At 47.1% G+C, this 57671-nt stretch carries 45 protein-coding genes and 1 tRNA gene (1 of these 46 running past the window's edge); 25 read left to right on the top strand and 21 right to left on the bottom strand.

From position 1 onward, the window contains the following. Positions 1 to 548 carry the beginning of a GNAT family N-acetyltransferase gene (locus AAKU61_RS12150; RefSeq protein WP_354332549.1) on the bottom strand. It extends 643 nt beyond the left edge of the window, so 548 of the gene's 1191 nt are visible here — the first part of the coding sequence; its start codon is at positions 546 to 548; the stop codon falls past the left edge of the window. A gap of 109 nt (positions 549 to 657) precedes the next feature. On the opposite strand from AAKU61_RS12150, the gene AAKU61_RS12145 reads away from it, so the two are divergent. From AAKU61_RS12145 to AAKU61_RS12135, 3 genes are read left to right on the top strand one after another with little or no spacing between them, the layout of a single operon-like run. Continuing rightward, a complete protein-coding gene (locus AAKU61_RS12145; RefSeq protein ID WP_354332547.1) occupies positions 658 to 2319 on the top strand; it encodes an NAD+ synthase in 1662 nt (553 codons plus the stop codon). A 50-nt stretch (positions 2320 to 2369) separates the two neighbouring features. Beyond that, positions 2370 to 2708, top strand: coding sequence for a P-II family nitrogen regulator (locus AAKU61_RS12140; RefSeq protein ID WP_322118302.1), 339 nt, complete (start codon positions 2370 to 2372; stop codon positions 2706 to 2708). A gap of 21 nt (positions 2709 to 2729) precedes the next feature. After that, positions 2730 to 3878 (top strand): ABC transporter substrate-binding protein, encoded by a 1149-nt coding sequence (locus AAKU61_RS12135; RefSeq protein ID WP_354332545.1) that lies wholly within the window; start codon positions 2730 to 2732, stop codon positions 3876 to 3878. 55 nt (positions 3879 to 3933) lie between these two features. On the opposite strand, the gene AAKU61_RS12130 is transcribed toward AAKU61_RS12135, so the two are convergent. Both AAKU61_RS12130 and trxB read right to left on the bottom strand, forming a co-directional pair. Continuing rightward, complete coding sequence (locus AAKU61_RS12130; protein ID WP_354332543.1) at positions 3934 to 4572, bottom strand: Smr/MutS family protein; 639 nt, start codon at positions 4570 to 4572, stop codon at positions 3934 to 3936. A gap of 51 nt (positions 4573 to 4623) precedes the next feature. Then, positions 4624 to 5577 (bottom strand): thioredoxin-disulfide reductase, encoded by a 954-nt coding sequence (gene trxB, locus AAKU61_RS12125; protein ID WP_322118305.1) that lies wholly within the window; start codon positions 5575 to 5577, stop codon positions 4624 to 4626. Between the two features lie 469 nt (positions 5578 to 6046). Here trxB and AAKU61_RS12120 point away from each other — a divergent pair, with 469 nt between their 5' ends. The 3 genes from AAKU61_RS12120 to AAKU61_RS12110 all read left to right on the top strand — a co-directional run bounded on the left by AAKU61_RS12120 (position 6047) and on the right by AAKU61_RS12110 (position 10463). Beyond that, a complete protein-coding gene (locus AAKU61_RS12120; protein ID WP_354332541.1) occupies positions 6047 to 8380 on the top strand; it encodes a DNA translocase FtsK in 2334 nt (777 codons plus the stop codon). A gap of 116 nt (positions 8381 to 8496) precedes the next feature. After that, entirely contained in the window at positions 8497 to 9153 is a 657-nt protein-coding gene (lolA, locus tag AAKU61_RS12115) for an outer membrane lipoprotein chaperone LolA (protein ID WP_354332583.1), read from the top strand. Positions 9154 to 9158: 5 nt separating this feature from the next. Beyond that, complete coding sequence (locus AAKU61_RS12110) at positions 9159 to 10463, top strand: replication-associated recombination protein A (RefSeq protein WP_354332540.1); 1305 nt, start codon at positions 9159 to 9161, stop codon at positions 10461 to 10463. A gap of 333 nt (positions 10464 to 10796) precedes the next feature. Here AAKU61_RS12110 and AAKU61_RS12105 read toward each other — a convergent pair whose 3' ends face one another. Both AAKU61_RS12105 and AAKU61_RS12100 read right to left on the bottom strand, forming a co-directional pair. After that, a complete protein-coding gene (locus AAKU61_RS12105; RefSeq protein WP_354332539.1) occupies positions 10797 to 11639 on the bottom strand; it encodes a DUF2145 domain-containing protein in 843 nt (280 codons plus the stop codon). After that, positions 11636 to 12082: a hypothetical protein gene (locus AAKU61_RS12100; RefSeq protein WP_354332537.1), complete on the bottom strand. Its 447-nt coding sequence runs from the start codon at positions 12080 to 12082 to the stop codon at positions 11636 to 11638. Before AAKU61_RS12100 ends, AAKU61_RS12105 begins: the two co-directional genes overlap by 4 nt. 414 nt (positions 12083 to 12496) lie before the next feature. Between AAKU61_RS12100 and serS the strand changes: the two genes are divergently transcribed. From serS to AAKU61_RS12080, 4 genes are all read left to right on the top strand, one after another. Then, positions 12497 to 13795, top strand: coding sequence for a serine--tRNA ligase (gene serS / locus AAKU61_RS12095; protein ID WP_354332535.1), 1299 nt, complete (start codon positions 12497 to 12499; stop codon positions 13793 to 13795). 422 nt (positions 13796 to 14217) lie between these two features. Next, positions 14218 to 15105 (top strand): hypothetical protein, encoded by an 888-nt coding sequence (locus AAKU61_RS12090; RefSeq protein WP_354332533.1) that lies wholly within the window; start codon positions 14218 to 14220, stop codon positions 15103 to 15105. Positions 15106 to 15159: 54 nt separating this feature from the next. Further along, positions 15160 to 16485 (top strand): choice-of-anchor X domain-containing protein, encoded by a 1326-nt coding sequence (locus AAKU61_RS12085; RefSeq protein ID WP_354332532.1) that lies wholly within the window; start codon positions 15160 to 15162, stop codon positions 16483 to 16485. 74 nt (positions 16486 to 16559) lie between these two features. Continuing rightward, positions 16560 to 16649, top strand: a tRNA-Ser gene (locus AAKU61_RS12080). Positions 16650 to 17166: 517 nt separating this feature from the next. Here the strand turns inward: AAKU61_RS12080 and AAKU61_RS12075 are convergent. Beyond that, a complete protein-coding gene (locus AAKU61_RS12075; protein WP_354332530.1) occupies positions 17167 to 17700 on the bottom strand; it encodes a peroxiredoxin in 534 nt (177 codons plus the stop codon). 730 nt (positions 17701 to 18430) lie between these two features. Here AAKU61_RS12075 and AAKU61_RS12070 point away from each other — a divergent pair. The 9 genes from AAKU61_RS12070 to AAKU61_RS12030 all read left to right on the top strand — a co-directional run bounded on the left by AAKU61_RS12070 (position 18431) and on the right by AAKU61_RS12030 (position 32020). Next, a complete protein-coding gene (locus AAKU61_RS12070; protein ID WP_354332528.1) occupies positions 18431 to 21256 on the top strand; it encodes a diguanylate cyclase in 2826 nt (941 codons plus the stop codon). Positions 21257 to 21562: 306 nt separating this feature from the next. Next, a complete protein-coding gene (locus AAKU61_RS12065) occupies positions 21563 to 22249 on the top strand; it encodes a paraquat-inducible protein A (RefSeq protein ID WP_354332526.1) in 687 nt (228 codons plus the stop codon). Continuing rightward, a complete protein-coding gene (locus tag AAKU61_RS12060) occupies positions 22242 to 22943 on the top strand; it encodes a paraquat-inducible protein A (RefSeq protein WP_354332524.1) in 702 nt (233 codons plus the stop codon). The genes AAKU61_RS12065 and AAKU61_RS12060 overlap by 8 nt, the downstream gene beginning before the upstream one ends. Next, positions 22936 to 24684 carry a PqiB family protein gene (locus AAKU61_RS12055; protein WP_354332522.1) on the top strand — a complete coding sequence of 583 codons (1749 nt, stop codon included), beginning with the start codon at positions 22936 to 22938 and terminating at the stop codon, positions 24682 to 24684. Before AAKU61_RS12060 ends, AAKU61_RS12055 begins: the two co-directional genes overlap by 8 nt. Then, positions 24681 to 25400 (top strand): PqiC family protein, encoded by a 720-nt coding sequence (locus AAKU61_RS12050; protein ID WP_354332520.1) that lies wholly within the window; start codon positions 24681 to 24683, stop codon positions 25398 to 25400. The genes AAKU61_RS12055 and AAKU61_RS12050 overlap by 4 nt, the downstream gene beginning before the upstream one ends. 503 nt (positions 25401 to 25903) lie before the next feature. Then, positions 25904 to 27511, top strand: a complete 1608-nt coding sequence (locus tag AAKU61_RS12045) for an amidase (RefSeq protein WP_354332518.1) — start codon at positions 25904 to 25906, stop codon at positions 27509 to 27511. 72 nt (positions 27512 to 27583) lie between these two features. Then, the gene (locus AAKU61_RS12040) at positions 27584 to 28288 is read left to right on the top strand and encodes an ABC transporter ATP-binding protein (protein ID WP_354332516.1); all 705 of its coding nucleotides are present in this window, start codon (positions 27584 to 27586) and stop codon (positions 28286 to 28288) included. Next, the gene (locus tag AAKU61_RS12035) at positions 28278 to 30869 is read left to right on the top strand and encodes an ABC transporter permease (protein ID WP_354332515.1); all 2592 of its coding nucleotides are present in this window, start codon (positions 28278 to 28280) and stop codon (positions 30867 to 30869) included. The genes AAKU61_RS12040 and AAKU61_RS12035 overlap by 11 nt, the downstream gene beginning before the upstream one ends. After that, positions 30869 to 32020: a lipocalin-like domain-containing protein gene (locus AAKU61_RS12030; protein WP_503012606.1), complete on the top strand. Its 1152-nt coding sequence runs from the start codon at positions 30869 to 30871 to the stop codon at positions 32018 to 32020. The genes AAKU61_RS12035 and AAKU61_RS12030 overlap by 1 nt, the downstream gene beginning before the upstream one ends. Positions 32021 to 32240: 220 nt before the next feature. Here AAKU61_RS12030 and AAKU61_RS12025 read toward each other — a convergent pair whose 3' ends face one another. The 4 genes from AAKU61_RS12025 to AAKU61_RS12010 all read right to left on the bottom strand — a co-directional run bounded on the left by AAKU61_RS12025 (position 32241) and on the right by AAKU61_RS12010 (position 39745). After that, the gene (locus AAKU61_RS12025; protein ID WP_354332513.1) at positions 32241 to 33725 is read right to left on the bottom strand and encodes an efflux transporter outer membrane subunit; all 1485 of its coding nucleotides are present in this window, start codon (positions 33723 to 33725) and stop codon (positions 32241 to 32243) included. Then, positions 33722 to 35029, bottom strand: coding sequence for an efflux RND transporter periplasmic adaptor subunit (locus tag AAKU61_RS12020; protein ID WP_354332511.1), 1308 nt, complete (start codon positions 35027 to 35029; stop codon positions 33722 to 33724). The genes AAKU61_RS12025 and AAKU61_RS12020 overlap by 4 nt, the downstream gene beginning before the upstream one ends. 1 nt (position 35030) lies before the next feature. Continuing rightward, on the bottom strand, positions 35031 to 38264 hold the full coding sequence (locus tag AAKU61_RS12015; RefSeq protein WP_354332509.1) for an efflux RND transporter permease subunit: 3234 nt from the start codon (positions 38262 to 38264) through the stop codon (positions 35031 to 35033). 587 nt (positions 38265 to 38851) lie between these two features. Continuing rightward, on the bottom strand, positions 38852 to 39745 hold the full coding sequence (locus tag AAKU61_RS12010) for a LysR family transcriptional regulator (protein WP_354332508.1): 894 nt from the start codon (positions 39743 to 39745) through the stop codon (positions 38852 to 38854). Positions 39746 to 39844: 99 nt separating this feature from the next. Here AAKU61_RS12010 and AAKU61_RS12005 point away from each other — a divergent pair, with 99 nt between their 5' ends. Beyond that, positions 39845 to 40801 carry an NAD(P)H-binding protein gene (locus AAKU61_RS12005; RefSeq protein WP_354332506.1) on the top strand — a complete coding sequence of 319 codons (957 nt, stop codon included), beginning with the start codon at positions 39845 to 39847 and terminating at the stop codon, positions 40799 to 40801. 30 nt (positions 40802 to 40831) lie between these two features. Continuing rightward, the gene (locus AAKU61_RS12000) at positions 40832 to 41158 is read left to right on the top strand and encodes a hypothetical protein (RefSeq protein WP_354332504.1); all 327 of its coding nucleotides are present in this window, start codon (positions 40832 to 40834) and stop codon (positions 41156 to 41158) included. Between the two features lie 43 nt (positions 41159 to 41201). On the opposite strand, the gene AAKU61_RS11995 is transcribed toward AAKU61_RS12000, so the two are convergent. The 7 genes from AAKU61_RS11995 to cyoA all read right to left on the bottom strand — a co-directional run bounded on the left by AAKU61_RS11995 (position 41202) and on the right by cyoA (position 48358). After that, positions 41202 to 41738: a response regulator transcription factor gene (locus tag AAKU61_RS11995; protein WP_354332502.1), complete on the bottom strand. Its 537-nt coding sequence runs from the start codon at positions 41736 to 41738 to the stop codon at positions 41202 to 41204. Between the two features lie 30 nt (positions 41739 to 41768). Next, on the bottom strand, positions 41769 to 43133 hold the full coding sequence (locus AAKU61_RS11990; protein ID WP_354332580.1) for an ATP-binding protein: 1365 nt from the start codon (positions 43131 to 43133) through the stop codon (positions 41769 to 41771). 88 nt (positions 43134 to 43221) lie between these two features. Next, positions 43222 to 44100, bottom strand: coding sequence for an SURF1 family protein (locus tag AAKU61_RS11985; protein WP_354332500.1), 879 nt, complete (start codon positions 44098 to 44100; stop codon positions 43222 to 43224). After that, positions 44097 to 44597: a cytochrome o ubiquinol oxidase subunit IV gene (gene cyoD, locus AAKU61_RS11980; RefSeq protein WP_354332578.1), complete on the bottom strand. Its 501-nt coding sequence runs from the start codon at positions 44595 to 44597 to the stop codon at positions 44097 to 44099. Before cyoD ends, AAKU61_RS11985 begins: the two co-directional genes overlap by 4 nt. Positions 44598 to 44614: 17 nt before the next feature. Further along, on the bottom strand, positions 44615 to 45292 hold the full coding sequence (cyoC, locus tag AAKU61_RS11975) for a cytochrome o ubiquinol oxidase subunit III (protein ID WP_354332498.1): 678 nt from the start codon (positions 45290 to 45292) through the stop codon (positions 44615 to 44617). Beyond that, entirely contained in the window at positions 45285 to 47303 is a 2019-nt protein-coding gene (gene cyoB, locus AAKU61_RS11970) for a cytochrome o ubiquinol oxidase subunit I (protein WP_354332496.1), read from the bottom strand. The genes cyoC and cyoB overlap by 8 nt, the downstream gene beginning before the upstream one ends. Then, positions 47303 to 48358 (bottom strand): ubiquinol oxidase subunit II, encoded by a 1056-nt coding sequence (gene cyoA / locus AAKU61_RS11965; protein WP_354332495.1) that lies wholly within the window; start codon positions 48356 to 48358, stop codon positions 47303 to 47305. Before cyoA ends, cyoB begins: the two co-directional genes overlap by 1 nt. Before the next feature lie 192 nt (positions 48359 to 48550). Between cyoA and AAKU61_RS11960 the strand changes: the two genes are divergently transcribed. Next, positions 48551 to 49855: an MFS transporter gene (locus AAKU61_RS11960; RefSeq protein WP_354332577.1), complete on the top strand. Its 1305-nt coding sequence runs from the start codon at positions 48551 to 48553 to the stop codon at positions 49853 to 49855. A gap of 71 nt (positions 49856 to 49926) precedes the next feature. On the opposite strand, the gene AAKU61_RS11955 is transcribed toward AAKU61_RS11960, so the two are convergent. Beyond that, positions 49927 to 51048 (bottom strand): zinc-binding metallopeptidase family protein, encoded by a 1122-nt coding sequence (locus tag AAKU61_RS11955; RefSeq protein WP_354332493.1) that lies wholly within the window; start codon positions 51046 to 51048, stop codon positions 49927 to 49929. Positions 51049 to 51466: 418 nt separating this feature from the next. Between AAKU61_RS11955 and AAKU61_RS11950 the strand changes: the two genes are divergently transcribed. The 3 genes from AAKU61_RS11950 to AAKU61_RS11940 all read left to right on the top strand — a co-directional run bounded on the left by AAKU61_RS11950 (position 51467) and on the right by AAKU61_RS11940 (position 54558). Next, the gene (locus AAKU61_RS11950; protein ID WP_354332491.1) at positions 51467 to 52606 is read left to right on the top strand and encodes an MGDG synthase family glycosyltransferase; all 1140 of its coding nucleotides are present in this window, start codon (positions 51467 to 51469) and stop codon (positions 52604 to 52606) included. A 36-nt stretch (positions 52607 to 52642) separates the two neighbouring features. Next, positions 52643 to 53203 carry a hypothetical protein gene (locus AAKU61_RS11945; protein WP_354332490.1) on the top strand — a complete coding sequence of 187 codons (561 nt, stop codon included), beginning with the start codon at positions 52643 to 52645 and terminating at the stop codon, positions 53201 to 53203. Positions 53204 to 53310: 107 nt separating this feature from the next. Next, positions 53311 to 54558, top strand: a complete 1248-nt coding sequence (locus AAKU61_RS11940) for an MFS transporter (RefSeq protein WP_354332488.1) — start codon at positions 53311 to 53313, stop codon at positions 54556 to 54558. A 372-nt stretch (positions 54559 to 54930) separates the two neighbouring features. Here AAKU61_RS11940 and AAKU61_RS11935 read toward each other — a convergent pair whose 3' ends face one another. The 3 genes from AAKU61_RS11935 to AAKU61_RS11925 all read right to left on the bottom strand — a co-directional run. Continuing rightward, complete coding sequence (locus AAKU61_RS11935) at positions 54931 to 55773, bottom strand: hypothetical protein (RefSeq protein ID WP_354332486.1); 843 nt, start codon at positions 55771 to 55773, stop codon at positions 54931 to 54933. After that, the gene (locus AAKU61_RS11930; RefSeq protein ID WP_354332484.1) at positions 55758 to 57191 is read right to left on the bottom strand and encodes a DUF2515 family protein; all 1434 of its coding nucleotides are present in this window, start codon (positions 57189 to 57191) and stop codon (positions 55758 to 55760) included. The genes AAKU61_RS11935 and AAKU61_RS11930 overlap by 16 nt, the downstream gene beginning before the upstream one ends. A gap of 78 nt (positions 57192 to 57269) precedes the next feature. After that, positions 57270 to 57671: DUF2345 domain-containing protein (locus AAKU61_RS11925; RefSeq protein ID WP_354332482.1), on the bottom strand; the 402-nt coding region annotated here is incomplete at its 5' end.

Raw genomic sequence — 57671 nt, 5'->3', positions numbered from 1 at the left:
CCGCTCCTCAATAGAAAACCCGCAGCTTGTAGTAATTGAGCCTCTTCTATGGGAGGGAAGAGAATATGGGTAGATGAGTATTCTCCCGTTTTTTGAATATCCTTGAGAGCATTCAATAAAGCGATTTGTGTATGCACATCTCTTGCTAGCAGACGACCGCCAGTGACTGGCGTAAATGGAATCGCCGAGAGTAATTTGGGATAATAATGAAAGCCATTTCTCTGGTAGGCATCAGCCCAGGCCCAGTCAAATACATATTCACCGTAAGAATGCATTTTTTCATATAAAGGCATTGCGGCGACTAAGCTGTCGCCATCCCATAATGTTATATAACGCGGTTGCCAACCGGTATTGGCGCATGCCGATCCAGATTCGTGCAATGCGTGCAGAAATGCGTAAGATAAAAATGGATTACTAGTAGTTTGTAGGCTGAGCAAATGATTCCACTGCGCCTCGCCGACATCAGACAATGAAGTCACGATACGCGTGCGATAATGTGAACTTTCTTGAAGATCTTCTTGGATCCGGCCGTGCTGGTTTTCAGTCATGATGCTCGTGATATCCCTGTTCATTCAAACTCAACTTATTAGATTAATTTATTGAGACCTAGTTCTTCAGAATTATTTTCAAATTCTTTTAAATTTACTACAAGCCACTATGACAGTAAAAGTTGCAATAGCCCAGATGAACAGCGTTGTTGGCGATCTTGCTGGCAATGCCGCGCAAATTCTTGATTATGCTCAGCGCGCTGCTGCACAAGGTGCTGACATTGTCGTTACGCCAGAGCTCTCCTTGGTGGGGTATCCGCCAGAAGATTTGTTATTGCGTAGTGCATTTTACGCAAAAACGCGCGAGACCTTATTCGCTCTTGCAGAGAGCTTGAGGGTTTTAAAAGACATGCATGTTTTGATAGGACATCCTGCCGAAAATAACGGCGTGCGTTTGAATGCTGCATCCGTTTTATGCAACGGTGAGGTGATCGGTAGCTATTACAAACATGATTTGCCAAACGATATGGTATTCGATGAAAAACGGTATTTTTCATCCGGGCACGATGCCTTCGTGTTCGAAGTGAAGGGTATCAAGTTTGGTGTGAATATCTGTGAAGATACCTGGTTGCCTACTGCGCCGAAGATTGCAAAAAACGCCGGTGCAGAAGTGCTGTTAGTACCTAACGGATCGCCTTATCATATGAGTAAGCAGCATCAGCGGTTTGATGTGATGCGTGCTAATGTCACGTCGCAAGGTATGTCTTTGGTCTATGCCAATCTGGTAGGCGGACAAGATGAACTAATTTTTGATGGCAATTCATTTGTGATGAATCAGGCTGGCGAAGTGTGTGTACAGCTAAAACATTGTGAAGCCGATTTGCAGATTGTTGAATTTGATGGTGCGGCGCCCATAATGCCAATAGCGCCAATGCTAGCACCACAGGAGGCAATCAATGGCGCCAGTCCAGATGTACAGATAGATACACAGATAGAGGCGCAGGTCTATCAGGCATTAGTCTTAGGTGTGCGCGATTATGTCGGTAAGAATGGTTTTCCTAGTATTGTGTTGGGTTTGTCTGGTGGGGTGGATTCTGCGTTGGTCCTGGCAATTGCGGTTGACGCTTTGGGTGCTGATAAAGTCAGAGCAGTCATGATGCCGTCACCTTACACGGCTGACATATCCTGGCTAGATTCGCGCGAAATGGTGCAAGGTTTGGGTGTACGCTATGATGAAATTCCGATTAGCGCCTGTTTTAGCGCTTTTCGAGATACCTTAAGTCAGGAGTTTGCTGGTTTAGCAGAAGACACGACGGAAGAAAATATTCAAGCGCGGATTCGCGGCACCATTCTCATGGCTTTATCGAACAAATATGGCTCTATCGTCCTGACTACCGGCAATAAGAGTGAAATGGCAGTCGGTTATTGCACTTTATATGGCGATATGGCGGGTGGTTTTGCTGTGATTAAAGACATTGCCAAGACATTGGTATATCGTTTGTGTGCTTACCGTAATCGTTTATCACCTGTCATCCCTGAGCGTATATTGACCCGTCCGCCATCAGCCGAGTTACGACCTGACCAGACAGACCAGGATTCTTTGCCTCCTTACGAGGTACTGGATGGCATCATGCAGCGGTATATGGAAGAGAATCAAAGCAGAGCAGAGATTGTTGCTGCTGGTTATCGTGAAGAAGATGTTGAACGTATTACTCGTTTGATCAAAATTAACGAATATAAGCGTCGTCAGGCGCCAGTCGGTATACGTGTTACACATCGTGCATTTGGGCGTGACTGGCGTTATCCTATTACATCAAAATTCCGTGACTAAATAGTTAGAAAATAAAACAATAAAATCACATAAAATTTCAAGAGGACAACATGAAACAAATCACCGCAGTTATTAAACCGTTCAAATTAGACGAAGTGCGCGAAGCATTGGCCGATATCGGAGTTACAGGTCTAACCGTTACTGAAGTTAAAGGTTTTGGCCGTCAAAAAGGACATACCGAGTTATACCGTGGCGCTGAGTATGTTGTAGATTTCTTGCCCAAAATCAAGATTGAGGTTGTAGTTGATGATAATATCTGCGATAACATCGTTGATGCCATCATTAAAGCAGCGCATACAGGCAAAATTGGCGATGGCAAAATTTTTGTACAAAATGTCGAGCAGGTGATACGTATCCGTACAGGTGAAACCGGCTCTGATGCTGTTTAAATTGGATTAAACAGGTAAATCATGCAAAATTTACGTCGTTATTTCTCCTTGTCGCTGCTCGCGGCTCTCTCTGCCATCGTATTACCTGCTTCAGCTGATCAGGGTATTACGGATCAAAAAATCATACTAGGTCAATCGGCTGCTTTTACTGGTCCTGCTGCACAACTAGGCATCCAATTGCACGCCGGTGCCAAGGCTTATTTTGATCAGGTCAATGCTGCTGGTGGTGTGCACGGGCGCAAAATTGAAATCATCAAAATGGATGATAAATATGAGGCCGATTTAGCCGCTGCTAATACTAAAAAACTCATCGAAAATGAGGATGTATTCGCCTTATTTGGCTATGTTGGTACGCCTACCAGTAACGCAGCTTTGCCCATTTTTACGCAAGCTAAAGTTCCTTTCTTCGCTCCTTTTACTGGCGCACAGTCGCTGCGCGAACCCTTAAATCGTCAGATATTTAATATTCGTGGAAGTTACTTTGATGAGACTGAGCATTTGGTCGAGCGATTAGTCAGAACCGGTCTTAAAAATATCGCTGTCTTTTATCAGAACGATGCTTATGGAAAGGCTGGTTTAGCTGGTGTAGAACGTGCGTTGAAAAAAATGAACGTGCAAATGGTAGAAACCGCGACCGTAGAACGTAATAGCACCGACGTGAGTAAGGCGATTGCTAAGATTTTGCCGAAACGTCCGGATGTAATTATTCAGATTAGTGCTTATTCCTCATGCGCGGCATACATCAAAGGAATGCGCAAAGAAGGATATAACGGACAGTTTTATAACGTATCTTTTGTCGGTAGCCAGGCCTTGGCAGATGCTTTAGGTACGGATGGCCCTGGTACCGTGATTTCGCAAGTAGTTCCATTCCCTTGGAAAGCATCAACGCCCGTGGTAAATGAATACACCAAAGTCATGCAAAAAGCGGGCATTAAGGATTTGAATTTTTCCAGTCTGGAGGGATTTATTGCCGCCAAAGTATTTGTCGAGGGCTTACGCCGTGCAGGTCGTAGTTTGTCGCGTGAGAAATTGATCTCCTCCTTAGAGACAATTAATACGAGCAATTATGATGTTGGCGGATTTGATGTGAATTTTTCGCCAACTAGTCACAACGGATCAAAATACGTTGATATGACTGTAATCACTAAAGAGGGCAAATTCTTGAATTAAAATTCTCGGGTTGAAATTTGAGTAATCCAGATCTGAACAGCTGAGATTGGAGCAACTAAGATTTGAGCAATACGATCAATGCGCCAGAGCCACCGTCTGCAGCGGTGGCTTGGCTAAATGCAAGTACTTCATCTTTTTGTATCAACCAGTTTTTTACTTTATTCTTTAACACAGGTTCTTTGTTGATTGAACCTAACCCCTTGCCATGAATAATCCTCACGCAGCGATGTTCGTTGCGCTGGCATTTCCGCAAAAATTCGCCCAAACTTTCTCTCGCCTGATCGCGCCGCAAACCGTGCAAATCTAGTTGCGCTTGTATAGTCCAATGACCAATACGTAATTTTTTGACGACATCACTGCCAACACCTGCGCGGGTATAACTTAGGCCATCATCGGTGGCTAGCAAGGTGATGGCGTCAAATTCATCCGATATGGATTCTTGTAATGCAGCACGTTCATCTGCAATATGCTGGAATGGAATCGGTTGCGGGCGTGCCGCTTGAACTATGTGTTTGGGCACCGTTTTGAGTGGCGCCACTTCACCTATGCTATTGCGGAAAATGTTGGCTTCCAGCTTCGCTTGTTTCTCTCGTTTGCTGCGCTCGGCTTCTTCCAACAGGCGAACTTCCTCCTGCTGTTTTAATTGCTGACCTAAGTTTTTCAGATCAGCAAAATTTTTTAAGGAGCTGGGCATAAGCAAGGATTAAAAGAGCCAACAGGCTGAGAAAGGATTTTAAATTACAAATTAATCTTCGAGATAGCGCTGTGCATCTAAGGCTGCCATACAACCCGTACCCGCACTAGTGATTGCTTGGCGATAGATATGATCTTGCACGTCGCCAGCGGCAAATACACCTGGGATGCTAGTAGCTGTCGCCATACCTTCAAGGCCTGTTTTAGTCTTGATATAGCCATTATGCATATCGAGTTGACCTTCGAAGATGCTGGTATTAGGTTTGTGACCAATGGCGATGAAGACACCATGCAGGGTGACATCGCTAACATTGCCGTCAATACTGGATTTGATTTTAATGCCAGTCACGCCAGAGCTATCTCCTACTACTTCATCTAGTGTGTGATTCCATTTAACTTCGATTTTACCTTCGGCTACTTTTGCCATCAGCCGATCAATCAAAATAGCTTCTGCGCGGAATTTGTCACGACGATGTACGACAGTCACTTTACTGGCGATATTAGATAAATACAGCGCTTCTTCTACCGCAGTATTGCCACCACCAACTACCGCAACCTCTTTGCCACGGTAGAAAAAGCCATCACAGGTCGCGCAAGCAGATACGCCTTTACCCATAAAACTTTCTTCAGAAGGTAAGCCGAGATATTGTGCTGATGCGCCAGTAGCAATAATCAGTGAATCGCAGGTATATTCAGCCTGGTCACCGATCAAGCGGATCGGCTTTTCAGTCAATTTGGCGGTGTGGATATAGTCGAAAATAATTTCAGTATTAAAACGTTCTGCATGCTGTTGAAAGCGTTGCATTAATTCTGGCCCTTGCACACCCATAGGGTCTGCTGGCCAGTTCTCGACATCCGTTGTGGTCATTAATTGACCGCCTTGCTCTACACCAGTAATTAATACTGGTTTTAAATTGGCACGTGCCGCGTACACAGCCGCAGAGTAGCCAGCAGGGCCAGAGCCGAGTATCAATACGTGTGCATGTTTTGGAGTGGTAGTTGACATAAGCTGACCCGAGAGAAAATAAATTGAATGATGATGGCAATCGGCATAGTTGATGCTATTTAAATTGCCTTAAGAGGCTATAAACTAAGCTGCAGATTGCGACGGAACAGCAAATTTCAATCATATTTGCTGGCGTAGTATTAGCTGATGAATATTAGCTAACTATCAGCCAGCGACTATCTAATTTATCAGTTGACTTTAGTATTTAACTTTCCTACTTAGCTTCTTACCTATCCGTCACGAATAAGTCTTACTTTACCTAGGCAAGATTATAGACGAATAAGCGTTTTTGATTGAATAGCCAGCCGATTGCTTGATTTGCCCTGAGTCGGCACGGTTCTATGATGATGCCTGATTGGCGGCACTTGTCATACATGCTATCTTATGAGTGTTTAATATGTGTTGAATGTATGTTTGACTTGATTGATTTTGATTGAACTTGATTGTAATGGGCTGCTGATTCTGCACTATGACTATTTCCAATAATGAAGCCTATACCCGCAACCGCGATAAAACGCCGGCGCCGCCGTTACCAAATCGGCTAGTAATTTTGCTTATCGAAGCACGCTGGATACTCTTTGCGGCGCTTTGTATTTATCTGATTTTAATTTTATTCACTTACGCCAAACTTGATCCCGCCTGGTCGCACGCCAGTGTTGTTCCGAAAATCCACAATATCGGCGGCAAAGTGGGAGCCTGGGTTGCAGATTTATTTCTATACATCTTTGGCTTATCTGCCTGGTGGTGGAGCGTTGTTCTATGCCGTTTGGTTTGGAAGGATTATCGCCAGCTAACGAATCGTCTGGCAGTCAATGCAGAACAAGACGCTGAACATAGTTATGAAAAATTTATACAGGCAGGCGGATTTTTTCTGCTTATGGCTGGCAGTATGGGAATCGAGTACCTGCGACTGTATTCAATCAAGGCACAATTGCCACGAGCTCCAGGAGGAGTGCTGGGTGAATTGATCGGCAACGCTAGCTTTGCGGCCTTTGGTTTTACCGGATCGACTCTGCTATTGCTCTTATTATTTGCGCTGGGTATCAGCTTATATTTTCATGTCTCCTGGTTGCAGATTGCGGAGAAAATTGGTACTGCTTTAGAAGCGGTCTTTGTTTTTATTGGTAACAAGTATGCCGCGCGTGAAGATCGTAAGGTCGGGCAAACGGCCGCCGTTAAACGTGAAGAAGTTGTCATCGTCGAAAGAGCCAAGATTATTGAGGCACCACCAATACGCATAGAACCACAAGTCGTCAGCGTACAAAAATCTGAACGGGTAGAGAAGGAGCGTCAGGTATCACTGTTTAGCGATATGTTAGACAGCAAATTACCGCCACTGTCGTTGTTGGATGATGCACCGCCGACGCAAGAAACCGTCAGTATAGAAACGCTGGAATTTACCAGCCGTTTAATTGAGAAAAAACTGTCGGACTTTGGTGTTGACGCCAAAGTCGTTGCGGCCTATCCGGGGCCAGTGATTACCCGTTACGAAATTGATCCCGCAACAGGTGTTAAAGGTAGCCAGATTGTTGGCTTGGCGCGTGATCTTGCCCGATCCTTATCTCTGACGTCGATCCGAGTAGTTGAGACCATTCCCGGCAAAAATTATATGGGTTTGGAACTGCCAAACCCTAAGCGCCAAATCGTACGTTTGACCGAAATTCTTGGCTCCAAAGTGTACAACGACAGTGCATCCAGTTTGACGGTCGCGCTGGGTAAAGATATCGGTGGTAATGCCATAGTTGCTGATCTTGCCAAGATGCCGCATTTGCTGGTGGCAGGTACGACTGGTTCCGGTAAGTCGGTCGGTATTAACGCTACGATTTTATCGTTGTTATACAAATCAGATCCGAATGATGTGCGTATGATTTTGATCGATCCTAAGATGTTGGAAATGTCTGTGTATGAAGGTATCCCGCATCTGTTAGCACCGGTAGTAACAGATATGCGTCAGGCTGGACATGCCTTGAACTGGGCGGTTGCAGAGATGGAGCGGCGTTACAAATTAATGTCAAAAATGGGTGTGCGTAATCTGGCCGGTTACAACATCAAAATTGCTGAGGCAGCCAAGCGCGAAGAGTTTATTCCTAATCCGTTTAGCTTAACGCCAGATGCTCCAGAGCCTTTAGAAAAATTACCGACCATTGTCATCATCATCGATGAATTAGCTGATCTGATGATGGTCGTTGGTAAAAAAGTTGAGGAGTTAATTGCCCGTATTGCCCAAAAAGCCCGTGCTGCTGGTTTGCATTTGATTTTAGCCACGCAGCGCCCCTCAGTGGATGTAATTACCGGTTTGATTAAGGCGAATATTCCTACCCGTATCGCGTTCCAGGTGAGTAGCAAAATTGACTCGCGTACGATTCTTGACCAGATGGGGGCAGAGGCATTGCTGGGCATGGGCGATATGCTGTATATGCCGCCCGGCACTGGTTTGCCAATACGCGTCCACGGCGCTTTTGTTTCTGATGACGAAGTGCATCGTGTGGTAACGCATTTGAAAGCGCAAGGGGAACCAAACTACATTGAAGGCATCCTAGAGGGAGGCGTGCTGGAAGAGGGTGGCGAAGTAGGTGCTCCACCAGGTGAGGGCGGTGGTGAGGCCGATGCTCTGTATGATCAGGCGGTCGCGATCGTACTCAAGAATCGTCGTGCTTCTATTTCTTTGGTGCAAAGGCATTTACGCATAGGCTACAATCGCGCCGCCCGCTTGCTAGAGCAGATGGAAACCAGCGGCGTAGTATCCACCATGCAGTCAAATGGTAATCGTGAAATTTTGGTGCCGGCGGGGAATGCCGAATAAATATCTGGACTTCAGCCGATTCGACCGCAGCGACAGAAAGCAGCGGTTCGGCAAGCGGCTACAGCACCAGACAACTAATTAAATCAGTCAGGATTTTTGTGAAACTTTCATTGAAAATGAATACGAATAAAGTAGCTAATAGCGTCACAAAGTTGGTAGCTAGCATGATGTTAAGTGCCAGCATGCTAGTGCCAGTATTAGCCAATGCCAGCGCGATTGAACAATTTAAAGCCTTTGCCACCAATATAAAAAGCGCCAAGGGAGAGTTCCTGCAACAGCAAGTCAAGATGGTGGATGGTGCACCCAAGGTAACTAAAACCTCCAGCGGGATTTTTATTTTCGCTCGCCCTGGCAAATTTATCTGGACCTACCAAAAACCTTACGAGCAAGTCCTGCAAGCGGATGGTGATCAGTTGTTTATCTTCGATAAAGATCTGAGTCAGGTTACGATTAAAAAATTAGGCAATGCATTAGGTGCAAGCCCTGCGGCAATTCTATTTGGTAGCGGTGATCTGGAAAAAAGTTTTACCTTGCGCGAGGTCGGGGTTAAACAAGGTCTGGAGTGGCTTGAAGCTACTCCTAAAGATAAAGATAGTAATTTTGAGCACATCGGCATAGGTATGAAAGATGGTGCGCCCTTAGCTTTGGAGTTACGTGACAGCTTTGGTCAAATCTCTTTGCTGACTTTAAAAAATATTGAAAAAAATCCGACGCTCAAAGCCGATCAATTTAAATTCGTCATACCTGCCGGCGTTGATGTATTACGTCCATGAGCGATATGAGTAGCGTCAGTAAAACGCGCAAAAATCCCGTTCCGCTAGCAGAGCGCATGCGTCCTGCCAATTTGGATGAGGTGATTGGTCAGCAACATCTGCTGAGTGAGGGCAAACCCTTACGAGCGGCGTTTACCTCTGGCGATCCACATTCCATGATTTTATGGGGTCCGCCAGGTGTTGGTAAGACTACGCTGGCAAGGTTGATGGCAAATGCGTTTCACTCAGAATTTATCGCGTTATCTGCAGTATTGTCCGGTGTAAAAGATATACGCGAAGCCGTTGAACGGGCACAAATTTTGCAGGCCACTTCGCAACGCCGTACGATTTTGTTTGTTGATGAAGTCCACCGGTTTAATAAAAGCCAGCAAGACGCTTTTTTGCCGCATGTAGAAAGTGGCTTGTTCACCTTCATCGGTGCTACTACCGAAAATCCCTCGTTTGAAGTCAATAGCGCGCTGTTATCCCGCGCTTCTGTGTACGTTCTCAAATCGCTGACTGACGCTGATCTGGAGGCGATGATAGACAGAGCTTGTGCGCGTGAATTGGATGGCTTGCAATTTCATCCCGATGCCAAGGCAAGTTTGATTAGCAGTGCCGATGGCGATGGTCGAAAATTATTAAACAACCTCGATATCGTGGCCCGTGCTGCCTCTGCAAAAGCGTTGCAAGAAGTTGACACTGCTCTACTGGCCGAGTGTCTAGGGGATGCCTTACGCCGCTTTGATAAAGGTGGCGATGCTTTTTATGATCAGATTTCTGCTCTGCATAAATCAGTACGCGGCTCTAATCCCGATGCCGCTTTGTATTGGATGGTGCGCATGCTGGATGGTGGCGCTGATCCACGTTATCTGGCCCGCCGCATCGTCCGCATGGCAAGTGAAGATATTGGCCTGGCCGATCCGCGCGCTTTACGACTGGCATTGGACGCCGCAGAAACATACGAGCGTCTGGGTTCGCCAGAAGGCGAACTGGCGCTGGCACAAGCGGTGGTCTATCTCGCCTGCGCAGCCAAGTCCAACGCTGTCTACAAAGCGTATAACTTGGTGCGAGCCTTGGTCGCTAAAGACAAATCACGTACCGTGCCAGAGCACCTGCGTAATGCGCCGACCAAGTTGATGAAAGAGCTTGGCTACGGTAAGTTATATCGCTATGCGCATGATGAGCCTGAAGCTTATGCCGCAGGTGAAACTTATTTGCCAGAAGGTTTAGAAGGCGAGTCTTGGTATCAGCCGGTGCCACGTGGGTTAGAGATCAAAATTGCCGAGAAGCTTGCTTATTTGCGATCCTTGGATGCTGCGGAAGAGTGAGCGCATATTGCGTGATGATGGAGCTACGCTGTGTATAAAAGAGTTGGAGCGTCATTCCGACATATTTTAAGCCGGACTCCAGTGACTTTTTGCATCGCAAACTTTAGCTTGAAATTGGCGATACCTATTCGAAGAATAATGACATGGGATGCGGGCTAAGAGCGTGCCGGAATTATATGAAAAGCAATGTATTGTCACAAAAAACTATCTACATTTAATTTGAACATGATTTTCATTTAAATATACTCCCATAGTGTATTTTTTAATCGTCCAATTATAGTATGGACGATACAGTTATTTTAAAAAAATAAATGGGGAGTATATAAAATTCAATCAAGGGTAAGTTAAAACTTGCTGACTGCTAACTGTGTGCCGCTGCTCCAAAAAATGTACGACAGAGTCGACCGTAACCGTGTCAATCTGACCTGCCATACGACGATCAAATGGATGGTCATCAAATGCCACGTTAGCGCGGAACATCCGTGCTCCCAGTCGCGTCATCGCCGGAATATCCAAGGTGCTTGGGTGATAAGCCGCCATCGTCAGCCACGCTTGCGCTTGCGTACGATTATCGATTGGCACATCAGTAGCGCTTGCCGCTGCCAGCAACTCCAGCAACCACTGATTTGAGTTTTGGTACATGGTTGAGAATGGAAATGCCAGCATATTGTAACGGGGTGCATGCAGTTTTCTCGGCATGTCAGAATTTAGCAAGCCGACCAGTTTTTGCTGAAGAGCGGCATCTGGAAACACGATCAAAGTCTCATAGGCAAATGGACTATCCATAAAAAAATTGCCTAAACCTTCGTTGTACAGTTGAGAGTTAGCGGTGCCGCAGTCATTGAGTTCGTGCACGACCAACCATCGTCCTTCAGGATGATCGCGCCATATGATGCCCATGTGTGAGTAGCGTACATGGTACTTAGATAAATCTTGACCAACCCGCGCGATAAGCGCGACTTGCGCGCCGCTGGCGTCCAATGCATTACGGGTTTTTAATGCCAGCTCCATACCTTTCATCAATCCGTTTGCATCCAGCGCCTGATCTTCGCATGAGCGACCAGCGTAGCTATTGGCAGATACGATAAAAGCTAGGCTTAAGAGTAAAAGCTCGGCTTTAAGACCGCGTTTTAGCAGACGATCCAGCAGCCATTTTGATTGATGAGAGAAGTTCATTTCGCGACTGTATGATGGACCAAGCTACGACCAATTTCATTCGGAATAAAGGCAATTGCCTGACCAGAAACCACCAGCATTGTGCCTGCGGATAATGCAGTGACTTCCACCACGGTGCCAGCGGCTACCGACACATTACCCAGCGCTTTACCACTGAGTTTGAGAGTGTAGCTTGCACCATCAGACGCGCCTTTACATACGATGACCACGCCATCTGCCAGTTTTTCTACCGATACGACAAGCAGCGTGCCAGATGCTTTAATGCCTTCTGTCGATCCTTCAACTAATAACGCGCCAGAAAGTACGGATAGGGCAGAAACTCCTGATGGGCCGCAAGAGGGACAACTCGCCGCAGAAGCCGCTGGACTGCTAGCCGCGATAACGCTGCATCCGATCAGCAACGAAAGAAAGTAATTGCGAGTCCGTGTTGATAAGGGTTTCATTATATTGTCCAATCAGGTGTGGAAATCAAAGCCAGACAGCGGGCGGTATTAAAAATAAAGAAGAACTAAGTGCCATCTCAGCACCGAGCCGACGCATTATTGTTTTTAAAAAGTCTGTTGGTCAATTTCGATTTATTTAGCGCTGCTTTCTTATGCCCAAGGTTGCGTAGTTTGATACTTATGGGACTTTAAATGAACGTCCAATGGTTATCGGGGCTTCAAGCCAAAAAACCTCGGTAAGCCCCAGAATCAGTGGGCGAGTAAAATGAAATTTATTACCAAAAAATCTAAGTTGTGGCTGTGCTTGACGATGTTTCACGAAGTTGCAATATTCAAGCTCGCCCTTGGTACAATACGCAGCTCAATTACATTGCGACTATATTGCAATTACTTTTAACCTGGCTCAAGTATTCTATGATCGACATTCAACTCCTCCGCAAAGACATCGACACCGTTGCTGCTCGTCTGGCAACGCGTAAATTTCAATTGGATACTGCGACTTTCAATGCGCTGGAAGGTGAGCGTAAGCAGATACAGATGCGCACTGAAGAGCTGCAAGGTAAGCGTAATTCTCTGTCCAAGCAAATTGGTATGCTTAAAGGCAAAGGCGAAGACGCTTCTGCACAAATGGCAGAAGTTAACAGCATCGCTGAAGAATTAAAAGCGTCAGAAGTTCGTTTAGGCGAAGTACAAGCAGCTATGAGTGACTTCATGCTGGCCATCCCCAATTTGCCTGATGAATCCGTTCCAGTCGGTTTGGATGAAACTGGAAATATCGAAGTTCGACAATTTGGTACGCCTCCTGTGTTTGATTTTGAGGTCAAAGACCACGTCGATATTGGCGCAGCCCTGGGATTGGATTTTGAGGTCGCAGTCAAATTAACCGGCTCACGTTTTACGCTGTTACGCGGTGGTATGGCACGTTTGCATCGCGCCTTAGCGCAATTCATGCTGGACACACAAACGCTGGAACACGGCTACACAGAATGCTACACGCCGTATATCGTCAACGCAGACTCTATGCGTGGTACAGGCCAGTTACCTAAGTTTGAAGAAGATTTATTTGCAGTCAAAAAGGGTGGGCAAGACGGTGAGGGCGAGACCTTGTACCTGATCCCCACAGCAGAAGTATCGTTGACTAACACCGTGCGGGACGAGATTGTTAGCCTGGAGAGTTTGCCGATCAAAATGACGGCGCACACGCCATGCTTCCGTTCCGAAGCCGGTAGTGCCGGGCGGGATACCCGCGGCATGATACGCCAGCATCAGTTTGATAAAGTGGAGTTAGTGCAGATTGCACATCCAGAACAATCCTCCAACGCATTGGAAGAGATGGTCAGTCATGCAGAAGCGATTTTGAAAAAGCTTGGCTTGCCATATCGTGTCATGAGTTTGTGTACAGGCGATATGGGCTTTGGCTCAACTAAGACTTATGATTTAGAAGTCTGGTTGCCAGCGCAAAATACCTATCGTGAGATATCGTCAATTTCTAATATGGGTGCATTCCAGGCGCGTCGTATGCAAGCACGTTTCCGTAATGCACAAGGCAAACCAGAACTGGTACATACCTTAAATGGCTCGGCTTTGGCAGTTGGCCGCACTTTGGTAGCTGTATTAGAAAATTATCAGCAGGCCGATGGCAGCGTACTTATTCCTGAAGTTTTACGTCCGTATATGGGTGGTGTAGAGGCTTTGTTGCCTGCTGCAAAATAAGCTTTTTGGTTTTAAAAAGCGGCTGGGGTGACCGATCATCCCAGCCGCTTTTTTTATTAAGTAAACGATTTTTAATTTGTCTTTGCCCTTGATCGTGCGCACCATAATCTTGCCGCCGCTTATCCTTTTATAGCTGCAATTTTGTGTCATTTTAAATATTAGAGTTTTTCCACTAATATTGTTTTGGCATATCTTTTTCTATTCTATTTCTACTATGTGGCAGGCTAAAAAACCGTGGTTTTTTAGCGCCTAATTTTGTTGCGTTGCAAATTGACAATATGGTGCTGCTATTCAGATACTCCGCTCCGATCAGCTAGCGTTCGATGCAAGGTTCTTCGACTTCGCTGATTAATTTGTTCCCGTTTCTGCATCATGGCTTTCAGGCGTTTTACTTTTCCATGTTTTTACTAGAGGCGATTTAAATGGCGAAATTATTTAGAATTTTTGCAGCACTCTTGTTTGTCTCGCTCAGCGCAATGTCCAGCATTGCCAGCGCGACCAATTACACCTTATGGGTCAATGGTCGCGGCGGTGGCGGCGTGGTGGGTGACTACACCAGCTTCACGTATTGGGGGCCATCTGCGACCGCTGCGGGCATCAATAAAAAAGCAGTTAACTGGGATGGCTATAACAGTATTGCTTCCCAAAATGGCAAAATCCGCGACGCACTTGATTGCTTCTGTACTGGGTCTAACTGGTGCTACGTAGCGACCCACAGCGCTGGCGATTTGATGATGGGTTACACCTTAGCAAACTACGGTGGCTCAGCCAGAACCAAGAAAAACGCCGTCGCTAATGCCTCCGGCCAATGTGGTGATGCAGGTAGCGGTACGCAAGTCGGCTGGAACATCAAGTGGGTGCGAACGGCGGCAGGGGCGGGTGGCGGATCAGAATTATCCGATGTCGGATCGTGGGCAGTGTCCGAGCCTCTGGTTAAGGATTTAAAGACCACCACCGCACGCGCCATGTACAACCATAACGATACCCACAATGTCTGGTTCTACATGTATGCAGGCGCCAAGGGGACGGTCTATTCCGCGATATTGCCGGGTCAGGACGACGAGGCTGTGGCATACCATAGTTCAGGCGGTGTATCAGGCAGCTCGGGTGCCGCATTTTGTAATCCGAGCGACTGGTTCTGTAATGACCTGACCTTAGGCACCGCGGCCAACGAGGGCGGTAGCGTGAAGTGGAGTTATCACTCAGTATCGTTCCGCGATGATGCCGAAGCATACAACCACTACTCGAATAGTAATTGGCAAGGCGTCATCTCTCTGGTACGAGCGGATATGGTCAGTAACGCAATTTGATCACGATGCGAAGCTAACAATTTAGGTCAACTTATCTGAAGATTTGATCAAACGATGCGATCTAAAAAAGTAAGCTCCTCGCACAAGTCAGGGGCGACTTCAAACTCGGCGCAATCTGCCAATCAACCGGGTTGGTTGCGTCGGTATTGGCAAGCCCTGGCTGTATCACTAGCGCTTATACTAGTTGCTTTGGTCTGGTGGCTTTCTGGCGGTACAGAATCCAGCATGGCAGCCACATTAGCCAACCAAGCCAATAGCAATTTTTTAAAAACGCCGGGCGGTCCCGACGGTGCTTCTTTATTAGCGTTAAACAACAACCACGACCAACGTCTGGCGGCTTTGACTAAGCAAGTTGAATTGGCAGATCAGACTTTATGCAGCTACCGCAACAGCACAAAATACCCACAAGGATCACGTCCCATCGCCGAAAACCCTGATCAGGTTTACCCAAATCAGCCTGTGCAAGAAAAACGGGCGATGCACAAAGAAAACGGTCAGACTGATGGACATGTCCAAATCGAGACTACGCAGTCACGGATTTTTTTAGCTAGTCGTGAGAGCGTCATGTTTACCGTAAAAGCGATGGACGAGGACGGCAATGTTCTTCCATTATTTGTCACGCGTGCAGTCGCACGTGGACTGACATTTCAAGGCGCGCGAGAAGCGCCCCAAATCCCTGTCGCCTTTAGTGACGATGGCAATAATGGCGATGCAGTCGCTGGCGATAATATGTTTTCTGGCGTATTGACGCCTGCTACCACAGGCTTAGCCCAGTTCAATGGCACCATTCGTTTAGAGCTTAAATATAATGTCGGCGATCGTTCTGGCGTACTGTTTTTCGATGTCATCTATTCACCAGAAGTCCCCGCAACCTGGGCCAGTTCGGTGCGCGAAGCAGTCGAGCAGGGTTCACTAAATTTTTATCTCAAAGCCGACGTACGCGAAGCAGGGCGCTATGTCGTTACCGGACGCATCGATGATGCTAAAGGCAAGCCATATGCACTTGTAACGTTTAACGATCTTTTGCCGCAAGGCGCAACCGAGGTCAAGTTAACCGTCTTCGGCAAACTGATGCGCGACCAATCGCCCACCTTCCCATTAACCCTCAGAGATATCGACGCTTATCTGCTGAAAGAAAACGCAGACCCTGATCGTGCTTTAATGTCGCGCATTGTCGGCCCTGCCTATGTATCTAAAATGCATACTGCACAAAATTTCTCAGATGAAGAATGGCAAAGCGAAGAGCGTTCACGCTATCTTAACGAGTTTGGCAAAGACTTAGAGCAAGCAAAAAATGCGTTACTAGAGCTAAATCCGGCAATGTCAAAAACATCGCTACCGAAAAGCGACTGCACCAAGGCTTTAGAAACTAAGCCATGATGCGCGTCTATCAAAGCCAGATAAAGTTTGCTATAATCCTCGACTTGCCTAGTGCCAGAGCACTGAGCAAAACCGGAGAAGTGGCAGAGTGGTTGAATGTACCTGACTCGAAATCAGGCGTACGTGCAAACGTATCGGGGGTTCGAATCCCTCCTTCTCCGCCAAACATACAAAAGCCCTTGATTCATCAAGGGCTTTTTTGTTTGGATTTCTCTTATGGCGGCACTCATAAGGGAGCCTCTTCAACTGAGGTCAATATGAAAATCGCTTGCAGAATCAACAATCACGCCATATCGAGTATTGCTACCATCATCAGTTTTCTATTAAGAGCCTTCGCAAAGAATGCCAAGTTTCTCTTCACACAAAATACCAGCTATTGCCAAAGAGATATCATTACCCATTTTCGCTGTGATTGTAAAAATAAGTCAGGTGTGAGTATGAATCAAAACAAAAACGATTCACTCCATCAAATTTAATGACGAGATGTGACGATAAAAAATGAGTACTTCTGAAGTCTTCTGCGGACACTAGTGTTTGACGTTGTTGCACCCGACGTTTTAAGTGTACCTAATTCGTAATATAAAAGTTTTTCATGGTCTTGGAATATGCTCCCGTTGAGGTGCCTTAGAATTGGCTCCATAAAAGCAGAGCCTGATTTTTCCAGACCCTGCTTTTCTTTGCTTAATTAGTTGCTTTCCACTTTTTCAATGCTTCCAAGGTATTCGTTACATGTTTATCTGGAGCCAGGTCCGTGAATGAGTAAATCACTTTGTTATTAGGCGTAATCACGTAAGAAGTGCGGTTGGCGTATTCTGGTTTCATGACGAGAATTGCATCATAGGATTTCATGATCTTTTGATCTGTGTCGGCGGCGACGGCAAATTTGCTGGCACATTCGCTGACCGAAAACTTGTCTAAAGTTTTGATGTCATCATGAGAAACCCCAACGACAGTTGCGCCAAGGGCACGATATTGCTCCACCGATTCTGCAAATAGATGCGCCTCAATCGAGCACCCTTGAGTGAAGGCTGCTGGATAAAAATACAGCACAACAGGTCCTTTTTTAAGTGAATCAGCGAGTGAAAAGGTAAATTCTTTTCCGCCCAAAGATGCCTGGGTTGTGAAGTTTGGCGCGGCATCTCCGACACTTAACGCAGCATACGCTGGTGCTGCAATTGCAGTAGCCAGCATAGCGCAGGCAATAACTGTTTTCATGAATGTTCCCTTAGGGGTTGAAAAGCAAGGTGATGTGAAAGTGGAATTTTGTCAAATCGCTAGAGTCATTGCCGTAACAAGCTTGCCAGTGACCCAACAATAGATGGACTATTTTAGCGAAATTTTAAAAACGCATACGACGAGCGTCAATAATCATTTAATCGGTAACGATTTGATCGGATTATTTGGTGTGGGATATTTTTTTAGCCATTTTCTTATATCTTCCTGGCATTTTATAATCTGCTAATTAAAATACTCCCTTAATTTTTATTAAAATCATCTTGCAAGGCAGTATTTATATGGATAATAATAAATACATATAGGGAGTATATTTTCTAAGTGCGTTGTTATTGATTTGCGTCAACATATAAACCTGTTTAATCTTCAAGACTGTTCGCCTGCAAAAAAGCAGATTAAATCGCCCGTACTGATTTTTTGTGTCGAAATATGGTGCTGCTTTCTGCCTGCACTGCTCAAGTCACATTTCGGATTTAGTTGAGTTTGTTGTTTATTCATTGATATGACAGTTCTCTTACAGCTAGTAGGCCAGAATAATTCGTGCAAGTGAGTGTTATTTGTTGTGCCATAGAATATGATCAGGCTTACCGCGCGAGACAAATAGTGCGGCCCTGCATAACTATTTAGTGAATAGCTATTTGTTCTATGCCGAATCGGCAGCAAGCGTTTCACATCATCGTGACTGACCATAAAATCTAAGTGAAATTGACGAATGGAAATTCTTGTACTGGATGAAGAAGTCGCCAAGTTAGAGGTCAGCCTGTTGGCCTCGCGTGTACCCAGCCAACTTCTAGATTTGCTTGAACTTTCTTGGCATTTGCGTCAGCGTGATGCGGCGCGGGCAATTTCTCTGGCTTCTGAGGTGGAGGCTTTGAGCAAAATTGCGGATATTCCCCATGCCGAACGCAATAGAATTCTTGGTCGCCTCGACCTGATTCGTGGCGAAGTGAAGTGGTTATTTGCCGAGCTTGATGTTGCTGAGGCGACGGTGGAGCGCGCTTTACTTTTGTTTAAAGGTTTGGATGACGCGATCGGATGTGCCGATGCACATTGGTTGCTGGCGTTAATCATCGCAGACCGTAGCGATCCCAATCGTCGTGATGCCGAGTTGGAACTGGCATTGGCGGATGCGCGCCGCGCTGGCGATAGCTTGCGATCCGATTTGATGGAAGCCACGATGGCGCGCTTTGCCGTGTTTCGTGATTTACACAATGCTCAGGCGCGCTGGGGAACGCGGTTTGGTTCTGATCTCAGTAATTTGCATCCTGGTCTTGCTACCTGGGTTTATGATTATCTGGGACTGATCGCTTTCCAAATCAGTGATTTTGAATCTGCCGCGACCTACCGTTTGCAAATGTACGAAAACGCGATGATTACCGGGCAAGTGCAAAGGATCATCATTGCTGCCACGAATGTTGGCTGCTGCTTTAATAATCTCAATGATTATCAGGGTGCATTGGAATGGATGAAACGCGGTCTGGAAATGGCGCGACCAACTGGTTGGCCAGCCAGTATCGGGCTGGGTTTGATACAAACTGCAGACACCTTACGTCACCTTGGGCGGCTAAAAGCGGCGCATGATTTATTGCTGGAGGCGCTGACGATTCTGATCCCGCTGTCTGGTTCGCGTACGTACGCAATCACGCTGGAATATATGGGTGATGTCGCGCTGGATCGCGGAGATTATATTGTTGCGCTTGATACTTTCCTTGAGTTGGAACGACGTGCCACTGCCTTAAATCAATCCGACATGCAAACCATTGCTTTGCGCGGTCAGTCGCATGCTCAATTACATTTGGGGCGACCCGAAGAAGCTTTAGCTGCCGGACTAGCATCGCTGGCGCTGGCGGTCGAGCAGCGTAATGGGTTTAACCAGATTGATGCTTTACGCGTGCTGGCGCAAATACATGCACATCATTCTTTGCCAATATCCGATCCGATTTCTACGCCGACCACAGCACCAACTGCCGCTTTGTATTATCTGAACCGGGCATTGGATGTTGCTGCCACGATTGATGGATATACTGTGCCCGGTAGTTTGCTCGATGAGATTGCGCGCGAGCATGCCAATATCGGCGATACGGCTCAAGCCTATGCTATCGCAGTGAAAGCCATTGCCGCCCGCGAGAAAACTAATAGCGCTGATGCGACTAACCGTGCTGCTGCAATGCAGATCAGTCATCAGACTGAGCGCGCCCACGCCGAGGCGCAATATCATCAAGAACTGGCAATGTCTGAGGCAAAGCGGGCAGAGGCTTTGCAACAAACTAGTCTGACGCTTGAGCGTTTGAGTGCGATTGGTCAGGAAATCACAGCACATTTAGATGCAAACGCAGTTTTTCAAACGCTGTATAAGCATGTTCATGGCTTACTTGATGCGACGCATTTTTCGATATTTTTAATGGAGCCAGATGGCGTTAATTTTAGCTGCGCTTTTGGTATTGAAGACGGGCAGCCGTTGCCAGCGCTGCGCGGCCCAATATCGCATCCAAGTTCCAATGTCGCTAAGTGCGCGCGCGAGCGGGTAGAGGTCATCAGAGAGCAGGCGTCGCAAGGATATAACCCGAATCAGATTCCCGGCACGCGTACTTCCTCTAGCGCCTTATTTTTTCCTTTAACCATAGGGCAGCGTTTGTTAGGTGTAATGTCGATTCAATCACCGCAGACTCAGGCATATGCAGAGCGCGAGCGTTTGATCTTTCGTACTTTGTGCGCGTATGGCGCGATTGCGCTAGAGAATGCGACAGCCTACCGGCAACTAGAGGCAACCTTAAAGACGCTGCGTGATACTCAATCCCAATTGGTCGATAAAAATATTGAACTGGAACATGCTTACCGGGAGCAGCAGCAAGCCAGCCTTACTGATCCGCTGACAGGTTTACGTAACCGGCGCTTTTTGTTGCAGCATATCGATAACGATGTTGCGATGACTTTACGTCGCAACAAAAAGCGTCTGCAACGTGCAGCAGCAGAGATGCCCGCCGATATTGATCTGGTGTTTTTTATGATTGACATCGATCATTTCAAGTTGATCAATGATAAATATGGTCATGCAGCAGGTGATCTGGTTTTAGTGCAGATGCGGGAACGCTTACAAAAAGTGGCACGCGAAACCGATTACATTATTCGTTGGGGCGGTGAAGAGTTTTTGCTGGTAGCGCGCGGCACTGACCGCAGCGAGGCAAAAATAATTGCAGAACGCTTGCGTGCTGCGGTCAGTAGTCTGGCATTTGACTTGGCAGATGGCGTCAAAATCGCAAAGACCTGTTCGGTTGGCTTCGCCTGTTTTCCTTTTTTACCGGAGCATCCTCGACAGTTAAGCTGGTCACAGGTAGTGGAGTTGGCAGATATTGGTTTGTACCACGCCAAACAAAGTGGTCGTGACGCTTGGGTAGGAATGTATGCGACTATGCAATCCAATCCTGAGGGATTATTTCATCGTATAACGCATGATACTGAGCAAGCTTTACGCAGTGGCGAAATGCATGCTGTGAGTAGTGTAAAAAATGCGTTGACGATGAAGACGCTGACCGGATAAAAGGTTGCCATTTTTTTGCGTCAGTAGAAAGGACAAAAAAGCTCAAGACCTTTCACGATAGAGGCATAGAGGAGCAACCAATGCAGAGAAAAGTGCTGATTTTCTCTTTACCTCTTTGGTGAGAGATTTGGATTTTTGTGTAAATTCTATGAATATTTGTATTCATCATTTACAGTCCGATTGTAAGTCCTATTGCCAGTCCCATTGTCGCTAGCAATTTTCGGGTTTGTCGGCAATAATTGATTGCCTTATCAGCAGTCGCGGCTTATCTACATACTTACCCACAATGCAGCAATAGCAAGGACGATGAACACATCCACTTCGCCAGTCAAGCAAACTAATATTAAGCAAACTGCTGTCAAGCTCATTGTCTGTCACGAATGTGACCTGATTTGTCGTGACCTGGAGCTGGTCGTTGGCGAGACGGCTAGTTGTCCTCGTTGCCAGGCCATGCTTTACAGAAATAGCCGCGCTACGTTAGATCAGGCGCTGGCGATTGCGGTGACATCGGCGATTTTGCTGCTGATATTAAATAGCTTTCCGCTACTCACACTCAAGGTGCAGCAAGCCACTAACAATACAACTTTGTTTCATGCCGCTTTATCGATGTGGAACGATGGGATGCACGCGATATCAATCCTGGTTGTCGTCACAACGATGCTGGCTCCGGCCTTGCAAATCATGATGGCTTTGTATGTTTTATATTCATTAAAATTTGGCGATCCAGATAAAGCCGTCGGGGCACCTATGCGGTTTTTACAGAAGCTGCGTCCCTGGAGCATGGTAGAAGTATTTATGCTGGGGTTGCTGGTGTCGCTAGTCAAACTGCAACACATGGCAGATATTATTATTGGCCCTGCCTTGTGGTCATGTGCCGCAATGATCTGTGTGAGTGCGGGACTGACATCTATTCTGACGCCGCGCAATGTATGGGTATGGGCACATCAGCAAAGCACAAGATTGACCTCTGCTGATGAGGTCAAGCATGTCTGAACATGATGTGGCTGGTGCTGTTGGTGCTATTAATGCAGTTGTTGCCGCAGGTGCCGTGCCAGCAGCAAACCTGTTGGGTAAAAACGGTGCCGCGGCTCACCTTGTGAGTTGCGATATCTGCGAAACTTTGTGTTCGACCAAATATGCATCGTTTACGCATTGCCCATGCTGTGGTGCGTCTTTGCATTTGCGTGATAAAGATAGGCTGGCAAAATCTGCGGCTTATCTTTTGGCTGCGGCTATTTTGTATATCCCCGCTAATTTATTGCCTGTCATGCATACCGAAACCATCTTCGGCGGACAAGACGACACTATTATGAGCGGGGTATTATTGTTGCTAGAAACTGGCTCCTGGCCGTTGGCTCTGCTGGTCTTTTTTGCCAGCATCATGGTACCTATGCTGAAGCTATTTTCAATCAGCTTATTATTGCTGACTTGCTGGAGAAAATCGACTTCAAATCCATTACCTCGCACCCAGTTATTTCGACTTATTGAGGCGGTTGGTCGTTGGTCGATGTTGGATGTGTATGTGGTGACTGTGCTGGTTGCGCTGGTGCAGTTTCAGTCGCTTGCCTCGGTGCATCCGGGTGGTGGTGCGTTAGCCTTTGGTGCTGTTGTCGTGTTGACGATGCTGTCGGCGCAAAGCTTTGATTCTCGTTTAATTTGGTCTGCTATAGAAACTTCTCATGAGTGATCCAACATCAGAAAAACCAGATAGCGCAGGTGGTGCAAGTGTTCCCCCAGCGGCTAAGCCAATAGCCAGTCAGCAGGCAGCAAATCCGCAGTCTGGATCTGAGCCTGCAATCACCACAAATTCTGCAGATATCCCCAATGTCAAAGTGAGGCAACTTCGTCGTTTGCCTTCCTTCGTTTGGGCAGTCCCGATTATTGCAGCGCTGATTGGTATTTGGTTAGTCGTACATAGCGTTACCAGTCAGGGGCCAGTGATTACGATTAGCTTTAAATCTGCAGAGGGCTTAGAGGCGGGCAAAACTAAAATTCGCTACAAAGATGTGGATGTAGGCCATGTCACTGCAATTACCTTATCGTCGGATCGCAAGCGCGTGCTGGTATCGGCTCAATTGATCAAAAGTGCCTCCGATATTTTAGCGACCGACACACGTTTCTTTGTAGTCAAACCACGTATCTCCGGTGGCTCAGTATCGGGCTTAAGCACGCTGTTATCCGGTAACTATATTAGTGTTGATGTCGGTGTAGCAGAAGCGACGACGGATGAGTTTGTGGGTCTGGAAGAGCCGCCCCTGGTGACCCGTGACTCTGCCGGTCACGAGTTCGTATTACGTGGGACTCAGACTGGCTCGGTCAATTATGGATCGCCGATTTTTTTCCGGCATATTAACGCCGGACATGTCACCAAATTTACGCTGGATCAAGATGGTAAGGGCGTCACGATCAGAGTATTTATTGATGCACCTTATGATCAATATGTGACCGCAGATACGCGCTTCTGGCATGCCAGCGGGGTGGATATGCAACTCGATGCAAATGGCCTGCGTATCACCACAGAGTCACTGACATCGCTGATCGAAGGTGGCTTGGCCTTCCAGGATCATGATGATGCGCTGCCAGGGGGTAAGCCTGCATTTGAAGGCTCAATTTTCACCTTGTTTGAAGACAGAGAACAAGCGATGCGTGCACCGGATACCAAGGTGCGTAATTTCTTGATGTACTTCCCTGAATCCTTGCGCGGTTTATCAAAAGGTGCACCAGTGGATTTGCGCGGTATTGTCATCGGCGAGGTCAAATCGATGGGCGTAGAGTTTTCCGACAATGGTCGGGTGCCACGCTTCCCAGTCGAGGTTAATATATTCCCAGATCGCCTCAGGTCCAGAGTCAGATCAGGTACTAAACCACCCGATGATGATACCGAGGCAAAAGAGCGCGCTCTGGTCGATCATTTATTGGCCAGCGGTTTGCGTGCCCAATTGCGCAGCGGTAGTTTGCTCACAGGACAACTCTATATCGCGTTGGATTTTTTCCCGGATGCAAAACCCGCCAAAATGGATTGGAGCACCGCATACCCAGTACTGCCAACAGTCGGCGGCGGCTTAGGCGAGATTCAGGATACCGTTGGTCGTATCGCTAAAAAAATCGATAAGCTGCCGATGGAGCAAATGTCTGCTCAGCTCGTACAGGCTTTAGAAAAACTTAACACCACACTAGCCAGTACCGAAAAACTGGTGCGTCGTCTGGATACCGACGTTACGCCAGAACTCACTTCCACCTTAAAAGAAGCGAAGGCAACTCTGGCCAATGCCAATGCAATCTTGGCTGAGGATGCACCTTTGCAGCAAGACGTGCGCGAATCCTTAAAACAAGTCGCCAAATCTGCCCGAGCCTTGGCTAATCTGGCCGATATGTTAGAGCGCCATCCTGACGCGCTGCTCTTTGGCAAACAAAAGGTAAAGCCATGATGAAGAAAAATATGATGAGTAAAATAATGATGGCTGAAGTGTTGGTCAGCAGAACCGTGGCTTCGGTTTTAAATATTCAGGACCGCAAAGCGCAAGCATCAAAAATCATTTTGACGCTTTTTACCCTAGCGCTCACAGCATGTGCCACGCCCTACACCGAGCGTTACTATCAACTTACTTATCCGCTCAATAATACAAGCGGTGCACAGACTGACGACGCTAACGCCGCCAAAATCACCTATGAGTTAATCGTGGCTGATGTGCGTATTCCGGATTCGATCAACAGAAACCAATTGGTCGTGCAAAAATCGGCGACAGAATCGGTCATCTCAGATGATCAGCGTTGGGTCGCATTACTAGACGAGCAGATTGGGCAGGCGGTAGTTGCCAATCTACGAAGCCAGTTGCCTGGGGCGTGGATTGCAAACAGGGTTACTGTCAGCAATACCAGTGCAGCGGGACAAAATTTGCCGCGCTACCATTTGGCTATACAAGTAGCCCAGCTATTGATACAGAGCGGAGATAAGGTGACATTAGAGGCAATCTGGATACTACAGGATGGCAGTAAAAATACACTCAAGCGCGAGCGTACTGTCATCACCGTCCCTGTCAGCGGTGCAGGTTACGACCCGATTGCGCCCGCTGTGTCTGAGTCAGTCCGGCAATTATCCGAGCAAATAGCCAAAGGTATGTTAGCTGCCAGAGCGACTCAATAGCATTGTTGCAGGTATCTCGGTTAAATAAATTCTTTGAGCTGCGTTTACTCGTCTCTATTGAATATACTCCCCATTATTTTTTACTAATCTGCCTTGTAGGGCAGTAATTGATTGGACGATTAAATTATACTAATTGGGAGTATAGGAAATATTTGTATGAATTAAACTCCGTCGAAGGGTGGAAATCATATGTAAACTAGAATACTTATACGTGTCGTCAGGCGTATTTCTAACGTTAGAGCAGACTGCATTCTTCTTCTTCATCCCCTTTAATAACTCGCTTAATACTTCGCTAAAAATAAAATTTGTAGAAGTCATTTTCAGTTCGACGATGCATAAAACACTCTAATGGAATCCGGTCAAATTGAACTGAAATAAAAAGACGATACGTCTTCGTTTAACAATATAGTTGTTAAGTATATTTTTTATCTGCGACTTATCTTGCCTGACCTAAGTTAAGAAGGTTTTTGATGGGTTTGTTCTATCTCTAACTGGAGTAATCTATGCATCGTCGGAATTTTATGAAGTTGAGTGTAATCGCCAGCGCCGCTAGTGTCGCTGATGTCGTTAGTGCTTCTGGCACACTTGCTGCGCCTCCAGCAATAGCGGCTGAAAAAGCTCATAACATCGTTGAAGCCAGCATCGCTGACCTGCAAGCGGCAATGACTGCGGGATCGCTGACATCAAAAAAACTAGTCACTGAATACTTAGCGCGGATCAAAGCCGTCGATAAAGCGGGTCCGACTTTAAACGCAATTATTGAACTCAATCCGGATGCACTAGCCATCGCCGATGTCCTGGATCGTGAGCGCGAAGCTAAAGGGCCGCGCGGCCCTTTGCATGGTATTCCTGTGCTGCTCAAAGACAATATTGCTACTGCCGATAAAATGCAGACCACTGCAGGATCGCTGGCGCTGGTCGGCGCCAAGGCGCCACGCGATGCTTTTTTAGTCGCCAGATTGCGTGAAGCCGGTGCAGTAATTCTCGGTAAAACTAATCTGAGTGAATGGGCAAATATGCGGTCTACCCGTTCCACCTCTGGCTGGAGCGCACGCGGTGGTTTGACCAAAAACCCGTATGCATTAGACCGTAATACCAGTGGCTCCAGCTCTGGCTCCGGTGCGGCAGTTGCCGCTAGCCTTGTCGCTATTGCAGTAGGTACAGAGACAGACGGATCGATCACTTCACCAGCATCGATTTGTGGACTGGTCGGTATCAAACCAACTCTGGGGCTGATCAGTCGTGATGGCATTGTCCCTATCGCCCATTCGCAAGATACCGCCGGACCAATGACACGCTCAGTCAGCGATGCCGCGTTAATGTTAACCGCCATGACCGGCGTCGATACGCATGATGCTGCGACGGCAGCTAGTACCGGCAAGGCAGTTGACTACGCAAAATATCTGAATGCAGATGGTTTAAAAGGCGCACGTATCGGCGTCGCGCGTAATGCGATGGGTGGCAATATGCGCCTACAGCCAATTGTTGATGCAGCTTTGGCGGTAATGAAAGCCAAAGGTGCCATTCTGATCGATGTTGAAGTACCTAATATGAGTAAATATGGTGATTCAGAATTAGAGGTTTTACTGTACGAACTGAAAACCGATCTAAATAAATATTTGGCAGAATTTGGTGTTGGTGCTCCGGTCAAAACCTTAAAAGATGTGATCGCGTTTAATGAGCAACATCGTGATAAGGAGATGCCTTATTTTGATCAGGAACTGTTGATCCGTGCAGAAGCCAAAGCCGGACTGGACAGCAAAGAGTATCTCGATGCCTTAGAAAATAATCATCGATATTCACGCCAAGAGGGTATCGATAAAGTCATGAACGAGAACAAACTAGACGCACTATTTGCCCTGACAGGCGGCCCGGCATGGTTGACCGATTATATTAATGGCGATCATTCTGGCGACAGCTTCTCATCACCGGCAGCGGTTGCTGGGTATCCGCACATTACGGTGCCTGCTGGATTTTTTAATGGTTTGCCGATTGGAGTGTCGTTTGTCGCGGGCGCCTATGCAGAACCAACTCTGATTAAACTAGCCTACGCGTTTGAGCAAGCGACCAAGCATCGCCGCGCACCTGCGTATTTAAAATATATCGCATAGAGTTATCGCAAATAGTGATTGGCAAGCTGGAGCTAATAATCAAATGAAATCACATGAAAGAATGGTTGATAAATGAGTGAAGTCCCCGCACTAGAGTGCCGCGCCCTGAAGAAAAGTTATGCCGATGGGCGTGTGGTGTTATCTGGTTTGGATTTCACACTACAGGCGGGGGAGTACATTGCAATCATGGGCGAATCCGGCGTCGGCAAATCAACTTTGCTGAATATGATTGCAGGACTGGATACGCCGGATTCTGGCAGTGTTCTGATTGATGGCGCGATCATGTCGCAACTGACGGATGACGAAGCGACCCGCCTGCGTCGCCAAAAACTGGGATTTATTTTTCAGGCTTTTCATGTCTTACCCCACTTAACTTTGATGCAAAACATTAGCTTGCCACTCTTGTTGAATGGCGAGTCACCTGCGCGTGCGACACAGATGCTCAAAGCGGTTGGTCTGGATGGACGGGGGAGTGATTTCCCTCGTCAATTGTCCGGAGGAGAGCTACAGCGTGTCGCCATTGCCCGCGCACTGGTGCATCGACCTACATTGGTCATGGCTGATGAACCGACCGGCAATCTGGACCCGACCACGGCGCAAGGTATCTTAAAATTATTGCGTGATGAAATTAAAGCCAATGGCGCGTCCGCCATCATGGTGACCCATTCCATGGCAGCGGCATCGACGGCAGATCGGATTTTAATACTGACTAATGAGGGACTGCATCCGCTTGCCCCGATAGCAGATCACTCTGTTGCGCGCCTCCATGCTGAGTAATTTACATAGCCAGTTAATGAAATGGCTGGTGTTTGGCGAATGGCGAGCACATCCAGTGCGAGCGATCGCTGCCATCGCTGCGATTGCCCTTGGCGTTGCCTTGGGTTTTGCCATTGACCTGATTAACGGTGCTGCATTAAATGAATTTTCTGCGGCAGCCAAAAGCTTGACAGGGCAATCTGATTTGCAAGTACGTGGCACCCAAAGCTTGTTTGATGAGTCGGTTTATCCTTTGCTTGCCGAGCACCAAGGGGTAACTCTGGCGAATCCTGTTTTGGAAATTGATGCAACGGTGCCGGGACAGCGCAGTGCCCTGAAAATACTTGGGATTGATGTTTTTCAGGCGATGGAATTGGCCCCGGATTTAATCGGAGTACCGCAGAGTGACCGTCCGTTTGATACCTTGTCTGATGATGCCATCTTTTTATCACCCGCCGCGCAAGAATGGCTGATGGTGAAGCTAGGAGACAAATTGCGCTTGCAAAACGGTACAGAGATCGTACAACTGCGCGTTGCTGGTGGCATTGTCAGGGCCCGTCCCGGGCAAAGGATTGCCGTCATGGATATCGCTACGGCGCAATGGCGCTTTGGTCGACTTGGTAAGCTGTCGCGGATTGATTTAAAGCTGGACAGCGGCATCTCCCGTGATGCTTTTCGTCGCAGCTTATCTAAAGAATTTGCGAATGAATCGACGAACGAATTTACGAATAAACTTAATAAGCACTTATTGATCACAGAGAGTGCAGATCAGGAGGCGCGCAGTGCCAATATGTCACGTGCATATCGCGTTAATTTGAACGTGCTTGCTTTGGTCGCCTTATTCACCGGCGCATTTTTGATTTTTTCAACACAGGCTTTGTCGGTACTGCGCCGGCGTTCTCAGTTTGCATTGTTGCGTGTGATTGGAATGACGCGGTCTTTGTTGCTGCGCCAAATTTTGTTAGAGGGCGGAGTGCTTGGGGCGCTCGGGTCTTTGGTGGGACTGGCTTCCGGATATGGCATGGCCGCACTGGCGCTACGTTTTTTTGGTGGCGATTTGGGTGGCGGTTATTTTCCCGGCATCCGCCCCAGTGTGCAGTTTGATTTGACGTCTGCTGCCGTTTTCTTTTTACTCGGTACGGGGATTGCGTTGCTAGGAAGTTTGGCGCCCGCCTTAGAAGCGGCTCGCGCGCAGCCGGGACCTGCATTAAAGTCCGGCAGTGAGGATGTTGCGATGACGCGCTTCGCATCGCCTTGGCCGGCGATGATATGTCTGGCTTTGGGTGGTGTGCTGACGCAATTGCCGCCTGTATTCGAATTGCCGGTATTTGGTTATCTGGCGGTCGCTTTATTGCTTATCGGCGGTATTGGATTAATGCCTCGCTGTTCCGCAGTGGTATTCACGTTTCTCCTGAATTTTCTACAAAGCCGTGCTGCTTTGCTGAGAAAAAATCAGGTCATGTTGCTGGTTCTTGCTCGCCTAGCCAACACGCCAAATCAAGCCTCGATTGCACTGGGAGGTGTGTTGTCGAGTTTCAGTCTGATGGTGGCGATGGCGATTATGGTGTCGAGCTTTAGGGTGTCGGTCGATGATTGGCTGGCGCAAATATTGTCTGCCAATTTATATGTGCGCACAGCGTCTAACGGTGAAACTGCAGCAATGAACCCAGCACAACAAAACATGATCAGCACATTGGCAGGTATAAAGCGCGCAGAGTTTTTGCGCACAACTCCCTTGACGCTAGATATAACACGGCCACCCGTCATCATGATCGCCCGCACGATTGATGCCACAGATCCCGGGCGCACCCTGCCGCTGACTGAGGATGTGATGGATGCGACTAAGATCGCAGCAGAGACCATGCCGGTCTGGGTGTCGGAAGCGATGCTGGATTTGTACGGATATCGTGTCGGGCAACGTATCAATTTGCCTGTCGGTACAGGCGTGCATCCATTTACAGTAGCAGGCGTGTGGCGTGACTATGCGAGGCAATCTGGCTCGATACAAATTCGCTTATCAGATTATCAGCGGTTGACGGCAGACCTTACTGTGACAGATGCCGCGCTATTTTTTAATCCTGATATCAGTACGGTGTCCGTTATTAAACAGGTGAGGGCGCTACCATTTGGGAATACGGTCGAGTTCGCTGATCCTGGAGAAATACGCGCAATCAGTCTTAAAATTTTTGATCGTAGTTTTGCTGTGACATATTTATTAGAGATCGTTGCGATGATGATCGGTTTGTTCGGTGTGGCGGCAACATTCTCGGCGCAAACACTGGCGCGCAGCAAAGAGTTTGGCATGCTGCGTCATGTTGGGGTGACGCGCTCACAGATATTACAAATACTGGGTGCAGAGGGAAGTCTGCTGACAGGATTGGGGATTATGGTGGGCTTCGTACTCGGTTGGATTATTAGTCTGGTGCTGATTTTTATTGTTAATCCTCAGTCATTTCATTGGAGTATGCAAATGCATATTCCGTGGTTGATGCTGGCATCGGTCGCCGTTTTATTATTGTTATCGTCTGCCGCGACGGCGATGTTGTCAGGTGCGCGCGCTGTGGCCGGTGATTCGGTGCGGGCGGTGAGGGAGGATTGGTAATGTGGAATCAAAAGAAAAGGAATCATAGCGCTGCTTCGTATTTTTCCATTATTTTTTGCTTGTTATTGGCGATGGTTGGGACTGCCACTCAGGCAGCTTCACCTGATTTCAGTGCAGTGCAAGCTGGTAAATCGCTACAATTCCCCACCGACTTTGGTGCCCATCCCACGTTTCGTACTGAATGGTGGTACGTCACTGGCTGGCTAGACACACCGGATCATCAGGCGATCGGTTTTCAGATTACCTTCTTCCGTTCAGCAACCGATCACGACCGGAACAACCCCAGCGCGTTTGCACCATCGCAGCTAGTGATTGCGCATGCCGCGCTCTCTGATCCTAAGCTTGGACATCTGTTACATGATCAAAAAAGCGCTCGCTCCGGTTTTGGTCTTGCGTATGCCAAAGTAGGGAATACGGATGTGAAATTGAGTGATTGGCATTTGCTGCGAAACGCTGATGGTAGTTATCAGGCGCAAGTGCGTACGCGTGACTTCTCACTACAGTTACAGCTCACACCAACACAGCCACTCTTGCTACAAGGCGAGGCTGGTTACTCCCGTAAGGGACCAAAACCAGAGCAAGCAAGCTATTACTATAGTGAACCTCAACTGCAAGTGTCAGGTAAGCTGATGCGGCCAAATAGCTCTTCTGCTGTGTCTGAAAGTGCCGCCAAGTTGGGATCCCCTAACATGAAGGTGCAGGGCAAAGCCTGGCTAGATCACGAATGGTCTACCAGCGTGCTGGATGCGCAAGCCACAGGCTGGGATTGGCTCGGCGCCAATCTGGATAATGGTGACGTGCTGATGGCGTTTCAAATCCGTAATCAACGCGGTGAGACTGTCTGGTCGCATGCAACGCTGCGCGATAAATCCGGCCAAGCTACACAATTTTTGCCAGAGCAAATTCGCTTCCAACCTGTGCGTACATGGCGCTCACCTCGCACTAATGCAACTTATCCGGTTGCCACCACGATCTCTACTGCAAATACGCAGTGGCAAATCACGCCTCTACAAGACGATCAGGAATTAGATTCGCGTCGCTCAACTGGGGCCTTGTATTGGGAAGGCGCTGTTACGATCCAGAGAGACGGCAAGCGCGTCGGTCAAGGGTATCTGGAGATGACGGGTTATGTTAAACCGATGAAGTTATAGTGAGACATAGTTAATGGTAAATTAAATATACTCTCTATTAGTATAAATTACTGTCCATATAATCATTGGGTAGGAGGACATATTTATTAAAAATAAGGGGGAGTATATTGATTTCAATGCATTTATTTCATTATTTTTACTGAAAATACCGTCACTGCGAGTTAATTTAGATCAGCTCCGCTTACGTTCAACATCCGCTCAACATCTGCTCTAAGCAAACTCAAGGTCTGTTCGATTCGGCATCCCGAGCACCATCCCATCCACCACCTAAAGCCTTAATCAGATACACCGATGTCAGCATTTGCTGACCGTTGATTTGTACTGCCTGACGTTGATTGTTGAGCAGAGTTTGCTGCGCTGTTATGACGTTTAAATAGGTATCCAGGCCGCCTGTGTAGCGATCATTGGCGAGATCTAGTACGCGTTGCGAGCTGCGCACGCTGGCGTTTGCTTGTTTGCCGGCGTCGTTTAGGATGCTTAATCCGGTCATGCCATCTTCAACCTCTTGCATGGCAACCAGTACGCTTTGGCGATAACTGGCGACCGAGGCGGTGTAGAACGCTTCGCTGACTTTAACCGTCGCGTTAGTTTTGCCTGCATCAAACAGAGTTTGTGTCAGTGCTGTGCCTAATGACCATAACAAGCTAGGTGCGTTAAATAAATTACTGATCTGGTTAGCATCCCAACCGCCGTTGGTTTGTAGCAGCAGGGTAGGGAAATAGGCAGACCGGGCGACGCCGATATTGGCATTGGCAGCAGCAACGGCACGCTCGCTTGCGGCGATGTCAGGGCGTCGTTGCAATACGTCAGAAGGCAAGCCTACCGGCATTGCGGGCGGCAGTATTGTAATCATCGCCGGCGCTAACTTAAAATTAGGTGCTGGCGTGCCAGTCATTGTGGCTAAGGCATGTTCATATTGTGCGCGACGGTTCTGCAATAAACTGAGCTGCGTTTTACTCGCGTCAAGCAAGGCCTGCTGTTGTGCCAGATCGAGGCCGGAGGCAACGCCTAATTCATGCCGTGCATCGATGAAATTCAGTGCTTTTTCCTGTAGCTTCACACCTTGGCTGAGCACATCAATCTCGGAATCTAGTGCGCGCAGATTAAAGTAATCTGCAGCGAGTTCTGAGGTCAGCACTAAGCGTATATTTTCAAAATCGGCTGCCGCTTGCTCAGAACTTGCCCGTGCGCTGGCCACGGTGTTGCGGACACGACCAAATAAGTCTGCCTCATAATTCACCGCGAATCCGAGCTGAAAATTATTTTGTACTGTCGATTGGTTTGCCGTGTTGTAGGACGCGAGCGGGCGGTCGGCCGAGGTTTTTTGGCGCGCAGCACCAGCTTGTAATCCGACTTGCGGAAATAAGCCCGCAGCGCTGACGCTGACCTGGGCACGTACCTGTTCCAGACGCGCAACCGCTACTTGTAATGTTTGATTTTGGGTGATCGCTTGTTGTTCTAGCTGATTAAGTTGTGGGTCCTGAAATATCACCCACCACTGTCCCTTTGGTATGTGATCGGCTGGAGTGCCTTGTACAAATGGTGCGGTGGATTGCCATGCAGCCGGCATCACGACTTCTGGTTTTTTATAGTTCGGTGCGCTGGAGCAGCCAGCTAACAATGCTAATGAAGCGACGAGGCTAGCCGGTGCCAGTGTTGTAGCCAATGACGTTGCCAATGTCCGAGAAAGACGAGTGGACTTCATGAGCCGGCCTTCTTCGTTGGGACATCACTATTGCTCTGTTTTTCAGCCGTTTTTTCCGCCACCTTTGCAGGCATCACAGTAACTGCGTCATTCTCAGCCAGCGAGTCTGCTGGATTGAGTATGAGTTTGTCAGACAAGCTGATGCCATCTAAAATTTCCAGCGCATTACCCAGATCATGTCCTATGCTGACAGTCCGCAGCTTGACATGACTTTGCGCATCTACGACGGCAATTTGGGTGCCTTCAGGACGAAACAAAATCACGTTAGACGGAACAATCATGGCATTGGAAGTGCCGCTGACGGGCAACACAACCTGTACGTATGAGCCTGCTAATAATTTGCCGTCTTTATTGTTTAAGTTAATTTCCATCTGCATGGTGCGGGTTGCTGCATCGATCGCACCGGCTGTGCGTGCGACCGTACCCTGGAAGGTCTGACCCGACATCTCACTCTGAGTCACTTTGACCGTGTCGCCAGCCTTGATCCGTTGCGCATATGCTTGTGGCACATAGACATACACACGCAAGGTATCGACCTGCGCCAGCGTGAACAGGGCGCGTCCTGCACCGCCGTTGCCGGCATCAATCAAATCGCCGATTTCTACATTACGCCGTGTTACCACACCAGAAAACGGCGCGGTAATTTTTTTAAATTTCTCCAATTTTTGCAAGCGACGGACGTTGGCCTCGGCAGATGCAAAATTCGCTTGTGCCTGTGTAAAGGCGCTGGAACGTTCGTTCAATTCCTGTTGGGTTACGGCGTCTTTTTTACGTAATGCTTCCCAGCGTTCAGCGGACGATTTGGCAAGTTCTAAACTGGATGCGGCTTGCTGGCGGGCGGCGATGGCTTGTGCTAATTGCTGATCAATTTCTGGTGTGTCAATCTCTGCCAGCACTTCTCCTTTATTGACTTTACTGCCGATGTCTTTATTCCAGCGCAATACATAGCCGGTGCTACGCGCATAAATAGGCGATTCGATTATGCCTTGTAGCGTGCCAGGCAAGGTTAAGGCGTCGGTATTTCCAGACGCTTTGGCGTTCACCGTAGTGACATAGATTTTGGCGTGCTCTGCGGTTGATTCTGCCAGTGCGTTAGTTTGAATAACGCGTAAGCCCATGGTGATGATGGCACCCACTACCAGCAGCGCTAACGTCGAGGCGCCGATCAATTTAGCTCGTTTCAAAATAGGGCCTCGGTGGTGATGTGGATGCGCGTGTGCATGAGGGTTGGAATGTTGCTCAGCATTTGCCTCATGGCTTTGCGCGCTATGTATACCAAGGACGGCGTGGCGTTGATCGGACATATCAGGACTTTCCTTCTTCTACAACAGGCGATGATGGAGGTACGGGGGAAGTATTATTTGTGGCAGCAGTAGCTTGTTTGCGATGCTCAAGGTAGCGATGGATACTGGCAAAGACGATCGGAACAAAAAATAAAGTAGATACCGTAGCGAACAGCAAACCGCCGATTACTGCGCGACCAAGCGGGGCATTTTGTTCTGCCCCTTCACCCAGACCGATTGCCATCGGGATCATACCGATAATCATTGCCAGCGCAGTCATCAACACAGGTCTGATGCGAGTAGCTCCGGCTTCCAATGCGGCTGACAGCGGCGGCAATCCGTCGTTGAGGCGCTGACGAGCAAACGAGACCATCAAAATACTATTAGCGGTGGCGACGCCCATGGTCATAATCGCGCCAGTCAAGGCGGGAACGTTCAGTGTAGTTCCCGTTAAAAATAACATCCAGACGATGCCAGCCAAGGCAGCAGGCAATGCCGTAATGATGATAAAGGCGTCCACCCAAGATTGGAAATTGACCACGATCAGCAAATACACCAAAACAATCGCCATCAGCAAACCAATACCCAGACCGATGAAAGAGGACTTCATTGTTTGTACCTGTCCACGGATATCAATCCGGGTACCACGTGGCAATGTTGGTCGTAAGTCGTTCACCAGTTTTTCTACTTGATTAGATACACCGCCCAGATCACGGCCTTCTACGCTGACATATAAGTCAATCACAGGTGTGATGTTGTAATGCGAGACTACCGCCATTTGTTGCGCTGGTTTTACGCTCAACAGATTGCTCAGAATTTGCGAGGGGACGATGCCATCGCCCGCTGTATTCGCAACCGAACTGGAGCGCACAGGCGTGCGCAATAAGGCATTTAAATCACTGACCTGATGCTGTGGCGTTTGCACAGCGATGCTATACACAATGCCATTCACCGGATTAAGCCAGAAAGCAGGCGCAGTCTGAAAGCTGCCCGACAAAGACACCAGCAAGTTCTGTGCGACATCAACCGGATTTAAACCTAGCTGTTTGATCTGGCTACGATCCACATTTAAGGCTAAGGTAGGCTGATCCATCCTTTGCTGGATATGTACATCCACTGCACCAGGTATCTGTTTAATTTGTTTCATCAGATCACTGGCGTAGCGGTAATTGGACGGAAGATTATTGCCAGCGATCTGGATATCCATGGCTGCCGGTAAGCCGAAGTTCAGAATCTGCGTCACGATATCGGCCGGTTGGAAGAAAAATTCTACCCCTGGGAAACGCTTTGGCAGTTCACGACGCAGCCGCTCAACATAGGTCGCGGTAGGACGGTGATCTTCGTCCAGTGAGATCAGAATCTCGCCATCCAGCGTGCCTATCGTGCCTGCATTGCTGTAGGACAGGTTAATGCCGCTATACGGTAAGCCAAGATTGTCGAGCACGGTACCGATTTCTTCTTTTGGGATCATCTCGCGGATGACTTTTTCCACTTCATCGGCAATACGGGCCGTCTCTTCAATACGGGTACCTGTCGGCGCACGCATATGGAGACGTATCTGACCAGAATCGACGCTAGGAAAGAAATCTCTTCCCAAGCCAAATACCAAACCTAAAGACAAAATACAAAAGCCGAGGAACATGCCGCCAAACATTTTTCTATGCGTGAGTAGCGTAGATAAAATAATGATGTAGCCACCACGGAATTTTTCAAATGCGGCGTCAAATTTGCGATAGACCCGTTGCAGTAAGCTTGGCTTTGCTGATGGATCTCTATGCGAATGATCCATCATCAGCATGACCATGGTCGGTACCAGAGTACGTGATAAGACATAGGATGCCAGCATCGCAAAAACCACAGCTTCTGCCAAAGGCACAAATAAATAGCGTGCAACACCAGTTAGGAAAAACATTGGCAAAAACACGATACAAATACACAGCGTAGAAACCAGCGCAGGGATGGCGATTTCACCGGCACCGTCCAGTATCGCTTTATGCAAATCAGAGCCTTGATGTAAGTGTCGCTCGATGTTTTCTATCGTCACTGTTGCGTCATCCACCAGTATGCCGACTGCCAGCGCTAACCCGCCCAGAGTCATAATATTGATGGTTTCTCCCAGCGCATACAGCGCCAGTATCGATGCCAGAATGGACAGAGGAATTGAGACGGCAATGATGCAAGTGCTGCGCCAGTTACCCAAAAATAGCAAAATCATGGCAGCGGTCAATACCGCAGCGATCAGCGCCTCGTGGATGACGCCGGTAATAGCGGCTTTAACAAAGACAGATTGGTCAAACAGTTGGGTGATCTTTAATTCTTTAGGCAGGGTTTGTAAGGTGGTAGGCAAGATATTGCGCAGATTATTGACGATGTCGAGTGTTGACGAGCCACCGTTCTTGAGCACCGATAGCAGCACACCACGCTCGCCATTCTGCCGGACAATATTGGTTTGGGGCGAGAAGCCATCGCGTACGCGTGCGACTTCTGACAGATAAGTCATGGTGCCGTTTTTATTCAATACCGGAATATTGTTCAACCCGGCAATCGTATCCGGTGATCCGTTCATGTTGACGTTGAATTCAGTCGCGCCGATTTTAGCGGTACCGGAAGGCAGCGCCAGATTTTGCGCATTCACGGCATTCACTACATCTGTTGGTGTCAGTCCCTTTGCTAGCAGCGCTTGCGTGTCTAAATCTACTGAAACAAGCCGGGATTTGCCGCCAAAAGGGAAGGGCACCGCGGCGCCCGGAATAGTGATTAATTGTGGACGTAAAAAATTGACGGCAGTATCAAACAGCGATTGCTCATTCATCGTCGCACTCGATAACCCAAGCTGAATGACAGGGATGCTGGATGCCGAATATTTAATCACCAGCGGCGGTGTAATACCTGCCGGTAGCTGGCGTAATTGCGCCTGTTCGATAGAGACTACTTGTGCAATCGCCGTCTGGATATTGGCATTGGGCTGGAAAAAAATCTTGATGATGGAAATGCCAGCCAGCGATTGGGACTCGATATGTTCAATATCGTTGACCGTAGTTGTCAGACTGCGCTCATTGACAGCGGCGATGCGCTGCCCCATTTCTTGCGCAGACAGGCCGTTGTAGTTCCAGATAATACTGACGACGGGGATATTAATTTCCGGAAAAATATCGGTCGCCATCTTGGTCAGCACCAGTGGCGTCGATAATAAAATCAATAGCGCCATCACGATAAACGTGTAAGGCCTTCGCAATGCAATTTGAACGATCCACATCTTAAATCGACTTCCCTAGGACATACTCGGTTTGATCAGGCTTAACAATAATGGCAATCATCATCACCGCAGTGATGGCTAAAAATTTGCAGCGGAGTTTACAGCGATGGTGGTGCAAAAAACAGCGTTTAAATTACTCAGGTGTGGTTACTGCGTCGAGCGATGAAAAGTGTAAATGAATTCGCTTACTAGCGTCTAAATCTGACCCGTAAAGTTGTTACCTAAAATGCGTAATTTCTGCAGCAAATGCGTGCAAGTACAGACAAAGCTAAGGCGCTTGATTAAGCATTATTTTTGTGAATTTTATAAGACTTAAGTCGCACGGAATAAATATACTCCCCATTAATTTAATGAAAATAGCCTTATTGTCCAAATAATATATGGACAATCTATATATACATACTGGGAGTATATTTATTTAATAGATTGTGCAGTTTAGTAAGCTTTAAGCCAAAAATCGTCGTGAGCATAGATAATTTTTACTGCTACGGTGTGCCTTGCGTTTTTGTAACGAAATGTTTTGCAACGCACAAATTAGCTATTTGTATCGTTTCTGACTCCGCCTGTGGCAATAACCAAAGTAGGTATTAGTTTGGAATAATCTCAAGTAACTTCGTGACCAAAAAATCAAAGCATGTTTTGTAGCGTGCATTGAGTTTCAAATCCTCATGCATCACAATCCAGGTCGGAAATTCTATGCAGAAATCGGCAGGCAAAATGTGAACCAGATTTTCATCACGTTTTGCCAGTAAGTCCTGGCAAATTCCTATGCCAAATCCAGCGCGTATTGCCGCTAATTGAGCGACGCCGCTATCGACCCGCAAGCTGAAATGCTCTCGCCGGAGAAAAGGATATGCCTCTTGGAATGCCCGCATGTAGGGCATCACGCTATCAAAACCGATCAAACTGTGATTAGATAAATCGCTAATTTCGATGGGTATGTTGTGTTTGTTCAGATAATTTTGATGGGCGTACAAGCCTAATTTGACAACACCAATACGCCTGCTTACCAATACTTCCTGGGTCGGCTTTGCCATTCGTATAGCGATGTCTGCATCCCGATTTAGTAAGTCCTGATTCAGGTCAGATAGTACGAGTTCTATTTCTAAACCAGGATGAAGCTGCCGTAATTCTGCAAGTATGGGCGGCAAGACTTCAATACCGATGACAATCGATGACGTGATGCGCACCGCACCCCGAACTTCTTTCGCCTCTGCAGAAATGGCTCGCTCTAGGGCTGCGGTCGTTGTTTTCAGATTCTCTGCATAAGGACGTAGTGCAAGTGCGCTGACTGTCGGCGTCAATCCGTTTTGAGAGCGGGTAAATAAAGTGACACCGAGCGCTTTCTCCAGCGCTTCAATCTGTCTTCCTATCGTCGGCTGGGTCAAGCCCAATGCCCGTGCCGCACTAGAGAGTGACCCCTCTTCTAACACCGCAAGAGCTGCTTTGTAATGATCCCAATTGATGTGATTTTTATCCATACAAAAATGTATATCAGGTACACGTATTTCGTCAATTGTATTTAACTCGCTTAAAGGCCAAAATTCAAACGTCACTTACATTTAACAAAAGGAAATCAAATGACTTCAGTAAAAAAAGCTCTGGTACTCGGTGCAACCGGCGGAATCGGCGGCGAAGTTGCCAGACTCCTCGTCAAGCGAGGATGGGAAGTTACAGGACTGGTCAGAAATATTCACAGTGTCTCTCTGGGACAGGACGGAATTTTCTGGGTAGCGGGAGATGCAATGAATTCGCTTGACGTCCTCAATGCCGCAACTGGAGCGAGCTTAATTGTGCATGCGGTGAATCCACCTGGCTACCGCGATTGGGATAAATTGGTGTTACCGATGATTGACAACACCATTGCCGCGGCTAAGCAAACCGGGGCGCGCATTTTATTGCCTGGGACGGTATATAACTACGCGCCAGACATCAACTTTGATGTAGATGAAAACTCTGCCCAATTACCTGTTACCAAAAAAGGAAAAATTCGGGTCGAGTTAGAAAATCGTCTGCGTATGGCCTCACTTCAGGGAGTGAAATCATTAATCGTCAGGGCCGGAGATTTTTTCGGACCTCGAACACTGAGCAGCTGGTTCTCACAAGCATTGGTCGTTCCTGGGCGAAAAATTGAGTCTATTCAGTATCCAAGCAAAATGGGAACAGGGCATCAATGGGCTTATTTGCCCGATGTCGCGGAAACCATGGTCGGACTTATTGAGAGCAGCGAAAAGTTAAAAATCTTTGATGTATTTCATATGAATGGTCACTGGGACCAAGACGGTACCGAAATTGTTGATTCCATCCGCAGAGTCGTTGGAAACCCGGCGATTAAGATCAAAAGTTTTCCTTGGTATCTGATGCCTTTAATCGCATTTTTTAGTCCTACGGTGAAAGAAATGCTGGAGCTTCGCTATTTGTGGACGTCGCCATTAAAAATGAGCAACGCGAAATTAATTGAGGTGCTTGGTCAAGAGCCAAATACGCCTTTGGACATCGCAATCAACGCAAGCTTAAAAGGATTGCGTTGCATTTAATGAGTGACTTGACACTTTAAGGAGTAAAAAATGAGCATTATATATTTAAACCAAAATGGGGGAATGCATCGCCATCGCATATTTGGGCAACGAGAAAAATGCGATCAGTCACAATTTTGTGACTCCTTCAAACAGATGTATGGAAAATTAGTTAGGGTATTTCATGAACAAAATAAGTCGATGGAGCGTTTTCTATTGATCCCGACGGTCTGGCTACAAAAAATGGGTATTGTTGAAGTATTGTTTTCAGCCGGAGGACTCGGTTCTATTTGTGTAAATATGGCTCTGATACTGATGTCGAAGTATTTCTTCAGACTAAAATCGAGAATGAGTCTGCTGATGTTTGTCGGGGCTTAAGAGAAAAAATAATCGTCATGCTCTGAGTTTGCATCAGGTCCGGTTATTTAATCCTTTGTTTCTCCAGCTTGCGTGCCAGCGTGCGTCTATGCATGCCTAGTCTTCGAGCTGTTTCTGAAATATTAAAGTCGGTTTCTGCCAGAACTTCGTGAATCCTTTCCCACTCCAGATTTTTGATGGAGGTGGAGCGGTTTGTAATTTCTACCTCCGCTGTGCCGGCGATATGCCCGAAGGCAGCTTCAATATCATCTGTGTTGGAGGGTTTAGAGAGGTACTGGCATGCCCCAAGTTTGACTGCTTCTACCGCAGTCGCAATACTAGCAAAGCCGGTCAATACCACAATCAACATCTGTGGATTATGGTGACGAAGAAGCTGCACGCATGCAAGGCCGGATGAGTGGCCGTTTAACTTCAGATCAACGACGGCATAGGCGGGAGAATGATCTGATAGTAATTTCTCAGCATCCTCCATACTGGTCGCGTGCAAAACAGTGTAACCACGTCGCTCAAACGAGCGGCTTAGTGTGCGGGCAAAAGCAGTATCGTCTTCGATAATGAGTAACAGACGACTCTCTGACATAGTGAATAAATTCCTGAGGTTAAATCTCGGTTAAAGCATGATCGCGGCAAGTGGCAATGTTAATTGTACGACGGCTCCGCCCTCGTCGCGATTAGATGCCGTGACATGACCACCTAGTTTGCGTGCCACATTGATGACAAAAAATAGCCCTAGTCCGCTACCCGGACGACCTTTGGTCGATTGATAAGGTTCACCGATGCGTGACAAGATGGTGGGGTCGAAACCATGCCCGCTATCTGCGACCGTAAATATTAGTGCATCGTTTTCACGCCTGACTTCCATGCGCAGCCAGTCTGGGGAGGCTTCTAAGGCATTGTCGAGTACATTACAGACCATTTGCTTGAGAGCGGTGTCAAAGACGATAGGAATATCCTCTTCAATCTGATTGTCAAAACCAAACGAGACTATTGGTCTGGTCGAGATAAATTCTCTGGTGAGATCGTTTAAAAAAGTATTGATCGTGGTTTTGACTGCGGACTCACCACGTGCTTCTCCGGCCGATAGCAAGATGCCGCTGACGATACTTTTACAGCGTTGTAGTTGTGTTTCCATCTCGCTGATTTCTTCCAGCAGTTCTGCGTTATTACTGAATTCTGGCATCCGTCGCCAGTCTCCCAATATGACGGAGAGTGTCGCCAGTGGCGTACCTAATTCATGCGCGGCACCAGAGGCGAGCAGACCCATGCGTACAATATGATCTTCCTCGACTGCCCGTTGGCGCAGATCGGCGAGCTGGGCATCACGTGCGCGCAGATTGTGACCAATCCTGGTAATGAAAAAAACCAGCAGGGCGGCATTCAGCATAAAACAAATAATCAAGCCACCGACATACAAGTGCGATAGCCCGCCGTTTTCAGCGGGCGGCAAAGTTAATGGCTCAGAAAACAGTGATAATCCGGCCAGACAGGCACTGGTGAAGATAACGATGATCCAGGTTGACCAGGCTTCTAGCAACACGGCACTTAAAATGACTTGTAACAGATAAAGGAAGGCAAAGGGATTAGAGGTGCCGCCACCAAAATAGAGCTGCGCCGTCAGACTAAACACATCGATGAGTAATGCAAAAACCAGTTCGCCATTCGTCACATACACGCGCTCATGCCAGCGCAAATGACTGGCAATATTGAAAGCGATTAAGCATACAAGCACAACCAGCATTTTGACTAAGGGCAAATGGATGCCAAAGCCAAGCATCACTATCAAAATGGTTGATAGTTGCCCAAATACGGCAATCCAGCGCAGCTGGATAAGCTGCAGCATATTCTTGTGTCCAGCGGAGTTTTTGTACTCGATGGCGATGGCGGATTGTTCTGCCAGTGTTTTAGTCGCTGACTTCGTTACCGACTTAGCTGCGGTCTCTTGTTCAGTTTTTTGAGGGACGATCTTTTTTACCATGCTCACTATGTCCGCTTATTCTGATTATTCTGGAATGTTTGCAGATCTTAAATCATATTTAAAATTAAGTGCTGAAGCTCCTGGCGGACTAGGGTCTATGCTGACGAGGCTGATATTTTCTATCTCTGATGACATAAAACCAGGCAGCTCCCGTCATGATTGCGAGTAAGAACCAGACCACAGCATAAACTAAATGGTTGTTATGGAAGTTGATCACGGTCAAGCCTGCGACTGGGTAATTTCTTGAGTCCTCATCACGCTGGGTATTCAGTTTATCTTGTGATGACGTATTGGGGGCATTAGTACCAGCGTCGGCATCGATAAAAAAAGGAGCTACCTGTGTCAGAGCATTTGCAGCTGCAATTGCCTGCACATCACGTGAATACCAGCGATTACCAGCAGGGTCATTTTTTCTTAAAAAACCTCCGCCCGGTTCGGTCATACGCATTAACCCGCTGACATTGATCGTGCTAGGGCTAGTCAAATCGGAGTGATCTTTTTGGGGTAATGTCCGATACGATTCAGCCATCTTTTCCGGGATAAAGCCGCGATTAATCAGGACGATACTTTGATCTATTGTCTTGAATGGCGTCAGTACCCAGAAGCCGCCTCCCAATTCTGTGGACGCTTGTACCAGAGTGTTTTTTTCAGCCAAAAAATTACCGGTAACTTGGATATGGCGATATTCATCTGCACTTGCATTGATGCGCGGCCATTGAGCAGAAGTAGGAGCGGGTGTTGCAGCAGCATGAACGCGTTGTTCAACACGTTCAATTAAATCAAGCTTCCATTGAAGACGTTTGACTTGCCAGGTTCCCAGAGAAATAAAACCTGCAAAGATAATACCCATGCAGGCGGTGAAGGCAAATCTGAATAACATGGATCGGCGGCTGGTGCGATTGGGTAAATCTATTTTTAGTGTCAGATCAGCGTCCTCGCCTGCCATTTCTTGTTCTGGCTTACTCATCGCATAGACGGCATAGTCTTCATGTTGTCCGGCGCAGGTAACGGTGATGATGCTGGCGTTGCTGCTGGTGTTGATTGTGTCGCCGGCATTGGCATCACGCTGATCGATTCCGGTTTGGTTTCTGTTTCATGCATCATGCCAGGCATCATATTGTGATTTAAGTGATACATCACCCAGAGCGAACCACTCATCATAATGAAGACTAGCATGCCGGTGAACAGCAACGCCAGCATTGACCAGCCACCTTCAGACTTGGTATTCATGTGCAGGAAATACACCATATGCACCACGATCTGTACAGCCGCAAATCCCAACAAGATAAATCCAGTCGTACTTGATTTATCAAAGACTTTGCCCATGACCAACCAGAATGGGATTGCGGTCAAAATCACTGCCAGGATAAATCCTGTGGCATAGCTTTTCAGACTGCCATGATCCGCATGCATATGACCATGCTCGTGGTGAGCATCATGATGGTCGCTGTGACCGTGCGCCATGTGTTCTTGGTTTACGCTCATGGTAAAACTCCCATCAAATAAACAAAAGTAAATACACCAATCCAGACCACATCAAGAAAGTGCCAGAACATTGACAAGCACATCAGTCTTCTGCTGTTCTCTGGCGTAATACCATGACGACCAACTTGGAACATCAATGTAATCAGCCAGATAATACCGAAGCTCACGTGCAGGCCATGCGTACCAACTAAGGCAAAGAAGGAAGTCAGAAATCCACTGCGCTGAGGACCTGCACCTTCGTGTATCAGATGCACAAACTCATATAACTCAAAGCCAATAAAGCAGGCACCAAGTAGGCCGGTAATGGCGAGCCAGATCAAGGTGGCTGGGACGCGCTTACGCTGCATTTCCAACATGGCAAAGCCATAAGTGATAGACGACAACAATAGCAACGATGTGTTGATCGCAACCAGGGGCAGGTCAAACAATTCTGCACCTGTAGGGCCGCCTGCATAGTTACGACCAAGTACCGCATAGGTTGCAAACAGGCAGGCAAAGATCAGGCAGTCGCTCATCAGGTAGAGCCAGAAACCGAGCAAAGTGCCGTTTTCCGGATGGTGCTCTTTGACATAAAAATCGCTGCTGACATGCGTGCCAGCGTGTGAAGTTGCACTGATGTTCAAACTGGTATTCAAGTTCGTGCCCTCATTTGGAAAAGTTACAGTATTAGACATAGCTCACACCTTGGCCGGTACCTAACAAGCGAGTACGTTCGCCTTCAGTATGGACGACATCAGCAACAGGGATGTAGTAGTCACGTTTGTAATTAAAGGTGTGAACAATAATTGCCACCATCATTGCCGCAAAGCCCAAACCTGCCAGCAACCACATTTGCCAGATCAGGGCAAAGCCACATATGGCACTCAGTAAGGCGATGACAAAACCGGCACCAGTATTCTTCGGCATATGGATCGCCACAAAACCATCTTGAGGACGAGCGTATTGGTTACTCTTCATATCCGCCCACGCATCGTTGTCATAGACTTTTGGTGTGAACGCAAAGTTATATGCTGGTGGTGGCGAAGATGTCGACCATTCCAGTGTACGGCCACCCCAAGGATCGCCAGTAAAGTCACGCAGAGAGTCACGACGCTTAAAGCTGACGTACAACTGAATGATGAAGGAGGCGATACCCAAGGCAATCAAGAAAGCACCGAATGCAGCGATCTGGAACCAGATTTGCAAAGACGGATCTTCAAAATGGCTAAGACGTCGTGTTACACCCATCAGACCGAGTACATACAAGGGCATGAAAGCGAAGTAGAAACCAATCGTCCAGAACCAGAAGCAGCATTTACCCCAGAAGTCATCCAATTTGTAGCCAAAAGCTTTTGGAAACCAGTAGTTAATTCCGGCAAACATACCGAACAACACGCCACCGATAATCACGTTATGGAAATGAGCGATCAGGAACAGACTATTGTGCAGAACGAAATCGGCTGGCGGTACTGCTAACAATACGCCTGTCATACCACCGATGACGAATGTGATCATAAAGCCGATGGTCCACAACATAGGTAATTCAAAACGAATACGGCCACGGTACATCGTGAACAACCAGTTAAATATCTTCGCACCGGTCGGGATAGAAATAATCATGGTCGTAATGCCGAAGAACGAATTGACGCTCGCACCCGATCCCATGGTGAAGAAGTGATGCAGCCATACGAGGTAGGACAGGATAGTAATCACGACTGTCGCGTAGACCATTGATGTGTAACCAAACAGACGTTTGCTGCAGAATGTCGATACGATTTCAGAGAAAATACCGAATGCAGGTAAGACCAGAATATAAACTTCAGGATGACCCCAAATCCAGATCAGGTTGACATACATCATGGCGTTGCCGCCCATGTCATTGGTGAAGAAGTTCGTTCCAACCATACGATCCAGCGACAACATACCCAACACTGCAGTAAGGACAGGGAAGGCAGCAACGATTAACACGTTGGTGCACAGCGCAGTCCAGGTAAATACTGGCATCTTCATCATGGTCATGCCAGGGGCACGCATTTTAATGATCGTCGCAATCAGATTAATTCCCGAAAGCAAAGTCCCGACCCCCGCGATCTGTAACGACCAGATATAGTAGTCCACACCCACATCCGGACTGGACATGATTCCAGAGAGCGGTGGATATGCCAGCCAGCCAGTGCGTGCGAATTCGCCAACGAATAATGAAGCCATCACTAAACCGCCGCCAAATGCAGTCATCCAGAAGCTAAAATTGTTCAGGAAAGGAAAAGCCACATCGCGTGCGCCGATTTGCAGCGGCACGACATAGTTCATCAAGCCAGTCACTAATGGCATCGCAACAAAGAAGATCATGATTACGCCGTGTGCCGTAAAAACCTGATCATAGTGATGCGGTGGCAGGAAACCTGCTGAGTCTCCAAACGCCAGTGCTTGTTGCAGGCGCATCATGATGGCATCAGCAAAGCCGCGCAGCAGCATTACCAGTGCAAAAATTACATACATAATGCCGATTCTTTTATGGTCGATACTGGTGAACCATTCACGCCACAACATACCCCAAACGCGGAAGTAGGTCAGCGCCGAAAGAACTGCGAAACCACCGATACCGACCACAATAAATGTAGCTAATAGGATAGGTTCGTGAAAGGGAATCGCATCCCAAGTGAGACGGCCGAAGATCAGCTTCGTCAAATCGATATGGTCTTGCATCATTGTTTTCCGATGGTAAGAGGAGATGCTGTACAAATTTCAGCGTCGATGTTGAAGGACAATCGTGTTGCGTTATCTTGCTTCAGGCGTTGCGTAAAAATATTGGTGAAATCTGCTTTGGCATTGGATGCAGCATAGGCTTTCGCATTTGCTCTAGCATCGCTCATCATCATTTTGTCCATGCAGACTTCGCCTGCACCAACGCAACGATTCAGGATGGCATGATACAAATCCGCATCAACGCTCGCATAATGACGTACCGGGTCACGCTGACTTGGCTTTTCTAGTTCCAAATAATTTGCTCGATCCAGTACCTGAGCTTTCGCTTTGGTAGCTTGCACCCACAGATCGAAATTTTGAGCGCTCATGCCATGAAACTTAAAGCGCATATCCGAAAAACCTGCACCACTGTAATTGGCAGAGAAGCCCTCAAACTCACCCGGTTTATTAATCACCGCGTTGAGTGAAGTTTCCATTCCCGGCATGGCATAAATCTGACCAGCCAGCGCAGGAATAAAGAAAGAATTCATCACGCTAGATGCTGTGATTTTAAAGTGAACAGGCACATCCACCGGTGCAGCCAGCTCATTTACTGTAGCGATGCCAAGGTCGGGGTAGATGAACAGCCATTTCCAGTCCAGCGCTACTACTTCGACATTTAAGGTCTTGGTGCCCACAGGAATAGGGCGATTTTCATCTAGGCGCGATAACTTACGGTAAGGATCTAAGGTATGAGTACTGATCCAGGTGATCAGGCCCAGAGCGATAATAATCAGCAGCGGTGCGCCCCAGATCACTAGTTCTAGCTGAGTTGAATGATCCCAGTCAGGTTCATATGTCGCGGCGGTATTGCTTTTTCGGTAGCGCCACGCAAATACGATCGTGAGAATGATCACCGGAACGATGATAAGCAACATCAGCAATGTTGAAACCCAGATCAGGTGGCTTTGCTGAGCAGCAATATCACCTGATGGATTCATTACTACCGTGTTGCAGCCTGCCAGCAAAACAGCAGGAAGGAGAGCTAATCCGCGACGTGCAAATAATGGAATCATGATGTGATAAGTCAGTATGTGTGAAAATTTTATGCTAATGTACTCTTACCGATATGCCTTGGCGATTGGACGTTTTGTCCTAGTTTTCAAATAAGCACGAAAAAAAGAGTAACGTTCAACGACCTAACTACAATTCGAGAGACAACTATGGCCAGCATTAGTACAAACGATAACGAACTGCCTTCCAACTATATGACAGATTCTAAAATTAGTAATGTCAGAAACACTAAATCTGATCATTCGTCGATTGCTCCTAGTGAGATCGCAATTGGTGTCGTGATTGGTCGAGCGTCTGAGTATTTTGATTTTTTTGTGTATGCGATTGCCTCGGTGCTGGTTTTTCCTCAGGTTTTTTTTCCTTTTGAGCAACGATTAGAAGGCACTCTTTACGCCTTCGTGATTTTTTCATTTGCATTCTTAGCCCGTCCGTTTGGCACAGTGACTTTTATGGAAATCCAACGGCGACTGGGGCGTGAAGCTAAGCTCACCATTGCCTTATTTTTGCTTGGTATTTCCACCGCTGGGATCGCGTTCCTCCCGACTTACTCCCATCTTGGCGTAACTTCTATCGTGTTACTTTCTTTGCTGCGGATAGGGCAGGGCATTGCGCTGGGCGGCTCTTGGGACGGTTTGCCTTCTTTACTTGCTCTAAATGCGCCACAAAATAAACGTGGCTGGTACGCGATGTTAGGGCAATTAGGCGCGCCAGTGGGCTTCATGATTGCCGCTGGTCTGTTCGCTTATATGGTCACAAATTTGTCTAGTGAAGACTTCCTGGATTGGGGCTGGCGCTATCCGTTTTATGTCGCGTTTGCTATCAACGTGGTGGCATTATTTGCCCGCTTGAGGTTGGTTTCTACTAACGAATATAAGCGACTATTGGATGAGCGTGAGCTGGAGCCAACGAATATCGTTGAGATGACCCGCTCACAAGGTCGTAACCTGTTGATTGGTGCGCTCGCGGCTTTGGCTAGCTACGCACTGTTTCATCTTGTCACGGTGTTCCCGTTATCCTGGATTACGATTTATTCCAAACGCTCGCTAAGTGGGTTTTTAGAGATACAGATGATAGGTGCGGTGTTGATGATCGTCGGCATTATTATCTCTGGCCTGGTCGCAGATCGTATCGGCCGTCGTAAGATGTTATTCACCTTGGCGCTGATGATTGCCGTACTGAGCGGATTTGTACCGGCTTTGTTAGGTGGTAGCGAGCTTGGGCAAGATATTTTTATCTTGTTAGGTTTTAGTATATTGGGGTTATCTTACGGCCAAGCTGCCGGTGCCGTGACTGCCAATTTTGCACCTAAGTATCGCTATACTGGTGCTGCCTTAACCTCTGATCTGGCATGGCTAGTGGGCGCAGGCTTTGCACCATTAGTGGCACTTGGACTGTCTTCTCATTTCGGTCTTGAATACGTCAGTCTGTACCTGTTATCCGGTGCAGCGTGCTCGATGGCAGCACTTAGCTTGAATCGAGCTTTAGAAATCAGAAATTAATATTTTTACGGTAGATCAAAGAATTGTTGCATGAAGAGCCGCTAAGCTTTTCATGCAATTGAGTTACCCCGTCAGATCGTTTGATTGTTGGTCTGAGTTTGAGTTTGATATTGTGCTTGTACAGGTAGTGCGGCAGCTACATGCGCCAGCACTACTTCATGCACAAACTGTAATTTTCCTTGAACTGGCGAAGACAGTTTGAAGGGATACGAGTCCGGCGTGCCAACGCTGCGATTTAAACTATTAAGCACGTAAGTTAATGCAAACCAGTCGCTCATGATTTCCTCAAATGAATTGATCTTGAGTGGTGGAGCAGTAATTTCCATTGCAGGCTCAGCAAATTTTTGAGGTTTTAGTGACAGACCGCAGGCATGTGCAGTCTCTAGCGTATCCACCATGTGCAGATAATGCGCCCAAGTTTCTGCCCAATCCTCTGCTGGATGCGAGCTCGCGTAGCTGCTGATAAATCGCTGCTCCCAATGCGCTTGCGGGCCATTTTCATAATGTAACTTTAGACTTTCGCTATAGTCTTGGCGCTCATCGCCAAACAGTGCGCGATATCTCTCCAGCCAGTGACTGTTGGCAATCAATCGGTTGAAATAATAGTGACCGCTCTCATGGCGAAAATGTCCGAGCAGAGTTCTATATCGTTCATGCATCTGCTCCCGCGTCCGCTCGCGCTCTGCTGGATTGGCTTCAGCGATATTAATGGTGATGAGTCCGTCATCATGTCCCGTAAAGATTTTTTCTTCGGTAACGCCATCTTCTAAGAACTGAAAAGCCAGACCGTTGACCTCGTCTTCTTGCTTAGAGATGGGTCGTAGCTTGAGCGACCAGAGTGAATACAGAAGTCGCCGTTTAGCTGATTCAAGCCGCTGCCAGAACAGATGATTTTTCTCGCTGGTAAGCGATGGGATAATTTCTGTCATCCGGCATGAGGCACATAAATCATAAGTATCGCCAGCATCAATCATCCAGTTGCATATCTGCTGATTGGCATAGTTCTGACACTGTTTGTAGAGACGTCCCTCATCAGCCGGATTCAGACTACGCCAGTTGCCGTTATCTGCTGGCTCAAAACTACTGACCGTCGTCTGTAAGTGTTGATAGCCAAGCGTACTTTGGCAATTGAAGCAAAAAGTGTTTTCAAAAAAAACCTGCTGGGAGCATTTATTACAGTGAAACGTTTTCATAGCAAGTCCGAATCCCGGGTAAATAGAAGAAATTAATTCAATAGTAAATTTGATACGCTTGCTTCCGCTGACTTCACCTACTCCATAAGACTGGTATCCGATAATCGAACTTTACCAACGAAATTTACCGAGTTATTTGATTTTGACGATGTGTAAAGTTTGTCCAAGGGCTGACACAATAGGGCAAAATATTGTCATGATTTTATTTGCACATTTAATCACATATCTCTGATTAGACATCTTATCCGGATAGCATATTGATTTGGCTTATTTATTAATCTTATTAATCTTATTAATCCCTTGACTACATACTTAGAGATAAATAATCCTGAGCATAGTTAAAACAATAGATCAGTTCAATTCAAGATAAGCTATTTTTCCTTACCAATAATATTCAATCCATAAAATCTACTTAACTATGACGCAAAAAAAGGTGTTACTTCTGAGCGTTTCTGCCGGTGCTGGCCACATGCGTGCCGCCGAGGCGATACGTGCTTATTCGCTTGATCCGCACTATCAGGTGGTGGCGACACATCTCGATGTGATGAATTTTATGACGGCAGGATTTCGTAAGTTATATACCGATTTTTATATCAAACTGGTCAATAAAGCACCAACACTGTGGGGCTATTTATACCAGGCCTCGCACGAGGCACAGCCCGATAGTACGATGGAAAAAATGCGACGTGCGCTGGAACGTTTAAACGCACGTGCTTTGCTCAAAGAGATTGCTAACTTCAAACCGGATGCAATTATCTGTACGCATTTTTTACCTGCTGAAATGCTGTCAAGGCTGCTAAAAAAAGAGCGTTTACATTGTCCAGTCTGGGTACAAGTGACAGATTTTGATTTACACAGAATGTGGGTGCATGAGCGCATGACTGGCTATTTTGCTGCGAATGAAGAGGTAGCTTTTCGTATGCGGGCGCAGGGAATCGCAGCGGATACGATCCACGTGACCGGCATCCCGATCATGCCAAGTTTTGCTAATCAGTTAGATAGGGTGGAATGCGCTAGAGAATTCGGTCTTGATCCCGCTCGCATGACGATTATGTTAATGGGCGGTGGCGCAGGCTTAGGTAGTCTGGATACGATCGCAACACGTTTATTGGCCTTAGATAGCGATTTTCAATTAATTGTTTTAGCAGGAAAAAATTTACCAGCTTTGGCTGAGTTGCAGAGATTAGCAACGCGTTATCCCGGACGTTTATTGCCACAAGGGTTTACCGATCAGGTAGAACGTTTAATGGCATGTGCCGATCTGGTCGTGACTAAGCCGGGTGGTTTAACGACCTCAGAATGTCTGGCGATGGGCTTGCCGATGATTGTCAATTCACCGATACCAGGGCAAGAAGAGCGTAATGCCGATTACTTGTTAGAGCAGGGTGTTGCACTAAAAGCTTTTGATGATGTGACGCTGGAATATCGTATCCGTTATCTGTTGGCACATCCAGAAAAACTGGTAGATATGCGTGCCAAAGCGACCGTATTAGGTCGCGCCGATGCAGCGCGGCAAGTGCTGGAGTTAGTCTGTAAAAACACATCAAAGAGTTTTTAAAAACTCCTTAGAAAGTAGAGTCAATTGATGCCAATAATGTCGCAAATAAAATCAAAGCAGCCTGAGTCTGACGCAGGTCGGATAACCAAGGTCGGAGACTTAAGCCATACAGCTGTTCCTCTGATCGTCACCTTGTTTTGGGTCGCATTATTGGGCTTATTTTTTGCGCAGACAGAAATCCAGATTGAAGGCGGCGCGGGCTGGGCAGCCAACTTACCGACCTGGCGGATAGAGCATCACTGGTTATTAGATATCTTTTGGGGTGGTCGTCCGATGACAGGCTACCACGCTTGGGTATTTCCTTTTATTGCTATGTTTTTCCATTTTCCGTTTTTTTTCTCGCAACGCTGGACGCTCAAATTAGAAGCTAGGGCGCTGGCTTGCATTATGATGTTTTGGATCGTAGAAGATTTTTTGTGGTTTGTTTTTAATCCTGCTTATGGATTAACCCGTTTTGACCCTATACATGTGGCCTGGCATAAGAACTGGTTTTTATTTGCTCCTGCGGATTACTGGAATTTTTTATCTATCGCTGCAATATTATTTTGGTTTTCGTATCGCCAAGGGACATTCATACGACAGATCAAGAATATTTAAAAAAATTAAATCTGGTAGTCAACAGGGATTGACACACCTAAGTGTAGATATCTATGACTTACTTAGATGTTCCACCGATATTAATTCTAATCAGAGACGAGAATAATATGACCAGCACCAGTAAAACAAAACGGCAGCCGGGCAATATGAAACAAGACGCGCAAGTGATTGGCTTGGTCGGCATGGCGCATAGTATTTCGCATTTTTTTCACTTGATACTGGCCCCCTTATTTCCCTGGATTAAAGAGGCTTTCAATTTATCGTATGCAGAATTGGGCTTACTGATGAGCGCCTTTTTTGTGGTGTCGGGTATTGGGCAAGCATTGTCTGGTTTTGTGGTGGATAGAATCGGAGCAAGAACCGTACTGTTTTTTGGTGTGAGCTGTCTGGGTGTTGCAGCGCTGGTGTTATCTGGTGCGCAAAATTATTTTATGTTGATGGCTGGATCAATGTTGGCAGGGCTGGGTAATAGTGTATTTCATCCGTCTGACTACACTTTATTAAACAAGCGTGTGTCGCCTGCACGCCTTGGATATGCTTTCTCGGTACACGGAATTACTGGCAATCTTGGATGGGCAGCGGCACCGCTATTTTTGGTGACTATTGCTGGGTTTGCAGGCTGGCGCACGGCACTGTTATCTGCCGCCTTTTTGCCAGTTGTGGTGTTGATCGTATTGTTTGTGTATCGCGATGTTTTGCGTACGGATGAGGTGCCAAACATTGTGTCTGGTACAGCGACGATGTCAGCTAAAGTCAGCAGTGGGACAATGGATTTCATGCGTTTGCCCGCGGTCTGGATGTGTTTTGCTTTTTTCTTTATGACGGCAATGGCGCTGGGCGGTATACAGAGTTTTGCATCGGTTGGTTTGCGAGAGATCTATGGCATGTCATTAGCATGGGCGACCACGGCTTATACCGCTTACATGCTCGCATCTGCTGCCGGCATGTTGTGGGGCGGTTTTATCGCCGCCAAAACGACACAGCATGATCGCACTATCAGTATTGCTTTTGCGGTTGCAGGTTGCTTTGCATTGTTGCTGGCAACGGGCTGGGTTAACGCCGCGCTAGCGGTGGTATTGATGGGCGCGATTGGGTTTGGCTCTGGCGTCGCCGGACCTTCACGTGATTTGTTGATACGCGCAGCAGCACCAAAAAATGCCACAGGGCGCGTCTATGGCGTGGTGTATTCCGGTCTGGATACTGGCTTGGCATGCTCACCCTTACTGTTTGGCGCAGTCATGGATGCGCATCATCCAAGCTGGATTTTTGTCTGCATCGGTGTGTTCCAGGTGCTGGCGATTTTGACGGCGGTGAATGTGGGGTCAAACACAAAAGCAAGAGCGCTGGCTGTTTAATATTTACATAAAGAACTCATGCCGAATAGCTTCAGACTCTCGCTTAAAGCTGTAACTTCTTAGCGCAGTTTGAAGTGATCTGCAAGATCAAAAATGGTTTTTAATCCGGACCATTAGTTTTTCGTGAGAATCTATAAACGACTTTGAACTGAGGCGATAAGCATTGAGGTGAAGAAGAGTAACGTCGAGGTTCCCCCACATCCATGATTTTTTAAGCTTGGGGTCGTTGTAGGTGAGGGAGTACAAAAACATACCGAAAAAATATCTATAAAAATGTCAAAAGAATGCCCAATAAAAATGCGCCTTCCAGCACGATTATGGTCTGGGAGGCGCAGAATGATTGGACGATCTATTTTTACTATTTAACAGTAATTATCGAGGAACTACAGTGTCACCACGTTTGATGGCATTGGCTTCTAATATCTTATTTCTTGCTTCGGTTTCTTTTTTGCCTTGCATGTACTTTGCCGTGCTGCCCCAGCCTTTAGCATCACCTTCTTTGAGGTCACGCGCCTGATTTTCCTGATCACTTTTGACCATGGTGGCGAGGTCTTCAAATTCTAAAAATATTTTATAGGTAATATTACTGCTGTAGTCGACTTCCAATTTAGCAACGACACCATCACCTACCCATTCATAGCGCTGCGTTTCACCCATCATGGCGCGCCATTCTTCTGGTGTTAATTTGTAGCTAGGATCAAACGCACAGCCTTTACCCACATTTAAATTACCAGCCTCATCTAATAAAGACGAGCGTCCTGATACTGCTGGACAGCTTTCACGAATATACCGTTGCCATTTTCCTTTTTGAAATTGTGCAATCAGCTTTTCAACAAAGGCTTGTCCTGCTTCGTGGGTTTTAATGTGTGCTTTAAATTGTAGAGTGACATTGTTAACTGCGAGATTGTTGTTATCAGGTTCATCAGCGTACATAGTAAAAGCAAACAGTGATGAAGCTGTTATCTCATAACCTGGTCTCGAATAGCGAGCAGGAATATCGTCAGGAATTTGGTTAATGCTGTACGACACTTGTCCAGCGGTTTTGCTAGAATTGAACCTCGGTACTCCTGTAGATTTTGCTGTTTCTACAATATTTTTACCTAATTCAAACTTAATCTCTGACATTTTTTCTGTCCCAAAATAGTAATAAACCAATAGCCCGGCAACCAATAAAAATACGAACAAAATACCCCGCCGCTTCATGCGTTTAACCATCCTTGAATTTTGCGCAATTCGTCTTCCATGTACGGACGGTATTTAGACATTAATCGATTAAAATCTTTAGCGATTTGAGCGACAAACTCCATCCTATCGTCTTTATTAGGCAAACTCTTTTTCGCACCTGTAAACCGATCTTTGAGTCCATCAGGCGCATCAAAAATAGTTTGTAAATTTGGATCATTTGTTTTAGGAGCGAAGCTATATATCACCTTGAACTGCGGTGATAACCATCCACCGGTAAGGCGACTAAATTCGTGGTTCATATCCATGGTTTTTTTGAGTTCGGGATCATTGTAGATCAATGGCTGCAATACATTGACTTGTTCGTGTTGCGCGATGATCGCAAGTTCTTTTTTCTGATTATTAAATTTTTCGTTTTTGTCGGAAGTTGAGTGTTCTTCGATGATTTTCGCATACGCCTGTCGAATCTCCCCCGTCACCTTAAACTGCCTTGCCTTCACAATCTCTGCGATGGCTGCGCTGTCTTTAGCGACACGACTCAGTTCGATATGTTCTGATTCCATCACAAAGTAAGCTTCTTTGAATTTGCCCCAATACGGACTAGCAGGGGTGCGATATCCATTGTCGTATTCTTTTACATGCGCTTTACAGTAACTATGCGCTAATTGCGTGGCGGCGGTATATTGGCCGTAACCACCATCCTGACTCCAGCTGGGTGGTGTGTCAAAGTAGCTGCCCGCCTTTTTGTAGACTGGATCTGCGCTCAGACGGCCACTGAGCCGGCCTAGCCATTCGGGGCCGAAAGGGAGTTCTTCTACAGCAGTTTTGGATTGAATCTGAAACGTCGCTAAGTTGCGCTCACCCAGACAGGCATCTAGCCGAGTTTTATTCAGACTGCCATCCCGATTGATACCATATTCCATAAAAAACCAGAGCCAAGGGTAAATATCCATAAATAACCAGAGATTACCTCTGGCCAGCGCCGCATAGGTTCGCATCACATGTTGGTACGGCGAGCTACCGCTGCTCATCAGACTGCCTATATCCGCTAGTGAAGAATTACGGAAGGCACTGGCAACATCCTTCCATTCACGTTGCAAGACTTCTTCACGAGCAAAGCGGTAGGCCTCCACAATATCTTTGACGACAAAGGCAGCGAGTGCGACCCAATAAAACTGGAGATTACCTTTGGATTTATCGCTGCTTTTGAAATACAGATCGGCATAATTGGCGGCGATCCGTTTGGCGCGACGTTCCGGGTCATCAATCAAGTAATAGCAAGCATCTTTGGGACTTTTTTCACAAACGGCAATGAGGGCTGCTTCTTGGGCGAATGACCACAGATGCTTGTACTGCACCGTCGCGGTATGTTGAGAATTGGGCGTGGTGTTGGTCATGCAGGTACCCAACACTTCCAGATGTACGCCGTTTTCTATTTCTGTATGATCCATTGATGGAGTTTCCGTGAATGTAATGCGTATTAATATCGCTTAGTGATCAAACTCAGCAATAAGATTTGGCAACAGGGCTTATTTTTTGAGCTTAAATGCTGAGTAGCGCAGCGCGTAGTTCAGAGGTTGTGCACTTGCTGTATCCAGCCGCTCAATATCACCTTTTTCTGGGCTTTTATTAGTCACTTTTTGCGTTTTGTCAGTCTTGTTGACGACATGAATAGGCATGTCTGCTATTGGCGCGTCGTGGGCATCTTTATAAACGATTTGTTCATCGTATTTTACAAACAAAGATTTTTCTGGGGGAATAGGTGGGACGATGCGATCAGGCAAAGGAGCAAGCGTCGCCGCCCCCCTAGCCCCAGCATCAAAAGCATGCTGTCCACCTTTAACCGTAAAGTTGCCCGGACAAGCAAACGTAATATTCGCCCCCTCCAAGGTAATCGACGACTGGCCTGCTTGCAGCGTGATCTTCTGCTT

It is taken from the genome of Undibacterium sp. GrIS 1.2, assembly GCF_040544435.1.
Taxonomy (GTDB): Bacteria; Pseudomonadota; Gammaproteobacteria; order Burkholderiales; family Burkholderiaceae_D; genus Undibacterium.
The sequence above is the reverse complement of the archived record's forward strand: the minus strand, read 5'-3'. Positions and strand labels throughout refer to the sequence as shown.

Coding starts and splice junctions, on each gene's coding strand:
- AAKU61_RS12005 (WP_354332506.1), top strand. CDS start 39,845: ATGACTTCAGTAAAAAAAGCTCTGGTACTCGGTGCAACCGGCGGAATC.
- AAKU61_RS12060 (WP_354332524.1), top strand. CDS start 22,242: ATGTCTGAACATGATGTGGCTGGTGCTGTTGGTGCTATTAATGCAGTT.
- AAKU61_RS12040 (WP_354332516.1), top strand. CDS start 27,584: ATGAGTGAAGTCCCCGCACTAGAGTGCCGCGCCCTGAAGAAAAGTTAT.
- serS (WP_354332535.1), top strand. CDS start 12,497: ATGATCGACATTCAACTCCTCCGCAAAGACATCGACACCGTTGCTGCT.
- AAKU61_RS12025 (WP_354332513.1), bottom strand. CDS start 33,725: ATGAAGTCCACTCGTCTTTCTCGGACATTGGCAACGTCATTGGCTACA.
- AAKU61_RS12015 (WP_354332509.1), bottom strand. CDS start 38,264: ATGTGGATCGTTCAAATTGCATTGCGAAGGCCTTACACGTTTATCGTG.
- AAKU61_RS11990 (WP_354332580.1), bottom strand. CDS start 43,133: ATGGTAAAAAAGATCGTCCCTCAAAAAACTGAACAAGAGACCGCAGCT.
- AAKU61_RS12105 (WP_354332539.1), bottom strand. CDS start 11,639: ATGAACTTCTCTCATCAATCAAAATGGCTGCTGGATCGTCTGCTAAAA.
- AAKU61_RS11945 (WP_354332490.1), top strand. CDS start 52,643: ATGTCGCAAATAAAATCAAAGCAGCCTGAGTCTGACGCAGGTCGGATA.
- AAKU61_RS11955 (WP_354332493.1), bottom strand. CDS start 51,048: ATGAAAACGTTTCACTGTAATAAATGCTCCCAGCAGGTTTTTTTTGAA.
- AAKU61_RS12055 (WP_354332522.1), top strand. CDS start 22,936: ATGAGTGATCCAACATCAGAAAAACCAGATAGCGCAGGTGGTGCAAGT.
- AAKU61_RS12020 (WP_354332511.1), bottom strand. CDS start 35,029: ATGTCCGATCAACGCCACGCCGTCCTTGGTATACATAGCGCGCAAAGC.
- AAKU61_RS12070 (WP_354332528.1), top strand. CDS start 18,431: ATGGAAATTCTTGTACTGGATGAAGAAGTCGCCAAGTTAGAGGTCAGC.
- AAKU61_RS11995 (WP_354332502.1), bottom strand. CDS start 41,738: ATGTCAGAGAGTCGTCTGTTACTCATTATCGAAGACGATACTGCTTTT.
- AAKU61_RS12030 (WP_503012606.1), top strand. CDS start 30,869: ATGTGGAATCAAAAGAAAAGGAATCATAGCGCTGCTTCGTATTTTTCC.
- AAKU61_RS12075 (WP_354332530.1), bottom strand. CDS start 17,700: ATGAAAACAGTTATTGCCTGCGCTATGCTGGCTACTGCAATTGCAGCA.
- cyoB (WP_354332496.1), bottom strand. CDS start 47,303: ATGCAAGACCATATCGATTTGACGAAGCTGATCTTCGGCCGTCTCACT.
- AAKU61_RS12120 (WP_354332541.1), top strand. CDS start 6,047: ATGACTATTTCCAATAATGAAGCCTATACCCGCAACCGCGATAAAACG.
- cyoC (WP_354332498.1), bottom strand. CDS start 45,292: ATGTCTAATACTGTAACTTTTCCAAATGAGGGCACGAACTTGAATACC.
- AAKU61_RS11985 (WP_354332500.1), bottom strand. CDS start 44,100: ATGAGTAAGCCAGAACAAGAAATGGCAGGCGAGGACGCTGATCTGACA.
- AAKU61_RS12050 (WP_354332520.1), top strand. CDS start 24,681: ATGATGAAGAAAAATATGATGAGTAAAATAATGATGGCTGAAGTGTTG.
- AAKU61_RS12145 (WP_354332547.1), top strand. CDS start 658: ATGACAGTAAAAGTTGCAATAGCCCAGATGAACAGCGTTGTTGGCGAT.
- AAKU61_RS12045 (WP_354332518.1), top strand. CDS start 25,904: ATGCATCGTCGGAATTTTATGAAGTTGAGTGTAATCGCCAGCGCCGCT.
- trxB (WP_322118305.1), bottom strand. CDS start 5,577: ATGTCAACTACCACTCCAAAACATGCACACGTATTGATACTCGGCTCT.
- AAKU61_RS12135 (WP_354332545.1), top strand. CDS start 2,730: ATGCAAAATTTACGTCGTTATTTCTCCTTGTCGCTGCTCGCGGCTCTC.
- AAKU61_RS11960 (WP_354332577.1), top strand. CDS start 48,551: ATGACAGATTCTAAAATTAGTAATGTCAGAAACACTAAATCTGATCAT.
- AAKU61_RS11940 (WP_354332488.1), top strand. CDS start 53,311: ATGACCAGCACCAGTAAAACAAAACGGCAGCCGGGCAATATGAAACAA.
- AAKU61_RS12110 (WP_354332540.1), top strand. CDS start 9,159: ATGAGTAGCGTCAGTAAAACGCGCAAAAATCCCGTTCCGCTAGCAGAG.
- AAKU61_RS12000 (WP_354332504.1), top strand. CDS start 40,832: ATGAGCATTATATATTTAAACCAAAATGGGGGAATGCATCGCCATCGC.
- AAKU61_RS12065 (WP_354332526.1), top strand. CDS start 21,563: ATGAACACATCCACTTCGCCAGTCAAGCAAACTAATATTAAGCAAACT.
- AAKU61_RS11950 (WP_354332491.1), top strand. CDS start 51,467: ATGACGCAAAAAAAGGTGTTACTTCTGAGCGTTTCTGCCGGTGCTGGC.
- AAKU61_RS11935 (WP_354332486.1), bottom strand. CDS start 55,773: ATGGTTAAACGCATGAAGCGGCGGGGTATTTTGTTCGTATTTTTATTG.
- cyoD (WP_354332578.1), bottom strand. CDS start 44,597: ATGGCGCACGGTCACAGCGACCATCATGATGCTCACCACGAGCATGGT.
- lolA (WP_354332583.1), top strand. CDS start 8,497: ATGAATACGAATAAAGTAGCTAATAGCGTCACAAAGTTGGTAGCTAGC.
- AAKU61_RS12130 (WP_354332543.1), bottom strand. CDS start 4,572: ATGCCCAGCTCCTTAAAAAATTTTGCTGATCTGAAAAACTTAGGTCAG.
- AAKU61_RS12010 (WP_354332508.1), bottom strand. CDS start 39,745: ATGGATAAAAATCACATCAATTGGGATCATTACAAAGCAGCTCTTGCG.
- AAKU61_RS12090 (WP_354332533.1), top strand. CDS start 14,218: ATGGCGAAATTATTTAGAATTTTTGCAGCACTCTTGTTTGTCTCGCTC.
- AAKU61_RS12140 (WP_322118302.1), top strand. CDS start 2,370: ATGAAACAAATCACCGCAGTTATTAAACCGTTCAAATTAGACGAAGTG.
- AAKU61_RS12085 (WP_354332532.1), top strand. CDS start 15,160: ATGCGATCTAAAAAAGTAAGCTCCTCGCACAAGTCAGGGGCGACTTCA.
- cyoA (WP_354332495.1), bottom strand. CDS start 48,358: ATGATTCCATTATTTGCACGTCGCGGATTAGCTCTCCTTCCTGCTGTT.
- AAKU61_RS12035 (WP_354332515.1), top strand. CDS start 28,278: ATGCTGAGTAATTTACATAGCCAGTTAATGAAATGGCTGGTGTTTGGC.
- AAKU61_RS12100 (WP_354332537.1), bottom strand. CDS start 12,082: ATGAAACCCTTATCAACACGGACTCGCAATTACTTTCTTTCGTTGCTG.
- AAKU61_RS11930 (WP_354332484.1), bottom strand. CDS start 57,191: ATGGATCATACAGAAATAGAAAACGGCGTACATCTGGAAGTGTTGGGT.